This is a genomic window from Nonomuraea sp. NPDC048892 (assembly GCF_040649735.1).
Taxonomy (GTDB): Bacteria; Actinomycetota; Actinomycetes; order Streptosporangiales; family Streptosporangiaceae; genus Nonomuraea; species Nonomuraea maheshkhaliensis.
Genome location: NZ_JBEZFZ010000004.1, coordinates 56,950 through 113,325, shown reverse-complemented (window position 1 = coordinate 113,325; position 56,376 = coordinate 56,950). Strand labels below are relative to the sequence as shown.

Below are 56,376 nucleotides of genomic sequence, written 5' to 3'. Positions count from 1 at the left end.
GCGTACGTCATTGGCCTCTCTCCACGCGGTGGCTCTCCACGGCGCTGATGGTGCGTTCGAACGCCTCGTTCGTGCGTTCGTAGGTGAGCTGGGCGACCGCCACGTACACGGCGTCCAGGACGAAGAGCTGCGAGTGCACGGCGGCCAGCCCGCCGAGCCGCCACGTGGTCTCCCTGCTGGCGGTGGTCAGCACCAGGTCGGCCAGCTCCGCCAGCGGGGAGCGGGCGAACGAGGTGACGGCGACGGTGGTGGCGCCGTGGCTGCCCGCCTCCGCCAGCGCCTCCATGACCTCCCGCGTACGGCCCCGGTGGCTGATGCCGATGGCCACGTCGCCCGTCTTCATCAGCGCCGCCTCCGACAGGGCCACGTGGGCGTCGCCCGCGCTCCAGCCGGGGATGCCGATGCGGCGCAGCCGCCCTTCGAGCATGCTGGCGACGTTCCCGCTGGTGGAGACGCCGACGAGGAGCACCCTCGGCGCGGCCACGATGGCCTCGGCCACGCGGGCGACGATGTCGAGGTCGAGCTGGGCGGCCGTGTCCGCGATGAGCCTGGTGTCGGCGGCGGCCATCACCTCGATGGCGGCGTCGAGCGGGTCGTCGGGGCCGATCTCGTGACCGACGCCCGCGCCCCAGCCCGCCTGGGCGGCCCGGCCGGTCTCGGTCGCCAGCGCCACGCGCAACTCCGCGTAGCCGGAGAAGCCGAAGGCCCGGCAGAACCTGGTCACGGTGGCGGGCGAGCTGCCCGCCCGTTCGGCCAGCGCGATGATGGTCGACCGCGCGGCCTCGGCGGGGTCACCGAGAATCACCTCACCGACCCTGCGCAACGCCTCCGGCAAACCGGGTAGTTCTGTTTCAACGCGCCCGAGCGCTCCTGAAGTCACGAATATTCCTTCCGAATACCCGGTCTTCTGGCGAAAATTATTCTTGCTTACCGGTCACGTCAACCCCCAGACTCGGACCGTGACTGAATCGCTAGTGGTCGGTGTCGATGCCGGTGCCACCTCCAGCCGGGTCGCCGTCCACACGCTCGACGGGACGCGGGTGGGCTACGCGCGGGCCGGGGCGGGCAATCCGAGCGCCCACGGCCTGGACAAGGCGGTGGCGGCGATCGGGAACGCGCTGGAGTCGGCGCTGCCGGCCGGCGGTGGGGGGCGCGTGGTGGCGTCGCTGGCCGGGGTGGCGGGGCTGGTGCAGGAGATGGAGCCCGAGCTGGCGAAGGTCTGGGCCCGTCACGGCATCGCCGAGGGCCCGCGGTGCATGGGCGACCTGGCGATCGCGTACGCCGCCGGCTCCGCCGAGCCGGACGGCTCGCTGCTGCTGTCCGGCACGGGCGCGGCGGCGGCCCGGCTGACCGGCTTCGAGCTGGACGCGGTCGCCGACGCGATGGGCTGGCTGCTGGGCGACGCGGGCTCCGGCTTCTGGATCGGCCGCCAGGCCGCCAAGGCGGTGATCGAGGCCCTCGACCGGGGTCTGCCCGTGGAGTCCCTGCTGCCGGGCTCGGGTCACGAGCTGGTGAGTCTCGTGGGGGCGCGGTTCCTGGGCGACGAGCGGCCGGCCACGCCGCGCGCCGCGGCCGCCCGCATCGTCCGGCTGGCCCAGGCCGACCACATGCGGCTGGCCGCCCTGTCGCCGCTGGTCGGCCAGGCGGCCGAGGCGGGCGACCCGCTGGCGGAGCGGATCGTGCGGGAGGCCGCCGATCACCTGGTGGCGACCCTGCGCAGGGTGCACGTGTCGGGGCCGGTGGTGTTCGCGGGCAGCGTACTGACGAACGACGGGCCGGTGCGGCGGGCGGTGTCGGAGCTGCTCGCCGGCGAGCGGGTGGCGACGGCCGGTGACGCGGCGGGGGCGGCGTCCTGGCTGGCGGCCCGCGACCTGCTGCGGGACGCCGACGCCAGGTCCCGGCACGCCGCCTTCACCGCCGTTTCCGGCTCCCCGCCGCCGGCCCCCGAGTAACGCGAGGTGGGCCGGCGCCGCACGAGGATCACCGGGCCTTCACCGCTCACGAGACGAGTTCGATGATCAGCTTCTCCACCCGGGTACGGATCTCGTCGCGGACCTGCCGCACCATCTCGATGCCCTGGCCGGCGGGGTCGTCAAGATTCCAGTCCTCGTAACGTTTGCCGGGGAAGACGGGGCAGGCGTCGCCGCAGCCCATGGTGATCACGGCGTCGGAGGTCTCGACCGCGTCGATGGTGAGCGCCTTGGGCTGCTCGCCGGTGATGTCGATGCCCACCTCGCGCATGGCCTCGACCGCGACCGGGTTGATCCGGCCGGCGGGCGCCGACCCTGCGGAACGGACCTCGATGCGGCCTGCGGCCAGGTGGGTGAGCCAGCCGGCGGCCATCTGGGAGCGTCCGGCGTTGTGCACGCAGACGAACAGGACCGACGGCTTGCCGGTGGTGGTCTCGGGGGCGCTGTCAGGCACGGGCGGGCTTCTCTGCGGTGCGGAACAGGCGGCGGCCGGCCAGGCTGACGTAGACCAGGGCGACCAGGACGGGAACTTCGATGAGCGGGCCGACCACGCCCGCGAGGGCCTGGCCTGAGGTGACGCCGAAGACGCCGACCGCGACCGCGATGGCCAGCTCGAAGTTGTTGCCGGCGGCGGTGAAGGCGAGCGTGGTCGTCTTGTCGTACGGCAGGCCGATCGCCTTGCCGGTCAGGAAGCCGCCGCCCCACATGAGCGCGAAGTAGGCCAGCAGCGGCAGCGCGATGCGGGCCACGTCGCCGGGGCGGGAGGTGATGGTGCCGCCTTGCAGGGCGAACAGGATGACGATGGTGAACAGCAGCCCGTACAGGGCGATCGGGCCGACGCGCGGCAGGAAGCGCTGCTCGTACCAGGTACGGCCACGGGCGCGTTCGCCGAGCTTGCGTGAGGCGTAGCCCGCGAGCAGCGGGATGCCGAGGAAGACCAGCACGTAGAAGGCGATGTCCCAAGCTGAGACGTCGAGCGCGGACTGGGGCAGGCCGAGCCGGCCGGGCAGCACCTGCAGGTAGAACCAGCCCAGGGCGCCGAAGGCGATCACCTGGAAGAGGGAGTTGAGCGCGACCAGGACGGCGGCGGCCTCGCGGTTGCCGCAGGCCAGGTCGTTCCAGATGAGCACCATGGCGATGCATCGGGCCAGCCCGACGATGATCAGGCCGGTGCGGTACTCGGGCAGGTCGGGCAGGAGGATCCAGGCCAGCGCGAACATCAGTGCCGGGCCGAGCACCCAGTTCAGCACCAGCGAAGAGATCAGCAGGCGCCGGTCGCCGGTCACGGTGCCGAGCCGGTCGTAGCGGACCTTGGCCAGCACCGGGTACATCATCAGCAGCAGGCCGAGCGCGATCGGCAGCGAGATCTCGCCGATTCTGACGGCGTCCAGCACGGTGTCCAGGCCGGGCACCAGACGCCCGAGCAGCAACCCGGCGGCCATGGCCGCGATGATCCACACCGGCAGGAACCGATCCGGCCTCGACAGCGCGCCGATCACACCGGCCGGTGGCGCGGCGACCTGAGCGGGTTGGGCCGCCATCACCGCGACGCCGCCGCGGCGGCCGGCAGGTCGGCAGACTCACGGGCGGGCCCACCGGCGGGCCCACTGGCGGGCAGGGTCAGTAGCGCCGACAGCTCGCCCAGCGTCTCGGGCACCAGCCGGTAGTAGACCCAGGAGGCGCGCCGCTCGGAGGTCAGCAGCCCGACTTCTTTGAGCACCTTCAGGTGGTGGCTGATGGTCGGCTGGGACAGCTCGAAAGCGCCGGTGATGTCGCACACGCACACCTCCCCGCCCGCACGGCTGGCCACGATGGACAGGATGCGCAGCCGCACCGGGTCGCCCAGGGCCTTGAACACGCGCGCCACCCCGGCCGCCTGCTCGGCGTCCAGCGGCTCGCGGGTCAGCGGCGGGCTGCACTCCAGGATCTCCAGCAGTTCCATCCGCCGCCCTTTCATATAGATGCTCATCGAAATAGATGCATGTCTATATTTACATCCGTCGCCACCCGCCCGCTATGTGAGCCTGCTCTCAGTCGGCAAAGTACGTACGGTCGTCTCTTCTCGTCTGTATGAGCAATGTGCTTTGTCTACCGAGACCGAACGATATGAGAGCTGTCGCCCGGCTTGGCCTATGTTGCTCACGTGCTCGACTATGAAGGGGACACCCACGTCTACATCCAGATCGCCGACATCCTGCGGGAGCGGCTCTCCTCGCTCGCGGCGGGCAGCCCGGCGCCGAGCGAGGCCGAGATCCAGCAGGAGTTCGGGGTCGCCAGGACCACCGCCAGGCGGGCGGTCCACCTCTTGCGCGAAGAGGGGCTCATCTACACCGTCCAAGGGGAGGGCGCCTTCGTCGGCCCGCCCACCGGAGGTCCGCGACAGAAGCGTAAAACCCCGCTTTACCAGCAGATCGCGACAAAGATCAGCAATCAGATCAAGGCCGGGGAAATAGCGCCGCGACGTCCCATCCCCGGCGAATCGGCGCTGCAGAAGCAGCACGGGGTGGCGCGCGAGACCGTCCGCCGGGCCATGGCGCTGCTGCGGGAGCAGGGTTGGATCTACACCGTCGCGCAGCGCGGCAGCTACGTCTCGCCGAAGGAGTCGTGGCCGGAAGACTGACTTCGCCTACCTACCCGTATCGACACGTCTACTCTATGAGCATGCTCGACCGTGATGGCCCGACGCCCCTGTACGTTCAGGTCGCCGAGATGCTCCACGAACGGATCGCCCGCGGCCTGCTGCGCACCGGCGAACCCGTTCCGAGCGAGGCGGCGCTGGAGGCGGAGTTCGGCATCGGGCGCACCACCGCGCGCAACGCGGCCAGGGAGCTGCGCCGGCGCGAGCTCGTCCACACCGTGCCCGGCGAGGGCACGTTCGTCGGGCCGCCCGGCGTGCCGCGGGTCAAGCCCGCGCGCGGCCTGCACGCGCTCATCGCGGCCGACCTGGCCGGCCGGATCAGACGCGGCGAGCTGCGGCCGAACCGGGTGATCCCCAGCCAGAAGATCCTCATGCGGCAGTACGGGGTCGCCGGGGTCACGGCGCGGCGGGCCGTCTCCCGGCTGCGGGAGCAGCGCTGGGTCTTCACCGTGCCCCGGCGCGGCACGTACGTGTCGGACCCGGCCGAATGGCCCGAGGACGCGCCCAGCGCGCCCCTCACCGGGACCTGACCCGGCTCCAAGGTCAGCCCTTGACCGCTCCCGCCGTCATGCCGGTGCCGACCCGGCGTTGCAGGAAGAGGAAGAGCAGCAACGCCGGTAGCGCGAACAGGCTGGCCGCGGCCATCGTGGCGCCCCAGTCCGTGCCGAACACGTCCCTGAACGACGACAGCCACACCGGCAGGGTGCGCTTGTCCTGATCCTTGATGATCAGCACGTTGACGAACGCGAACTCGTTCCACGCCGTGATGAACCCGAACAGTGAGGTCGCCATCAGCCCGGGAGCGAGCAGCGGGAAGACCACCCGCCGGAACGCGGTCATCCGGCTGCAGCCGTCCACCTGCGCCGCCTCCTCCAGCTCCACCGGGATGGCGGCGAGGAACCCGCGCAGCGTCACGATCGTGAACGGAAGCGTGATCATGAAGTACACGCCGGTCAGCATGGCCAGCGAGTCCAGCAGCTCGGTGTCGCGGGCGATGATGAACACCGGCACCAGCAGCGCCTCCCACGGCGCCATCTGCGCCGCGAACACCGCCACCACGAACGCCCCCTTCCCCCGCCACGACATCCTGGTCACCGCGAACGCCGCCAGCAGCGCCACCAGCAGCGCGATCAGCACCGCCCCGACCGTGACGAGCAGGCTGTTGCGCCAGTAGGTCCAGAAGCCCGGCGCGTTCACGGCGGTGACGAAGTGGTCGAGCGTGGGACTGGCGGGCCAGAAGGTCGGGGTCTCCGACTGGATGTCCTTGGTCGGCTTGAACGCGGTCAGGAACATCCAGTAGACCGGGAAGATCGTGGTCACCAGCACGGCGACCGCCGCCGCGTTGAGCATGAACCGCTTCACGAGCGCACCATCCGACGCAGATTGCTGATCAGGGCGACGGCGAGGATGAGCACCGTCAGCATGGCCACCGCGGACCCGAGGTCGTAGCGGTGCAGGACACGGGCGATCTTGAACGCGTAGACGGGCAGAGTGGTCGTGGCGCCGTCGGGGCCGCCCTGGCTGAGCACCCAGATCTGGGGGAAGCACTTGGCCACCCAGATCACCTCAAGCGCGGCGATCAACGCGAAGAGCTGCCTGAGCATGGGGAAGGTGACCTTCCAGAACACCTGCCAGCCGGTGCCGCCGTCGATCCTGGCCGACTCGAACAGCTCCACCGGGATCGTGGTGAGCCCGGCGTACAGGGTGAGCGCGGCGAACGGAACCGACTGCCACACGACGAGGATGACGAGCACGGCGAACGTGGCCGTGCCGTCGGCGAACCAGGCGTAGCCCTGAAACTGGTCGAGGCCGAGCGTGACCAGCACCCAGTTGACCACGCCCAGCTCCGACTGGAACAGCCACTGGAAGACCGTGGTGGCCGCGATGATCGGCGTGGCCCAGGCCAGCGCCAGCGCGCTCATCAGGGCCAGCCGCAGGCCGCGGCGCAGGCGCGGGAGCATGAGGGCGACGCCCGTGCCGAGGCCCACGATGAGCACCACGTTGATCGCGGTCCACACGACCGTGCGCAGCAGCACCTGCCAGAACTCGGCGCCGGTCAGCAGCTCCGCGTAGTTCTCCAGGCCGGCGAACGCCGCCCCGCCCTTGATCAGCTCCCCCATGCGGAAGTGCTGGAACGAGATCACCGCCGCCTTGAGCACCGGATAGAGCAGGAGGAAGGCCCCGCCCGCCACCGTGGGCGCGATGAGCAGGTAGGGCCAGAGCGAGCGGTTCCTTGCCGACATTCAGGATCCGCTGTTCAGCGTGGTAGTGATCGTCTCGGACACCTTCCTGCCCTCCGCGGCCGGGTCTCCTCCGGTGAGCACGGCGGTCATGTACTGCTTGATCACCGAGGTCGCCTCGACCGCGGCCCAGTTGGGGGTGTTCGGGGTGGCCCGGCCGTTGGCGGCGCCGACGGCCATGGCTGCGGTGCCCTCGTCGCCCGCGAGCACGCCGGCCAGCGACGTACGGTTCGGCACGAAGCTCATGGCCTTGGCCAGCTCCGTCTGGAACTGCTCCCCCGCCAGCGCCTTGACCACCTCGTACGCCTGCTCCTGCCGCTGGGAGGCGGCCGGGATGATCAGGTCGGAGCCGCCGGTGAAGACCGTGCCCGGCTTGTCGGCCGTCTTGCCCGGAATGGGGAAGAAGCCGATCTTGTCCTTGAGCTTGTCGTCCACCTCCAGGACGCGGGCGGCGATGCCCGGCACGGCGATGATCTGGCCGACCTTGCCCTGCGCGAACACCTCGTGCTGGGGCGGGTTGGCCTCGTCGGCGTCCTTGGGACCCTTGCCGAGGGCCTGGAGGCGCTTGTAGTAGTCCATGCCGGCCAGCGCCTGGGGCGTGTCGAGCGCGCCCCTCCACTTGCCGCCCTCCTGGACCGCCAGGTCGCCGCCCTCGTCCCAGACGAAGCCGGCCAGGGCGTACCAGGTCTGACCGGTCAGATAGATGCCCTGATTGCCACCTTTATTGAGCTTTTCTGTAACTTCTAGCCATTCATCGCGGGTCTTCGGTGGCTCCGCGATGCCGGCCGCCTTGAACAGGTCCTTGTTGTAGACCACGACGCGGTTGGCGGCGTACCAGGGGATGCCGTACTGCTTGCCGTCGATCTTGCCCGGCTGGGCCAGTCCCGGCAGCCAGTCCTCGCCCTTCAGATCCGTCACCTTGGCGCTCAGGTCGCTCACGCCGCCGCTGGCGGAGTACTGGGCGACCTGGGTGTTGCCCACCTCGATCACGTCGGGGGCGTCGGTGCTGGCCAGCGCGGCGGTGACGCGCTCGCCGATGCCGTCCCACGCCTGGATCTGGACGTCCAGGTCGACGCCCTGGTGGGCGGCCTCGTACTCGGTCTCGAACTTCTTCAGCAGCTCCTGCGTGACGCTGCCGTCCATGATCCAGACGGTCAGCTTCACGGGACCCGCGGCCTGCTGCTGCCCGGGCTCCTCGGCGGCTCCGCAGGCGGCCAGCGCGAACACGGCGGCCAGGGCCAGGATGCGGTTTCTCATGGCGATCCTTCGGTGGGGGTGCCCGACGGGAGGTGCCCGCGCCCGCACGGAAGGCGGGCGCGGGACGGTGCCGGGAGGCGGGTCACGGGTTGGGGACGGTGTCCTTGAAGGCGGTGCCGGCCGCGCGCAGGGCGTTGACCCGGCTGGTCACGACCGAGGGCGAGACGACCTCGTTCTTGCTGTGGTAGAGGTAGTCCACCTGCTGCCGGTACGTACGGGTCCCCGAGGCTCCCTGAAGATCGATGAACCACTGGTTGAACATGATCCACATCGGCGTCTCGGGATAGTAGATGTCACCGTGGTCGGCGAAGAGACGGCCGTCCACGTAATACTTCATCCGCCCGCCCGACACCTGGATCACCAGGTCGTGCCAGCCGGCGAAGCTCGTGCGCTCCTCGGTGTGGGTGTTGACCGCCTGCCAGGGCTCGGCCTGGTAGGTCTCCCAGCTGGTGGTGTAGAGGATGTTGCCGGGCTCGCCCCAGCCGCCGTTCGGGAGGTACTCGAAGTCGAGCTCGCCGTAGTCGGGGTCCAGGTTGTAGCGCAGCGGGGTGATGGTGAAGAACGTCTGCACCACGTGCTCGCCGTCGGGGCCGCTGGTGGGGGCGTCGCTGAAGCGCACGCGGGCGGCGTAGGTGCCCTCGCGGAACTTGCGGCTCGACGTGGACAGCTCGGTCTGTACGGTGCCCGCGGCGGTGCCGTTCGTCGAGGAGTCGAGCGTCAGCAGACCGCCGGGGAACGAGACGCCGGAAGGCGACCACGTCGCGCCGGGCACGCCGGGCCCACCTGAGCTGGAGCGGACCGTCCAGCCGCGCTGGGCGAGGCGCGGGTCGCTGGAGTTGTCGTAGGTGAAGTCGTCGAACAGCTCTCCCGCGCCGCCGGGAGGATCGGTCGGGTCGGGATCGGGGTCAGGGTCGGGGTCGGTGCCCGTGGGGTTGCCCCAGGCGAGCTGCCCGTTCACGTAGACGGCGACCTTGTCCCAGTTGGCGTAGGACGTCTGGGAGCCGTAGGAGTAGTCGTCGCTCTGGGTGAACGTCTGCCAGTCCGAGCGGTAGAAGCGCAGCTGCATGTCGCTGGTGTTCTGGCCAGGCGCCAGGCTGCCCGAGGTGAAGCCCACCTCCAGGTACTGGTCGTTGCCCTGCTGGCGGACGAACTGACCGGTGATCGCGGCGCAGCCGATCACGGCCCAGGAGCAGGCGAACCGGTAGGTCTCGGCGCCGGTGAGGTAGTAGCGGATCTTGACCTGGTTGAGCGGGATCGTGGTGGTGCCGTCGTTGTGCAGGCGCAGCCAGGGCTCGGCCTGGGCGGTGGTGGCGCCGGGCGCGCTGGTGCGGTACTGCAGGCGGACCGCCTGGGCGGCGGCGGCCGGGGTGGCGACCAGGGTGGCGCCGACCAGGATGGAGGAGAGTCCTAAGGACAGCAGAAGTTTTCCGAAATTTCGGGACATGGGCGGGGTTCTCCCTTGTGGTTTGTACGGCCCCCGAATTTCGTGCATGCCGAGCAGAGGTGTTGTCGTGCTGAGGAGATGACGGGAAGAGGTGGTGACGGTGGGGGGTGACGGTGGGGGGTGACGGTGGGGGGTAACGGTGGGGGGTAACGGAGAGAGGCGGTGGCCAGGCGAGGCCAGGCGAGGCCAGGCGAGGCCAGGCGAGGAAGGCGTCAGGCGCCGCGGCGGATGCGGCCCGCGTACCGCGCCTCCAGGCCGAGGTTGTGCGCGTCGCCTTCAGGGACGTTGGCCGACAGGTAGACGGGCGGCACCTCGCCGGCTTCGAGCAGGTTCCGTACGGTTCGGGTGACGACCAGCTGGGCCAGCAGGGCGGAGGTGATGGTGGAGACGGCTCCGGTCGCGCCTCCACCGGGGAGGGGCAGGACGGCGTCGCCGTACGGGGCGTGGTTGTCCAGGACGACGTCCGCCAGGTCGGTGAGCTTGCGGCCCGAGGGGTGACGGGACGTGGAGGCTTCGCCGTGGGCGCGCGAGGTGATCGCGATCAGGTCGTGACCGCGTTCCTTGACGAGGCCGGCGAGCTCGACGACGACGCCGTTCACGCCGGAGTTGGAGATGATCACGAACAGGTCGTGCGGCTGGACGGGGGCCAGGTCGAGGATGGTGCGGGCGATCGAGGGGTCGCGTTCGAGGTCGTAGCGGTCGAGCTCGGAACGGGGGGCGTCGCCGTACAGGACGATGTCGCGCAGGGCGAGGCGGTTGGTCGGGACGAGCCCGCCGGCCCGGCCGGCGATCTCCATGGCGACGGCCTCGGAGTGGCCCGAGCCGAACGCCTGGATGATGCCGCCCGCGGTGAGCGACTTGGTGAAGAGGTCGGCGGCACGGGTGATCTCCGGATCTTCCGGGATCGTCCGTACGAGGTGAGCGATGTGCTCGACGAACTCTTGCGGTTCTAGCGTCATATATCCCCTTCTGGTAGGCGGTGTCCCGCCACGGCGCGGACGGTGACGTCGAACGCCTGCTTCGTCCGCTCATACGTCTGCTGAGCCACCGACACGTACACGACGTCGAGCACCAGCAGCTGCGAATGGATCGCGGCGAACCCCTCGGAGCGGAAGCTCGTCGCCCTGCTGGCCGTGGTCAGCACCAGCTCGGCCACCTCCGCGAGCGGCGATCTCGGCTGCGAGGTGACCGCCACGGTGATCGCGCCGTGGCTGCCCGCCTCCGCGAGCACCTCGATCACCTCGCGGGTCCTGCCGCTGTGGGAGATCCCGATCGCCACGTCGCCCTGGCCGAGCAGCGCCGCGTCGGTGAGCGCGCTGTGCGCGTCGGACCTGCTCCACGTCGGCACCCGCATGCGCTGCAGCCGGTACTCCATCTCGCTGGCCACGGCCGCGCTGCTCGACACCCCGAACAGCAGCACTCGCCCCGCCCTGGCCACGGCCTGCGCGGCCTTCTCGACCACGGCCAGGTCGAGCTGGTCGCGGGTCTCCTGGATCAGGCGGATGTCGTTGCCGGACACGACGCCCAGCACGCGTTCGAGGCTGTCGTCGGGCAGGATCTCCTGGCCGATGTCGGTCTCCCAGGTCTGCTGCGCCACCCGGCCGGTCTCGGTGGCCAGGGCCACCCGCAGCTCGGCGTAGCCCGCGAAGCCGAGGGCTCGGCAGTAGCGGGTGATGGTGGCGGTGGACGTCCCGCTCCGCTCGGCCAGCTCGACGATGGTCAGCCGGGCCGCCTCGGCGGGCGCGCCGAGAACGGCGTCGGCGACCTTGCGCAGGGCCTCCGGCATGTCGTGCTGTTCGGCCCTGATCCGGTTGAGGAGTTCCACGGGCCGATAATTATGCTCATACAGTGGCGTCGTCAAGGCTTATCGGCAATAATTTTTGACATGCGACTGGTGCTGGGCGTCGACGCCGGGGGCACGTCCTCCCGCGCGGCACTGTTCACAATAGAGGGCGCGCCGGTGGCGCGCGGCCATTCGGGCGGGGCCAACCCGGGGACTCTGGGGCTGGACCAGGCGTCCGCCAACCTGACCACCGCCGTCGGCGCCGCCCTGGTCGGGGTCGCTCCGTCGCAGGTGGAGGCCGTCGTCTTGGGGCTGGCGGGCCATCCGGAGTCGTGCGCGAAACTGGTGGAACGGGTCGTCGGCGACCTCCTGCCCGGCACCCTCGCCCAGGCCGTGGGCGACATCGTGACCGCGTTCGCGGCGGGCACGGCGGAGGACTCGGGAACGGTACTTATCTCGGGCACTGGGGCAATCGCGGCAAAAATTACCAACCACTGCGCCTCCGCGACCGCCGACGGGTACGGCTGGCAACTCGGGGACGAGGGCTCCGCCTTCTGGCTCGGCCGCGCCGCCGCCCGCGCCACCATCCGCGCTCTGAACACGACGGCCGCCCCGGCGAGCGACCCTCCGGTCACCGGGGCGACCGCGAACAGCACTGCGGAGGCCGGGGCGGCGGGTTGCGCGGCGTCCGGTGGCGGGCTCATGGAGATGGTCGTCCGGCACCTGGTGCCCGAGGGGCTGGGCGAGGATCCGGTGTCGCAACTCGCGGCGGCGGTGTACGCCCGCCCACCGCTCGCGCTGGCCGAACTGGCCCCGCTGGTGAGCCGGGCGGCGAGCGACGGCGACCCCCCGGCCCTCTCCATCGTCGCCGCAGCGGCCTCCCGGCTGGCCAGAACCGTGGCCGAGGTGTACGAACCCGGCCTGCCGATCGTCCTGGCCGGCAGCGTACTCACCACGGATGGCCCGATCCGCGAGGCGGTGCGACAGGCCATCCGGGAGACGGTCGGGGCAACGCCCGAAGCCACCGTGCCGGATGGAGCGGGACTGGTCGTGGCGGGTGATGTGGCGGGGGCGGCGGCCTGGCTGGCCGCGCGTCCGTTCCTCAGCCGGAGGGAGTCGCGAACCCGCCACCCGCGCTTCGTCCACCCCTCCGGCTGAGGCGTCCACGGGTGGTCCCCATGGTTGATCTCCTTGCGTTCGGGATCGGGACATCCCGTACATGTCTCGCCGAGCCTCAGCATTTCCCAGGAAATCTCAACTGGTGAGCAGGGCCGCGCTTCCGTAGCTGCCGCCGAACCCCGTCACCAGCGCCACCTCGCGCCCGGCCCGCAGCTCGCGCACGGCCTGGGCCACGTTGTTCAGCCCGTGCACATAACCCTCCGAGAGCAGCCCGCCGTGCGGGTTCACCCAGGCGTGCCGGCGCTCCAGCAGGTACGGTCCCAGCTCCCCGCGCCCGGCCAGCCCGAAGTCCTCCAGTTGCCTGGGCACGAGCCACGAGTAGGCGTCGTAGAGCAGCGCCGTGTCCACGTCGGACGGCCGCAGCCCGGACGCTTCCCAGAGCATGGGCGCCACGTACGCGGAGAAGACGGCGGTGACGTCCGGCGCGCGGTCCATCGAGGAGCAGCCCGGCCCGCCGCCGCGCACCACCGCCCGCACGCGCGGCCCGTCGAGCACGCCGCTGACCAGCAGGGCGCAGGCTCCGTCGGTCTCCTGGCAGCAGTCCGCCGTGCGTAAGGGGGTGCACACGTACGGCCTGGACAGGTAGTCGGAGAGGGTCAGCGGCTCGCGGCGCAGCGCGCGGGGGTTGGTGCCGGCGTTCTCCCTGGACTGGGCGACGACGGCGTGCAGGTGCTCGGCCGTGAGCCCGGTGTCGTGCAGGTAGCGGGTGGCGGCCAGGGCGAACATCGGGATGGGCCCGGCGAGCCCGTACGTGAAGCGCTCCTGCGGGCCGGTGGAGACGGCGTTCATGCGCCGGCCCGAGCGCCCGTTGAGCGCCCGGTAGACGAGGACGTTCCTGGCCAGCCCCGCGTGGATGAGCATGGCCGCGTCGCCCAGGATCGACGCCGCCTGCGTGCCGCCGCCGGCGATGTCGTTGTGCCAGCCGAGCCGCTCGATCCCGAGGGCCCTGGCGACCTGGACGACGGGGGCGGAGTCGTTCATGTGGTAGCTGAGCACGCAGTCCACCTCGCGCGGGGCGAGGCCGGCGTCGGCGCAGGCCGCCCGGCCCGCCTCGGCCGCCAGCTCCAGCTCGGTACGCCCGGAGTTCCTGGTCAGGGGCGTCATCCCGATCCCGGCCACGGCCGCCCGGCCCGCGAACGGCTGCATGCCACCTCCTCCGGGCCCGTACGGGCGTTCTGCCACCACGCTAACCGGCCCGCGTCGGCCTGCACAAGCGCTTGTTCAACTGACTAAATACCTTCGATTCCGCGATTCCGGACGGCCGTAACCACGACTTCTCCCGCCCTCGGTCGCCTCCGGAGCACCTCAACAAAGGCCACAGACCCGGTCCCACCAGCACGTTTCACCATTTTGACCGGAAATATCACCATTCGAAGGTAACTGGAACCTTCACGGGACCTACCGCCTCTTGTAATACGGAGGTGTGATCTACCGATAGCCCATCATCATCAGGCCGAGGTGGGGCGATGGATCTACGCTATGTCCGGTACGCCATGGCGATCGCGCGCGCGGGCAGCCTGCGCCGGGCCGCCGCCGCGCTGCACATCGCACAGCCGACGCTGTCGGAGCAGTTGCGGGCGCTGGAGAAGGAGATCGGCGTCGAGCTGTTCAGCCGGTCGTCGAGCGGGGTGCAGCTCACCGAGGCAGGCGAGGCGTTCCTGGCCCAGGCCACCGTGGCGGTGGACGCCTTCGAGCGCGCCGTGGCCGCGGCCAGGAGCAAGGGCGAGACCGCCCGCCTGGGCGTGGCCGACGGGCTGGCCGACGTGGTGGCCCGCCTGCTGTCACAGGTGCACGGCGGCCGCCTTCGGGTGGCCCCCATGGGAACGGCCGAGCAGATCGTCTCGATCGCCGACGGCACCCTTCAGGCGGGACTCGGGTACGCGCCCGGCTCGCTGCCCAGGGGCGTGGCCCGCATGCTCATCAACCGCTTCCCCGTGCACGCGCTGCTGCACAGGGAGCACCACCTGGCCAAGCACGAGGCGGTGTCGCTGGCCGACCTGGCCGCCGAGCCGCTCGTCATGCCGGAATCCGACGCGGTGGCAGGAGCGCGCAGGTTCCTTGAGGGGTTCGTCCGCCATCGCCTCCACCCCCGCCTGGGCCCGTCGGCGGCCACCCACGACCTGGTCATCACCATGGTGCGGGAGGGCGCCGGCTACGCGCTGTGCGTACGCGAAGGCACCACAATTCCCGACACGCTAGTCTTTATCCCTATAAAAGAGGACGTTCCGCCACTTGAGGTGGTCTTCCTCTGGAACCGCCAGTCGGAGGTGCAGGAGCTGGTGAGCGCGGCTCGGCACCTGGCGCGATCTGGATAGCAGTATTATCTAACGATGCGCATCTCCGAGCTCAGCGCCAAGTCCGGCGTGGCCATCCCGACGATCAAGTACTACCTGCGCGAGGGCATGCTCCACCAGGGCGAGCAGACCGCCGCGACCAGGGCCGAGTACGACGAGACGCACCTGCGCAGGCTGCGCATGATCCGGGCCATGCTGGAGGTCGGCCGGCTGTCGGTGGCCTCGATCAAGAAGGTCATCGAGTCCGTCGAGGACGAGTCGCTGCCCACCCACGAGATGCTGGGCACCGCCCACTACGCGCTCAGCCCCGGCGTCGAGCCCGAGCCGGGCGAGGAGTGGGAGGCCGCCCGCGCCCAGGTGGACGCCCTGGTCGAGGAGCTGGACTGGGACGTCCACCCCGAGGCGCCTCCCCGTGACGAGCTGGCCCAGACGATCATCAGGATGCGCCAGCTCGGCGTGTCGATCGACCTGGGCCCGTACGCCGAGGCCGCGCGCAAGCTCGTCGCCGAGGTGGAGATGAAGACCATCCCGTTCGACGGCCCGCGCGACGCCGCCGTCGAGGCCCTGGTGCTCGGCACGGTCCTGTACGGCCGGGCCTTCGACGCGCTGCGCCGCATGGCCCAGGAGTCGGAGTCGGCCCGCCGCATGACCCGCTGAAGCCCGCCGACCTGACACTGAGCCCCGCCGAACCCGCCTGAGCCGCCTGACTCGCCTGACCCGCTTGAGGCCGGCTGCCCGGTCCGTTCAGAGCAGGCCGTTGGCGCGCAGGATCCGTACCGCGCCGACCGTGACGGCCCCGCGCCATTCGAGCGACCCGGCCGGCGAGAACCGTGCGTAGTCCACCGTCCACCCGCCGTCGTCCTCCTGCTCCCCCGCCAGCCGGACCAGATCGGCCGCGATCACGTCGGGCTCGAACAACTCGCGGACGGGCCGGCCGGGAAGAGGCGCGAAGTCCAGGGGCCGCAGGGACTCGTGCTCGGTGCCGCCCTCGACCGGCACCCTGCCGTCCTCGGGGATGAAGGCGCCGAGCCGCTTGAGCAGGTCGGCCGCGCGGGGCTGGGTGTCGTAGACGGAGTCGAGGAAGTGCAGGGCGAACGAGAGCACGTACGCGTGCGGCATGCCCTCCAGGTCCTGGATCGTGTCGAGGCAGTAGCGGGTGGCCTTCTCCAGCCACGGGTGCGCGGCCACGGCGGGGTCGTGGGCCGCGACGCGGTGCGCGGCAGCCGCCGACACCGCGGTGATCTGCAGCGAGGAGGTTCCGGGGTCGGCGCTCGCCCACCAGGTCGCGGTGGCGGTCGGCACCCTGACCGGCAGCGCGAACGGCAGCCCGCCGTCAGGAAGCGTCATCTCCTCCAGCCAGTCGCACAGCGCCGCGGCGTGCGGCGAGGTGACCGGGGCGACCTCGGCGAACGCCTCGAAGGCGTGCAGGGCGGCGCCGGGCTGGCTCTCGGGGGTGCGCAGGTCGGGCTCCAGGCCCCAGCCGTAGCCGCCGTCCGGGTTGCGGTAGCCGTCCAGCGCCGCGAGGACGCCCTGCGCGCTGCCCTCCCCCATGAACAGGTCGTAGCGGCGGCGGTCGAGGACACGTGCGTGCCCGGCCATGAAGCCGGGGATCGCGGCAAGGTTCACATTCATGCCGTCATCGTGCCCAGATCGCCGCCGCCCGGTCTTGCACGTTCCGGACACGTACAGTGAGATCATGACCGAGCCGGACCCGGCGGCCTGGCGGGCCAGGTTCGGCGCGCAGCCGGTGGCCCGCCTGGCCAGGATCGCCCGCGACGGGACCCCGCGCGTGGTGCCCGTCACGTTCGCGCTGATGGGCGAGCACGTGGTCACGGCCGTCGACCACAAGCCGAAGACGACCACGAACCTCGCGCGGCTGCGCGACATCGCCGCGAACCCCGCCGTCAGCCTGCTCGCCGACCACTACGAGGACGACTGGACGCGCCTGTGGTGGGTGCGCGCCGACGGCCGCGCCTCGATCATGGCGGACGGCGAGCCCAGGGAGCGGGCGCTCGACGCGCTGGCGGCCAAGTACGCCCAGTACCGCGAGCGCCGCCCCGAGGGGCCCGTCATCCTCGTCGAGGTGAGCCGGTGGCGTGGCTGGTCGGCTAGTCCATGATCGTCACCGGCCGCTTCAGCAGCCACATCGCGGCCCGCTGCAACATCGTCCGGTGGATCTCGTTGTCGTACGACCTCGTGTCGTGCCCCAGCGCGTCGTAGAACACCCGGCCCCTGCGCACCGGCCGGGCCCAGACCAGCGGCTGGCCGCTGGCCGAGGCCAGCGGCTCGACGTCGGGCAGCACGTCGAGGTCGCTGTAGACCTCGTCCACCACGTCGAAGTCGCGCAGCCCCTCCACCACCGGATGCGTGCCGTGCACGCGCACGCCCGTCCAGCCCAGCGGCGGATGGTGCGACTTCGGCCACGTCCATGAGCCGCCCAGCACGCGCGGCCAGCCCTGCCAGTCGTCGAAGCAGATCGACGCCGAGTGCATGCACAGCAGCCCGCCACCCCGGTCGAGGTGGTCGAGCAGGGTCGTGCGCGCCTGCGCGGGTAAGGCGAAGCGCCACTCGTCGCGCAGGTCGGCGAAGCGGTCCTGGTCCATCTGCCAGCGCAACGCGTTGACCGTGATGAGCTGGACCTCGGACGGCTCGCTCAGCGCGCCCGCGATGTCCTCGGTGATCTCCGACTCGATCCCCACCTCTGCCAGCACGTCGGCCAGCGCGGCCGAGGTGGCGGCGAAGTCGTGGAACAGGCCTCCTGACAGGATCAGATTTCTCGCCACTTGCCAAGCTCATCACGGTTACCGCGGCATTTCCACCCGTGGGCCGACAAGCGGGCACACGTGTGCCTGGCCCGGATCCGCGGCGCACACGATCTATAGTCGCCCCTATGGATCTCGGCATCTCGGGCAAGGTCGCCCTCGTCACCGGTGGCAGCGCGGGTCTCGGACTCGCCGCGGCCAAGAGCCTCGCGCGTGAGGGCTGCGACGTCTGTGTCAGCGCCCGTGACCCGGAGAAGCTCGCCGACGCGGTCGTGGAGCTGCAGGAGTTCGGCAAGGTCGTGCACGCCGTGCTGGCCGACGTGGAGGATCCGGCCGCCGCCAGGCGGGTGGTGGAGGAGACGCGCGAGGTGCTCGGCCCGATCGACATCCTCGTCGCCAACGCGGGCGGGCCGCCCGCAGGGCGCTTCGACGAGGTGGGGATGGACGGCTGGGACGTGGCCGTCCAGCGCAATCTGCTCGGCACCGTACGGCTGGCGCACGCGGTGCTGCCGGAGATGCGTTCGCGCGGCTGGGGGCGGATCGTCACGATCACCGGGCGGGCGGCCCGCGAGGCGCTCGATGGGCTGGCCCTGTCGAACGCTCTGCGCCCTGCCGTGGCCGGCCTCGTACGCACGCTGGCCCGTGAGGTGGGCCGCGACGGCGTGCTGGTCAACAACGTGATGCCAGGCCCCATCGAGACCGAGCGGCTGCGCGCCCTGGCCGGCGACGACGACGCGCTGCGTCAGCGCGGCGAGCAGGTGCCGGTCGGGCGCGTCGGGCGGCCTGAGGAGATCGGGGACGTGGTGGCGTTCCTGGCCAGTGACAGGGCCTCGTTCGTGAACGGGGTCTCGCTCCTGGTGGACGGCGGCGAAGCCCACGTCATCGCCTGATGGCGAGGGAGTTACCTGACGAGCGTGGCGACGATCGTGGCCGCCCAGGTCTGGTCGTCGTCGGGCAGGTCCACGAAGTTCGCCAGGTTGGCCCGGTGGAAGCAGGCCCCCATCAGCATCGACGCGGCGGCCCCCGCGTCGACGGCCGCGTCGATCCGCCCGGCCCGCTGCTCGGCCCGCAGGATCTCGGCCAGCGCCTCGATCGGCACGTGCGGGCCCGAGCCGGCCTCGGCCAGCATCTTCCTGAACCCGGTCAGCAGCGGCGGATCGGCCAGCACGCCCCCGGCGATGGCCGCCGCCCTGGTGTAGAACTCCAGGGCCATCGCCGTGAACGCGGTCAGGTTGGCGCTCACGTCGCCCTCCCCCACGCTCAGCCGCAGCCGCGACAGGGCGGGGCCGAGCGCGGGCATCCGTTCCAGCAGCACGGCCAGGAAGAGCTCCTCTTTGCTGGCGAAGTGCTTGTAGAGCAGCGCCTCGGAGCAGCCGGCCTGGCCGGCGACGCGCCGGGTGGTGGCTCCCGCGATGCCGAACTCGTGAATCGCCTGCTCAGCGGCGTCGATGATGCGGTCGCGTGTGCCCATCCGCCCATGATATGAGCGCGTGCTCACCCATACCGGCGTACATGACATCCTTCAACTGAGGGAGACCACGGAAAGGGCGTACGGGAGATGGACAAGCCGGTCATCGTGACGGTGGACGACGACCCAGGCGTCTCGCGGGCGGTCGCCCGTGATCTGAGACGCCGCTACGGGCAGGAATACCGCATCGTCCGCGCGGAAACGGCCAGAGACGGTATCGACGCGGTGAAGGAGATGCGGCTGCGGGGTGACGAGGTGGCGGCGATCCTGGCCGACTACCGCATGCCGCAGATGAACGGGGTGCAGTTCCTGGAGGCCGCCATGGATCTGTACCCGTATGCGCGCCGGGTGCTGCTGACCGCCTATGCCGACACCGACGCGGCGATCCAGGCAATCAACGTGGTGGATTTGGACCATTATTTGCTCAAACCTTGGGACCCGCCCGAGGAGAAGTTCTATCCGGTGATCGACGGCCAGCTCGACGCCTGGTTGCGTACCGACCGGGTCGAGCGGACCGAACTGCGGGTGGTGGGCGACCGGTGGTCGGCGCAGTCGTACAAGGTGCGTGACTTCCTGGCCCGCAACCACGTCCCGTACCAGTGGCTGCTCGCCGAGGACCCGGACGGCGCGCAGCTGGTGAAGGCGGCCGGCGAGGGCTGTCACCTGCCGCTGGTGGTGACCTCCGACGGCGAGACGCTGGAGTCGCCCGACCAGGCCACGCTGGCCGCGGCGGTGGGGCTGTCCACGACGCCGGCCACCGACTTCTACGACCTGATCGTGGTGGGCGGCGGCCCTGCCGGGCTCGGCGCCGCCGTTTACGGAGCCTCGGAGGGGCTCAACACCGTGCTGGTGGAGGCGTACTCCTCGGGCGGGCAGGCAGGCCAGAGCTCCAGGATCGAGAACTACCTGGGCTTCCCCGACGGCGTCTCCGGCCAGCAGCTGGCCGACCGGGCCCGCAGGCAGGCGCAGAAGTTCGGGGCCGAGCTGCTGACCGCGCGCAAGGTGATCAGCCTGGAGCCGCGCGGGCAGGCGCGCGTGGTCGGGTTCAAGGACGGCGGCGAGATCGCGGCGCACGCGGTGATCCTGGCCACCGGCGTGACCTATCGGCGGCTGGAGGCGCCCGGCCTCGACGAGTTCGTCGGCCGGGGCGTCTTCTACGGCGCCGCGCTGACCGAGGCGCCCGCGTGCAAGGACACCGAGGTGTTCATCGTGGGAGCGGCCAACTCGGCGGGTCAGGCCGCGGTCTACCTGTCGGGATTCGCGAGCAAGGTTCATTTGTTGGTGAGGAGTGATGGATTGGAGAAGTCCATGTCTCACTACCTCATCGAGCAGATCGCCGCGATCCCCAACATCGAGGTGCACTGTGAGACCCAGGTCGCCGGCGGCGCCGGCGGCGGCCACCTGGAGCGGCTGACGCTGTCCACCAGGGGCGAGCAGCGCACGGTGGACGCGCAGTGGCTGTTCGTCTTCATCGGGGCCGAGCCGTACACGTCCTGGCTGGGCGAGACGGTCGAGCGCGACGCGCGCGGCTTCGTGCTGACGGGCCCCGACCTGGTGCAGGGAGGGCGGCGGCCGCGCAACTGGCCGCTGCGTCGTGAGCCGTACTACCTGGAGACCAACGTGCCAGGAGTGCTGGCCGCCGGCGACGTGCGCGCCGAGTCGATCAAGCGGGTGGCCTCCGCCGTCGGAGAAGGCGCGATGGCCGTCGCGCTCGTGCACCGTTATTTGGAGAAGCAGTGAGCGAGACCGAGTACGCCTGCGGCGCCGAGACCGGCCCCGGATCCAGCACCGTGCCCAACACCGTGCCCAACATCGACATCGACGAGCTGCGCAAGCTGTTCCTGTTCGAACGGCTGACCGACGACCAGCTCACCAAGCTCGCGATCAGCGGCCGGGTGCAGACCTACGCCCAGGACGAGGACGTGCTGCGGCAGGGCGAGCCGGCCGAGTGCTTCGCGGTGCTGCTCGGCGGCGAGATCCAGATGATCAGCGAGACGGTCAGCGCCGGGACCGTCGCGATGCCGCGCACCTCCCAGCCGGGCGTCTACGGCGGCGCCACCGCGGCCTACCTGGGCGACCGGGCGCCGCAGACCTACCAGCACACGCTGCGCGCCACCGCGCCGTCGCGCATCTTCATGCTGCCGGCCAAGAAGTTCGCCTACATCGTGGCCGAGTGGTTCCCGATGGCGATGCACCTGCTCGACGGGCTGATGTCCGGCGGGCGGATGCAGCGGGAGATCATCGACCGGCGGCAGCGGCTGACCGCGCTCGGCACGATCACCGCCGGGCTCACGCACGAGCTGAACAACCCGGCCGCGGCGGCCGTGCGCGCGGTGAGCGAGCTGCGTACGCTGATCAAGAACTCGCGCATGCAACTGGCCGGGCTGGCCGAGGCCGGCATCGCGCCCGACAAGCTGCGCGCGCTGATCGAGGCGCAGGAGGCGTGCACGAGCAACCTGGGCAACCAGCCGCAGCGCTCGCCGATGGAGATCTCCGACGCCGAGGACGAGCTCGGCGAGGCGCTGGAGGAGCTGGGCGTCGAGGACGCGTGGGAGCTGACCCCGGCGCTCGTCACCGCCGGCTTCAGCAACGCCTATCTGCAGAAGATCCGCGCCAAGGTGGGCGAGGAGCACACCCCGTCCGCGCTGCACTGGCTGGCCGAGGCCATCGAGATCTCGCAGATGCTCAACGAGGTGACCGAGGCGACCGAGCGCATCACCACGCTCATCCGCTCGGCCAAGCAGTACTCCCAGATGGACCGGGCGCCGTTCCAGCAGGTGGACGTGCACGAGCTGCTCGACAGCACCATCGCGATCTTCCGCGGCAAGATCCCGCCCGGCATCAGCGTGGTCACCGACTACGACCGCACGCTGCCCGAGCTCCCCTGCTACGCGGGCGAGCTCAACCAGGTCTGGACCAACCTCATCCACAACGCCCTCGACGCGATGGGCGAGGAGGGCACGCTCACCATCCGCACCGCCCACGACGAGGACGAGGCGATCGTCGAGATCGGCGACACCGGTCACGGCGTCGAGGAGGCGATCAAGGACCGGATCTTCGAGCCGTTCTTCACCACCAAGACCGTGGGCGAGGGCACGGGGCTCGGCCTCGACATCTCCTACCGCATCGTGGCCGGTCGGCACGGCGGTGAGATCAAGGTCCGCTCGGTGCCGGGTGACACCTGGTTCGAGGTACGACTGCCGCTGCGGGAGGCCGCCAACACTGACTGATTCTCGACTCCGACTTGTCAGAACGCTTACTGACCGCATGTAATGGGTGACCGAAATGCGGGAAGGAGGCGGGCCGGTGGGCACGTCGGAGGCGGTCGCGGGTTCGCGTGGCCTGAGTTCGCTCCTCAAGGTGCTGGGCGGCATCGAACGCCTGGGCAACCGGTTGCCCCACCCGTTCTGGCTCTTCGTCATCCTGAGCGCGCTGCTCGCCCTGGTGAGCTGGGGGCTGGCGGCGGCCGGGGTCTCGGCCGTCAACCCGGCGTCGGGCAAGACCGTCGCGGCTCGCAACCTGCTGTCCGCCGAGGGCGTGCGGATGATGGTCGGCGACGCGATCGAGAACTACACCTCGTTCCCGCCGCTCGGCACGATCCTCGTCGTCATGCTCGGCGTCGCGGTGGCCGAGCGGTCGGGGCTGCTGGCGGCGGTGCTGCGCGGCGGGGTGTCGAAGGTGTCGCCGAAGTGGGTGACGTTCGCGCTGGCGTTCACCGGGATGGTCGCCCACGTGGCCACCGACGCCGCTTACGTGGTGCTCATCCCGCTCGGCGCGCTCGCCTTCCGCGCCGTGGGCCGCAGCCCGATCCTGGGCATCGTGGTGGCGTTCGTGTCGATCTCGGCGGGCTACGACGCGAGCCCGCTCGTCACGCCGGTGGACGCGATCCTGTCCGGGCTGACCACGGCCGCCGCCCACACCGTCGATCCGGCCTACCTGGTGACGCCGCTGGCCAACTACTACTTCTCCATCGCCTCGTCGCTGCTGCTGGCCGGAGCCATCACGGTGGTGACCGAGCGCATCCTGGCCCGCCGGGTCGAGTCGCTGCCGGTCGATCCCGACGCGGAGGAGGACGACCTCGGCTCGCTGACGCTCAGCCCCCGGGAACGCAAGGGGCTGCGCAACGCGCTGATCACGCTCGTGCTGTTCCTGGCCGCGACCGTGGCGGCCGTCCTGCCGGCCGGCTCACCGCTGCGCGGCGAGGGCGGCAGCATCGTGCAGTCGCCGCTGCTCACCTCGATCGCCGTCTTCCTCGGCCTGGCCTTCCTGGCCGTCGGCTGGGCCTACGGCCGGGCCGCGGGCACCGTCACCGGCAGCAGGGACATCCCGGGCTTCATGGCCCACGGGCTGCGCGAGATGGCGCCCATCCTGGTGCTGTTCTTCGCGATCTCGCAGTTCCTCGCGTACTTCAAGTGGACCGGCATCGGCGAGATCATCGCCGTCAACGGGGCCGGCCTGCTGCGTACGGCCGGGGTGAGCGGGCCGGTCGTCTTCCTCGGCATCCTGCTCGTGGTCACCCTGATCAACCTGGTGGTGACCAGCGGCTCGGCCCAGTGGGCGCTGGTCGGGCCGGTGTTCGTGCCGATGCTGATGCTGCTCGACATCCCGCCCGAGTACACCCAGGCCCTCTACCGCATCGCCGACTCGTGCACCAACGCGATCACGCCGATGAGCCCGTACTTCGTGATGGCGCTCGGCTTCCTGCAGCGTTACCGCCGCTCGGCCGGGATCGGCACGCTGGCCTCGATGACGATCCCGCTGGCGTTCACCCTGCTCGTCGTCTGGACGCTGCTGTTCTTCGTGTTCTGGTGGCTCGGCGTCCCGCTCGGCCCTGGAGCGCCCGTTCCCTCCTGACCCCCGCGAAAGGATTCTCGTGCTGATCATCGACTGGACCCGGCAGGCCCTGCCGGCCATGCTCGACGACCTCAGGGCCGTGGTCGAGCTGGAGACCCACAGCTACGACAAGGCCATGCTGGTCAAGGGGCTGCGGGAGATCCGCGCCAGGGCGGTCGGTCACCTCGGCACCCCGGACGACGAGATCCTGCACGAGGGCGGCCGGCACGGCGACATCCTGGAGCTGACCTACCAGGGCACCGCTCCTGGGACGGTGCTCATGCTCAGCCACTACGACACCGTCTGGCCGACCGGCACGCTGAGCGGCTGGCCGTTCGCGGTCGTGGACGGCAAGGCGACCGGTCCTGGCGTCTTCGACATGAAGACCGGGCTCGTGCAGTCCGTCTGGGCACTGCGCGGCCTGCGCGAGCTGGGGCTGCCGCATCCGAGCGTGCGGTTCCTGTTCAACGGCGACGAGGAGATCGGCAGCCCGTCCTCGCGCGAGCACATCGAGGCGGCCAGCGAGGACGCCCTGGCCACGCTGGTGTTCGAGGCGTCCATGGACGGCGCGCTCAAGACGGCGCGCAAGGGCGTGGGGTTGTTCAGCGTGAGCGTCACCGGGATCGAGGCGCACGCCGGGCTGGACCCGTACGCGGGAGCGAGCGCGATCCACGCGCTGGCCGAGATCGTCACCACCCTGGCCGGGGCCGGCTCCCGCGAGCGCGGCACCACCGTCAACGTCGGCCTGATCGGCGGCGGCACCGGCCGCAACGTCGCGGCCGGGCAGGCGACGTGCGGCGTGGACGTCCGGGTGACCGATCCGGCGGAGATGGGCCGCATCGACGACCTCTTCGCCGACCTGCGGGCCTCCGACCCCCGCGTCACCATCTCGGCCACCGGCGAGTGGAACCGCCCGCCGATGACCCCCAACCCCGCCTCGCAGCGGCTGTTCAAGGAGGCCCAGGAGGTGGCGGCCGGGTTCGGCCGGCTGGTGGACGAGGTCGCGGTCGGCGGGGCCAGCGACGGGAACTTCGTCTCGGCGCTCGGGCGCCCGGTGCTCGACGGCATGGGCGCCGTGGGCGACGGGGCGCACGCGCGGCACGAGCATGTGCTGGTGGAGCACATCCCGGAACGTACGGCGCTGACCATGGGGCTGCTCTCGGCTCTGACTTGAGTCGAACATGTGATCTAAAAAACTATAGATCATGAAGCCCGCCCGGGTTACGATCTTGCCGTCCGCCGGGGCCCTGACCTGAGGCCCCCGGGGCGCGGACGCGTCCCATGAACCCGACGGGAGATCCGACTTTGAGGCGTGCACTGATCGCGTTAGGCATGGTCACACTGAGTAGCATCCTTGTCACGCTGCCGGCGCAGGCGGCCGTGGAGGTGGCGACGGTGAAGCTGGCCGACAGCTCCGCGGTGGCGCGGGAGGTCGCGGAGTTCTGGCTGGCCGACGACGGCGCCAACCTGCGGGCCGCCACCCCGTACACCGTGCACACGGAGATGACCGCGGAGCGCTCGACCGCGGAGATCGTCCCCGACGGGAAGCCGGGGGTCGCCGCCCCGGTGGCCCCAGGCGGGGCCGCGGCTCCCGACGGGACCCGGCCCACGCCTTCGGGCAAGGTGTACTTCATCGGCGACGACAACCAGCCCCACTGGTGCACCGGCACGGCCGTGCAGGGGCGGTATCGCAACGTCGTCGCGACCGCAGGGCACTGCGTGTTCGACGTCGAGGCGCCGATGGGCGCGCTCGGCAAGTGGGTGTTCGTCCCCGGCCAGGTCGCCGCCGGGACGGCGCCCTTCGGTCTGTACGTGGGCAAGATGGGCACCGCCCCCTACGCCTTCGACGACGTTCGCGACTACGACCGTGACTACGCCTTCGTCAACGTCTACCAGGGCGTCGTCTCGCCCGCGCCCGGCACGTTCACGAACGTCGGCCGGCTGGTGGATGTCGCCGGCGGGCAGGGTTTCGCGTTCAACCAGCCGGTCGGGCCGCCGGTCGACGTGCTCGGCTTCCCCGCCGGGGCCCATCCCGACGGCAGCCGTCCGTACTCGGGTGCGACGCTCGAACGGTCGGCGGGGGCCACGTTCGCGGCGTCGGTGGGCGTCCCGCGCATGGACCAGCCGGTCGGCGTGGAGTCACCGTTCACCGGTGCAGGGTCGATCGGGTCGGCGTGGCTGAACCGCTATACGGCCGACACCGGTCTCGGCGTCCTGAGCGGCGTGACGATCAGCGTCTCCGACACCGACGGCGACGGCCGGTACGACACCGGGGTGTCGCCGTACTTCGGCAGCGAGGCAGGGCAGGTCTGGAAGATCGCCACCCTGACCTGGACCGGCATCATCACCCGATAACACCCCTCAGCAGCGAAAAGGGGTTGCCTGCGGCACGGGCCCGGCTTCTAGGGTGGTGCGGTGACTGTTCAGGTGATCGTGCTCAACGGTGGCTCCAGTTCCGGTAAGTCGGGCATCACCCGCTGCCTCCAGGCGATCCTGCCGGAGCCGTGGCTGGCCGCCGGCGTCGACTCCTTCGTCGAGTCGATGCCGGCGTCCATGGAGGGCTCGGCGGCGGGCATCGAGTTCGGCCCTGACGGCGAGGTGAGCGTCGGGCCCGAGTTCATGCGGCTGGAGGCGGCCTGGCGGGAGGGCGTCGCCGCGATGGCCCGCGCGGGCGCCCGGATCGTCATCGACGACGTCTTCCTCGGCGGGCCGTCCTCCCAGCAGCGCTGGGAGAAGGTCCTCACCGGGCTGGAGGTGCTGTGGGTCGGCGTCCGGTGCGACGTCGCGGTGGCGGAGGGCCGCGAGGTCGCCCGCGGCGACCGGGTCCGCGGGATGGCCGCCCAGCAGGCGGAGGTGGTGCACGAGGGCGTGCACTACGACCTGGAGGTGGACACCACCCGCACCGAGGCCATGGAGTGCGCACGGGCCATCGCTGCCCGCGCCCGGTAAGAGCCACCTGGTAGCAACCACCCGGCAAGAGCCGCCCGGCCCCGGCGAGGGGTCCGCGTCGCGCGCCGGGCCCATGCCGCCGGACCTCTCGCGTGGTACGCTCCCAAGCGAGCGCTTGGTTTAGCGAGAGGCCGCCGCATGAAGTTCTCGACCTTCCACCTCTTCCACCGCTTCGACGGACAGAGCTTCAAGGACGTCTACGACTACCACCTGGAGCTCATCGAGCTGGCCGAAGAGCTGGGGTTCGACGGGGTACGGCTGGCCGAGCACCACTTCCGCGACTACGGCGTCGTCCCCAACCTGTTCACCATGCTCGCGCACGCCGCCGCCCGCACCACCGACCTGCGGCTCGGCACCGGCATCGTGGTGCTGCCGCTGCACGATCCCGTCCACGTCGCGGAGGAGGCGGCGCTGGTGGACGTGCTGTCCGGGGGGCGGCTGGACCTGGGGATCGGGCGGGGGTACCAGAGCTTCGAGTTCGAGGGGTTCGGCATCGACCTGGCCGAGGCGCGCGACCGGTTCAACGAGGCGCTGGAGGTGATCGTCGGGCTCTGGACGCAGGACTCGTACCAGCACGAGGGCAAGTTCTACAAGACCGGGACCGAGGTGTCGCTGGTGCCCAGGCCGCTGCAGAGCCCGCATCCGCCGCTGCACGTCGCGTCCGTCTCGCCGGAAACGGTCACCATGTACGCCGAGCGCGGCCTGCCCATCCTGGCCGATCCGGCGGCGCCGTTCAGGAAGGTCGTCAAGGCGGCCGAGACCTGGCGGGAGACGGCCGCGCGGGCGGGGCACCAGGAGCGGGCCGATCTCGTGGTGGCCCGCAGCGTGTACGTCGCCCCCACCCTCGAACAGGCCCGCGCCGACCAGGAGCGGTTCGAGGCGTCGTTCGACCGCTCGCGCATCTTCAACGAGCGCAGCGCCCCCATCGACCCGAAGACCGGCCGCGCGGCGCAGGGCTTCGAGTACTACCAGGACCGCTACCTCAAGGGCGGCTCGGTCTCGACCGAGTTCCGGTGGGAGCAACTGGAGGTGATCGGCGACCCGGCCCGGGTGATCGAGCAGATCTCGCTGCTCAGGGACGCCGGGTTCGGCAACCTGCTGTGCGACTTCGGCAGCACCAGGCCGATGCCGCTGGAGGACATGAAGCGGGTCATGCGCTTCTTCGCGACCGAAGTCATGCCGGCCTTTGGAGACCGATGATGATCCACAGCCTGTCGCTGTCCGACGTACTCGCCGACCACGCCCGCAGCCGCCCCGGCGTGACCGCCACGGTGGACGGCGAGGCCCGCCACACCTACGCCGAGCTGGACCTGCGGGTGACCAGGCTGGCGGCGGCGCTGTCCGGCTCCGGCGTCGCCACCGGGGACCGGGTGGTGTGGCTGGGGCAGAACTCGCACGCCGTGCTGGAGCTGCTGCTGGCCTGCTCGCGGCTGGGCGCCGTGTTCTGCCCGGCCAACTGGCGGCAGTCGCCGGACGAGCTGCGTTTCGTGCTCGACGACCTGACCCCGTCCGTGGTCGTCTACGAGCCGTCGGAGGCCACCACGGCCCTGCGCGCCGCCGGCGCGGGGACGTGGCTCCAGGCCGGCGAGGAGTACGAGCGGGCCGTCGCGGAGGCGCCGGTGCGCGAGTTCGCCCAGGTGGACGACGCCGAACCCGTCCTCGCCCTCTACACCGCGGCCTTCGCCGGGCGGCCCAGCGCCGCCCTGCTGAGCAGCGCCGCGCTCGTCGCGCACGCCACGTCCCTGCTCGTCGTACGGCAGATGGAGCCCGGCTTCACCTTCCTCAGCGACGGCCCGCTCTTCCACGTCGGCACCATGATGTTCTGCCTGGCCACGTTCCAGATCGGCGGCACGAACGTCTTCACCCCCGCCTTCGACCCCGAGGAGGTCTGCCGGCTGATCGACGCCGAGCGGGTGACGCAGGCGTTCCTGTTCGGGCCGATGATCGACGCGGTGGCCAAGGCGAACGCGGGCGGCAAGTACGACCTGTCCTCGCTGCGCTTCGTCTCCCACTCCGCCGAGTGGGACGACATGATCACCGTGGACGACTCGCCGTGGTGCCGCTCCAAGATGGGCGGGTACGGGCAGACCGAGGTGGGCGGCATGCTCACCTTCCTCGGGCTGGCGGAGGGCGGGGCCGGGTTCGCGGGGCGGCCGTCGCCGCTGGTGCAGGTGCGGTTGCTGGCTCCGGACGGCACGGAGGTTCCGGCGGGTGAGGTCGGGGAGATCTGCGCCCGCGGCAAGACCCTCTTTTCCGGATATTTCGCCCGGCCCGACTTAAATGCGGAAAAGACGGCGTACGGCTGGCATCACACCGGCGACCTCGGCCGCCGCGAGTCCGACGGCACCCTCACCTTCATCGGCCCCAAGCTGCGCATGATCAAGTCGGGCGCCGAGAACGTCTACCCGGCCGAAGTGGAACGGGCGCTCAAGACGCACCCGGCCGTCGCGGACGCCGCCGTCATCGGCGTCCCCGACCCCGACTGGCAGCAGGCGGTCAAGGCCGTCGTCGCCCTGCGGCCCGAGGCCGAGGAGGTTACCGCCGACGATCTGATCGAGCACGTACGCACGCTGCTGGCGTCGTACAAGAAGCCCAAGCACGTGGTGTTCGTGGACGCCATCCCCAAACGCGGCTTCACCCCCGACTACGACGCCCTGGACGCGGCGCACGGCGGCGGTGGCTACCCGGGCAGCGCCTGATCAGCCCCGGAGCAGCGGCGGCCCCGGGGATCAGCCCCGGGGCAGCGGCAGCCCGGCCTCCAGGTGCCGCAGTGCCCGGTCGAGCTGGGCGGGCGCGTCCATCTCCGGGTCCTTCACCCACTCGAACCAGAGGGCGAGCATCACCCCGATGATCGCCCCGGTGACGTTGCGCAGCTCTGGATCGTCCGGTTCGCGCCCTTCGCGGGCCGCCAGCCGTTCCCGCAGCGTGGTGATCACGCCGGTGACGTTCTCCATGCTCGACGCCCACAGCTCGGGCACCGAGAACATCAGCCGCTCCCGTTCCAGGCTGTCGGCGCGCTCCTCCGGCGTCTGCGCCTCGATCACCGCCGCCATCGCCATCCGTACGGCCGCGACGGGACCGGCGTCAGGCGGCACCGCGTCGAGCGCCTCCATGAGCGGCGGGAACTGGTCGACCATCACCAGGTCCTCTTTGGTCGCGAAATAGCGGAAGACGGTGCTGGGCGCCACCTCCGCCGCGTCCGCGATCTGCTCGACCGTCGTGGCGGAGTATCCCTGCTCGCGGAAGAGCCGCAGCGCCTCCTTCTGGATCAACGCCCTGGTCTTGGCCTTCTTGCGTTCGCGCAGGCCCGGTCGGTCGCTCATGATCCACATTCTCCGGGGGCGGGGCCCCGCACGTCCACTTCCGCAGGCGATCAGAGGATGGCCAGCGGGGTGAGCGGGCTGCCCGTGCCGCCCTCGATCCGCAGCGGCGCCGCCACGAACACGAACGTGCCGCGCCCCGCCGCCGCCAGCTCCTCCAGCCAGAGCATCTCGATCAGGTGGATGCCGTGCCGGTGCAGCAGGATCAGGTGCAGGTCGTCCTCGATCGGCTCGTCGGCCATGCCGCGCGCGTTCAGCCCGCCGATGGCGGCGTTGTCGGAGGCGACCGCCGCCACGTCGTGCGCCGCCAGCCAGCGGCCCGCCTCGGCCGACAGGCCGGGCTGGCCCGACCAGTACTCCTCGCGCGAGCGCTGCCACACCACCGGCCATCCGGTACGGACGACCGCCACGTCCCCCGGCGCCGGCGTGGCGATCTCCTCCAGCAGGCCCGCCTCGACGCGGTAGTCCGCCGGCAGGTGGTCGAGGCCGAGCCTGCCGGGCAGGTCGTACAGCACTCCCCTGGCCACCACCCCGCCCACGTGCTCGATGCCGCACCGGGTGGCGCCGTAGGAGCGGACCCTGGCCGCCGGGTGGCCGTTGTAGAGCTCGTCGCCCGACCACATGTGGCACAGCGCGTCCATGTGGGTCGTCGTGCCGTGCCCGGTGACGACCAGGGCGTCGTCGGCCACCCGCAGGCCCGCCCCGATCGGCCGGGCCCCGGCCGCGTAGTCGCCGCCGTCCACGGACATGAAGTGTTGCGGCAGCGGGCGGCCCGGCAGGTGCGGGACGGTCTGCGGGGCCGGCGAGGAGGTGGCGCCCCTGATCGGCATGGCCAGGCTCAGCACCTCGCCGGTGGTGGCGCTGCGCAGGGCGTCGAGGACGACGGCGGGGGTGAGGAGGTTGAGGGTCCCCCGCTGATCGTCTGGGCCGAATCGTCCCCAGTTGTTAGGCTCGGCAGCCAAGTGAGCACTTCCTTCCTGGCGGAGGTCTGATGCACTGCGATCCTCGGTTCTCCCGCGTACGCGAGGTCTTCGAACGAAACTTCGCCGTCGGCGAGGAACTGGGGGCGGCCTTCGCCGTCTACCTGGACGGCGAACCTGTCGTGGACCTGTGGGACGGCGTGGCCGACCGGCACACCGGCCGGGCCTGGGAGCGCGACACCCCTGCCTTCGCCTACTCCTGCACCAAGGCGATCACCGCCGCCGTCCTGCTGCGGCTGGTGGAGCGGGGGCTGGTGGACGTCAAGGCGCCGGTCGCGGAGTACTGGCCGGAGTTCGCGGCGGGCGGCAAGGAGACGGTCACCGTCGAGCACCTGCTCAGCCACCAGGCCGGGCTGCCGGTGGTGGCGGAGCCGGTGCCGGTCGAGGAGTTCGAGGACCAGCCGGCCATCGCGGCCCGGCTGGCCGGCCAGGAGCCCCTGTGGGAGCCGGGCTCGGCGCACGGGTATCACGCGCTGACGTACGGGTTCCTGGTGGGCGAGGTGATCAGGCGGGTGACGGGCAAGTCGGTGGGCGAGCTGGTGGCCGCCGAGATCGCCGGCCCGCTGGGGCTGGAGCTGTGGGTGGGCGCGCCGGACGCGGTGATCGCCCGCACGGCGCGGCTCAAGGCCGGCGAACGCGCCCGCCCCGAGGTCACGGAGACCCCGGCAGGCGAACGGGCCGGCGCTGCGGGAACCCCGGCGGGCGGGCGGCCAGGCACCACAGGAGCCCCGTCTGACCCGGGATCTGGCAGCACGGACACCGGCGCCACGGAGGCTCCGGCCGGCGGGCGGGCTGACGACGTGCTGGCGCGGATGGCGCGGGCGGCGCTCGACCCGCACAGTCTGATGAACCGGGCGCTCGGCAACCCCGGCATGCACCTGCTCAAGGGCGGCGCGAACCACCCGGTGATCCTGCGCGCCGGCTGGCCCGCGGCCGGAGTCGTGACCACCGCCAGAGGGCTGGCCGGGTTCTACCGCGCGCTGGTCTCCGGCGACCTGCTGCGCCAGGAGACGCTGACCGAGGCCCTGCGGCCACGGGTGAACGGCCCCGACCGGGTGCTGCTGCTCGACACCTCGTTCGGGCTCGGCTTCATGCGGCCGTCGCTCACGTTCCCGACACCGTCGCCGACCGCGTTCGGGCATTCGGGGATGGGCGGCTCCATCGGCTGGGGCGATCCCGGGCACGGCCTGGCCATCGGGTACGTGATGAACCAGATGTCCGACGCGGTCTCCGGCAACCTGCGCGCCCTGCGCCTGGTGCAGGCGGTCTACGACTCCCTGTGAGCGTGTCTGTGAGCGCATGACGGTTCAGTGCATGGTCACGCCGCCGCTCACCGACAGGGTCTGCCCGGTGATGTACGCGGCGCGTTCCGTACAGAGGTAGGCGACCAGACCCGCCACGTCGGCGGGAGCGCCGAGGCGGCGCAGCGGGATGCCCCGGGCGATCTTGTCGACCAGCCCGGGCTCGGCCTCCGACACCCTGCGCAGCATGGGGGTGTCGGTCGGGCCCGGGCAGACCACGTTGGCGGTGACGTGCGCCCTGGCGGCCTCGCGAGCCAGCGTCTTGGCCAGGCCGAAGAGCCCGGCCTTGGTCGCCGCGTACGCGCCTTCCCCGCCCGAGCCGGCCCTGGCCCCGTCGGAGGAGATGAACACCAGCCGCCCCCAGCCCCGCTCCAGCATGCCGGGCAGCAGCAGTTTGGTCAGCAGCATCGGCCCGCGCAGGTTGACCTGCCACATGAGGTCCCAGTCCGCCGGATCGCTCTCGACGAACGGCCGCACGATCGACACCCCGGCGTTGTGCACCAGGATGTCCGCCCGCCCCACCGCGCCCGCGAACTCCGCCACGGCCACCGGCGACGCCAGGTCCACGGGCAGCGCCTCGGCGTCCTGGAGGGTGGCCGCGACCTTCGCGGCGCCGGGCAGGTCCACGTCCGCCACGACGACCTTCGCCCCGAGCGCGGCCAGGTCGGCGGCGATGGCCGCGCCGATCGCGCCCGCCGCCCCGGTCACCACCGCCGTGCGCCCGTCCAGGCGCATCCCGTCCATCATCGCCACGTCTCCACCAGGCCGGCGGCGGTGGTGCGGGTGGCGAGCAGGCTGACCGTGTGCTTCAGCACGGCCCGCGCGTAGTCGTCGGGGATGCCCGCGACCGCGTCGGTGACCACCGTGACCCGATAGCCCAGATTGACCGCCTCCAGCGCCAGCCCGGGGATGCCCAGGTTGAGCGAGACGCCGAGCGCGACCACGGACGAGACGCCGAGTGAGCGCAGCGTCATGTCGAGCGAGGTGCCGGTGAACGGGGAGAAGCCGTGGTGCCGGCGGCTCTCCAGGTCGTCGTCCGCGCGCAGCTCGGGCAGGACCTCGACGGCGCCCGTGCCCTCCAGCATGTGCTCGGGGTCCTTCAGGAGAGCGACGATGAACGGGCAGTTGTCGCTGTGGGAGCCGGCCCGGTCGGGCCGGAAGGCGGCCGTGCAGTGGATCACCGGGATCTCGGCCCGCCTGGCCGCCCGGAGGACGAGGGCCGTGTTGGCGATCACGTCGCGCCGCGCGCACGCCGCCACCAGATCCGGAAATTTCGTCAGATCGCCGACGACGCCTCGTTGCATCTCCATCACCAGCACCGCCACGCGCCCCACCGGCGACCTCCACCTGTTCTTAGCCGAGCGCTTGCTTGGGAAGCATAACACCGGCACACAGCGTCATCTCCCATCCACACGGGGCGAAATATCTCCGGTCGTGACAACCCGCACCCCGGGTGAGACCGTCGAATCGATGACGGCTGCCTATGGGGGTAGGACTTGGTTCCTGGTTACCGTGAAGTACGCCAGCTCGGCTCCGGCCGCACCGGCCGCGTGTTCCTCGCCACCTACCAGGCCACGGGCGCGTACGTGGCGATCAAGTACCTGAACGCCACCCTGCGCAGGGACGCCGAGTTCATGGACCGCTTCCGGTCGGACACCCACCAGCTCGTCGAGATCGACGACCCCAACGTGGTGCGCCTGTACGAATACGTCGAGACCCCCACCAGGGCGGCCGTGGTCATGGAACTGGTGGACGGCGTCTCCCTGCGCACGCTGCTGGCCGAGCACGGCAGGACCGGGCCCGAGGCGGCGCTGGCCGTGCTCAAGAGCACGCTGCTGGCCCTGGCCGCCGCGCACGAGAAGGGCGTGCCCCACCGGGACGTCAGCCCGGACAACGTCCTGGTCCAGGCCGACGGCACCAGCAAGCTGAGCGACTTCGGCGTCGTGGTGCACGCCGAGGAGCCGGGCGTGCCGGCGGGGACTCCCGCTTACATGGCGCCCGAGCTGTGGACGCAGGAACGGGCGGGGCCGCCGGCCGACGTGTACGCGGCGGCGTGCGTGCTGTTCGAGGCGGTCAGGGGGCGGCCGCCGTACCGGGCGTTCAAGGAAGGGGAGGAGGGGGCGCAGGACGTCCCGGCGCTGCGGGACAAGCACCTGGTGGAGCCGGTGCCGCTGGAGGTGGTGCCGGACGCGCTGCGCGACCTGCTCAGGCGGGGGCTGGCCAAGGACCCTGCGGTCAGGTACGCCTCGGCCAGGCAGTTCGCGGCGGAGCTCGAACAGGACGCGGTCGCGAACTACGGCCCCGACTGGGAGAAGCGCGGGCGGCGGCATCTGGCGGAACTGGCCACACTGCTCGCGCTGCGTTTCCCGCTGGCCAGGACCGACCGCACCGCCCCCGCCGCGACCGGCCTGCGCGACCGGCTGCTGAGCCTGCCCAGGCTGCCACCCCAGCTGTGGGTGGCGGGCGCGGCCGTGATGACGACGGTGATCGCGATCATGCTGTCCGGCAGCGGGCTGCCCGCTGGGCCCGGGACGATCCTCATGCCACCGCCCAAGGCCAGGACCGAGGCCGCCCCCGCCACCCCTGCCCTCACCCGGAGCCGCGCCCCCACCCCGCCCGTCCCCACCTCGTCCGCAGCCACCTCGTCCGCGGCCACCCCGGCCCGAACGCGCACCGCCTCCGCTCCCCCACTTCCCACCGGTGTCACGTCCCCGCCCGCGCCGCCGCGCCGCGACCCGGGGACCGGCGGCTCGGGGTCGGCCGCCACGGTGCGCGCCGCGACCATCCTCAACTGGAGCGGTACGACGGGCTCGATCTCGGTCGCGGCGGCCGGGACGGGGACGGTGCGGCTGCGGATCTCGTACACGCGGCGCGACGGGGACGGGGAGGCGGCCAGGACCGTCCGGCAGGAGACCCGCACGCTGCGCGGCAGCACCGCCTACACCAGCACGGTCCGGCACGATCCCGGCGAGGTCGCGTGCGGCGGGCGGGCGTACCTGGGCATTCTGGTCATGACGGAGCCGGCTGCGGGGAACGGGCCGCAGGTGAGCGAGGTGGCGGTGAACGGTCCCGCCTGCCCGGTCCCGACCACCAGCGCCTCCGCGAGCGCCTCCCCGTCCGCGAGCCGCCCGCCCGCCTCCACGCCCGGCCTGACATCCTCCTCCACTCCCACATCCGGCCTCAGCACGCGGGGCACCAGCGTGCCCGACGTCGGGACGCGCGCCACCGACGCGCCCAACCCGTCCGGCTCGTCCAGTTCATCCGGCTCGTCGCTTTCTGAGGCTCCGGGCGAGCCGCCCGAGGAGATGTCCGAGGAGGCGTCCGGTCCGGAGGCGGGGGCGTCGATCGGGGATGCGGCGCGGGAGTCGTTCCAGGGGGAGTGACCGGCCCGGGCGGGTCTTGTCGGTCAACCAAGCGTGCGCTAGCTTGGCTAGCACGATGAGCGGTGACACCTCTGCCTTCTGGGCCGCCTGCGTGCGCGGCGAGCTGGTCATCCAGCGCTGTACGGCCTGTGATCGCCGCATCCACCTCCCCGAGCCCGCCTGCCCCTGGTGCGGCGGCGGAAGCCTGGTGTTCGAGCCGGCCTCGGGCGAAGGCGTGGTGCACACGTACACGGTCGTGCACCGCTCGTTCGCCCCCGGCTACCAGGGCCGCGAGCCGTACGTCATGGCCTGGGTGGACCTGCCGGAAGGGGTGCGGGCGTTCGGCCACGTGGTGGAGTGCCCGCCCGAGCGGGTGCGCGTCGGGCTCCCGGTACGCGTGACGTTCCTCGACGACCTGCCCCATTGGAGGCCAGCGTGAAGCTCGGCAACGTCCTGATCCCCGTGGCCGACCTCGACGAGGCGATCGCCTTCTACGGGCTGCCGGTGAAGTTCCGCGACGGCGACCGGTTCGCCGCGCTCGACGGCGGCGGGGTCACCGTGGCGCTGGCCGGGCCGGAGGAGCACGTGACCGCTTCCGCGGCGCCGTCGTACAAGGTGGACGACGTCGCCGCGACGGTGAAGGAGCTGGCGGCGCGCGGGGCCGAGGTGGTGCGGGCTCCCGAGGCGGGGTCGCACGAGACGCGGGCCGTGCTGCGCGATCCCTCGGGCAACGTCTTCGTGCTTTATTCGCCCCTCTGATGTGGAGGCTCCCCCCATGGCGCGATCACCCTACGGCAACTACGGCCACGCGATCCTGACCGCCGGAGCGATGCGCACGCCCGACCGGGTGGCGCTGACGTACTGCGGCGAGCAGCGCTACACCTACGACGAGCTCAACCGCAACGTCAACCGCCGCGCCAACGCCCTGCTCGCCGCCGGGATCACGCCGGGCAGGCGGGTCGCGGCGCTGCTCAACGAGACGCTGCTGGTGGCCGAGAGCTACCTGGCGCACGCCAAGATCGGCGCGATCACGGCGGCGCTGAACCCGTTCTGGCCGGAGGAGACGCTGCGTGACGTGGTGGCGGCGTCGGGCTGCACGGCCTTCGTGTACGACGCGACCGTGGAGTCGGTCGTGGCCCGGATCAGGCCGTCGCTGCCCGACGTGACCACCTGGATCGACGTACGGGAGCTGGCCGGCGGCTCGGACGAGGAGCCCCCGCTGGCTGGGTTCGGCGACGACCCCCTCGCGCTCTACTACACCTCGGGGACGACCGGGCTGCCCAAGGCCGTCGTGCACACGCACGCGTCCTCGCTGGCCACGGCGCAGATCTGGCTCGACGTGCCGCGCGGCCCCGACTCGGTGTTCGGGACGGGCGCGATCATCTGGGGCATCGGCTTCCCCGCCATCGTGGGGCCCGCGTTGTACGCGGGGATGCGGCTGGTGCTGGAGCAGGACTGGGGTCCGGCGAACTTCCTGCGGGTCGTCCCGCGCGAACGGGTCACGCACGTGTCGCAGATCCCCTCGTTCTACTCGGCGCTGCTGGCCTCGCCCGAGCACGAGGACGTGGACCTGTCCTCGATCGAGGTGATCATGCTGGGCGGCGAGCCGCTGACCGCGACCATGCTGGACCGGATCAAGGACCGGCTGCCGGGGGCCGGGGTGTACTCCTACTACGGGCAGACCGAGGCCCCGTACACGTGCATGGGCCGGGTGGACGACGGCTCCACGCCGCTGGGCTCCTCGGGGCGGGCCCGTACGGGCAACGCGGTGCGCGTCACCGACCACCGGGGGAACCGGGTGATCGACGAGGTCGGCGAGATCAACCTGGCCGGGCCGCACCGGATGGCCGGCTACGACGGCCTGCCCGACAGGACGGCGGAGGTGCTGCGCGGCGAGTGGTACGTGGGCGGCGACCTCGGCTCCGTCTCCGCCGACGGCGTCCTGCGCGTGCTCGGGCGCAAGGAGGACGCCATCATCAAGGGCGGCGTCTGGACCCAGCCGGCCGCGATCGAGGAGGCCGCCTCGGCGCTGGACGGGGTGGCCGAGGCCGGGGCGGTCGGGGTGCCGGAGGGGGCGCAGGAGCAGCAGGTGCTGCTGGCCGTCGTACCGCGCGCCGGGCACACCCTCGACCCGTCCAAGCTGGCGCTGGCCCTGGCCGACACGCTGCCCGCGCACCAGCGGCCCGATCACATCGTGGTCGCCGACGAGCTGCCGCACTCCCAGGACGCCTCGGGCGGGCCGGGCAAGCTGGTGCGCAGGAAGATCCGCGAGCTGCTCGGGTGAGCGCGTACGAGCACGAGGTCAAGGCGCTGATCGGCGAGGCGGGGGTGCCGGTGCCGCGCGGCGTCGTGGTTCCCCTCAGCCCCGCCGTCACGTCCGGCTCCGACACGGGCTCCGATGGCGGCTTCGCGGCGGCGGCCGGGCTGGCCGAGCCGCTGGTGCTGAAGGCGTTCGGGCCTGGGCTGCTGCACAAGTCGGAGGCCGGCGCGGTCCGGCTGGACCTGCGCTTCGACGGGCTGGGGCCGGCGGCGGCGGAGATGGCGGCCCGGCTGCGACCGGCCGGCTTTCTCGTGGAGGAGCAGGCCGAGCCGGGGGTTGAGCTGATCGTCGGTCTGGTACGGGATCCCGCCTTCGGCCCGGTGCTGCTGGTCGGCCTGGGCGGGGTGTGGACGGAGGCGCTTCGCGACACGGCGCTACGGCTGTGCCCGATCACGGAGCAGGACGCGCGGCGCATGCTGGCCTCACTGCGCGGGGCCGAACTGCTGCGCGGCTGGCGCGGCGGCCCGCCCGTGGACGTGGACGCGGTGGTCAAGCTGCTCATGACGGTCGGCGGGCCCGGCGGGCTGTGGGAACGGCTGGAGCTGGGCGAGTTCGAGCTGAACCCGGTCATCGCCGGCCCGTCGGGTGTGATCGCGGTCGACGCCAGGTACGTGCCGGCCACGCCCGCGCAAAGCCTCGCAGGCGACGCCATGCCGAACACACCCGGCACAGCCCCCGAAAGCCCCGCACGCGACGCCATGCTGAACGCATCCGGCACGACGCCCGGAAACCCGCCGGACTTCCCCGGCCCCGCGACCAGGAGCCCGGCGGACGTGCCGGTCACGGACTTCCTGCCCCTGTTCGAGCCCGGCGCGGTGGGCGTGGTCGGCGCGTCCATGTCGCGGCCGAACTTCGGGAACATGTTCCTCGGCTTCTACCGGGCCGCCGGTGTGCCGCTGGTGGCCGTGCATCCCACGGCCGCCGAGGTGAGCGGGGTGCCGGCCGTGCCCTCGCTGGCCGCGGCCGAGGTGGACTACGCGCTGGTGGCCGTACCCGCAGACCGTTGTGCCGAGGTGGTGCGGCAGGCGGGCGGAGTGCCGTTCGTGCAGGTGATGAGCGGCGGCTTCGGCGAGGCCGGGCGGCCGGATCTGGAGTCGGAGCTGGTCGCGGCGGCGCGGGAGGCGGGCACACGCCTGCTCGGGCCGAACTGCATGGGCGTCTACTGCCCGCGCGGCCGGCAGACGTTCGTCGGCGGCGGCCTGGGACCGGCGGGAACGGTCGCGCTGATCTCGCAGAGCGGCGGGCTGGCCGGCGAGGTGATCAAGGTCGGCGAGCGGCGCGGGCTGGCGTTCAGCCGGGTCGCCACCGTCGGGAACGCGGCCGACGTCACCCCCGCCGAGCTGCTGCGCTGGCTGGCGCGCGACCCCGAGACACGCGCCGTCGGCCTGTACCTGGAGGACCCGAGGAACGGAAGCGAGCTGTACGCGGCCCTGCGTGACGCGCCCGTGCCCGTGGTGCTGCTGGTCGGCGGGCGCAGCGGGCAGGGACGGCGGGCGGCGGCCTCCCACACGGGCGGGCTGGTGAGCGACCTGCGGATCTGGGAGGCGGTGGCCGAGCAGTCGGGGGTGGCGCTGGTGACGAGCCAGGACGACCTGATCGGCGTGCTCGCCTACTTCCAGGCCCACGGGACGCGCACGGTGCACGGGGACGAGGTCCTGGTGGTGGGGCCGAGCGGCGGCGCGAGCGTGCTGGCGGCGGACGCGTTCGACCGGGCCGGAGTGCGGCTCGCCCCGCTGCCCGGCGACCGCCTCGACGCGCTGCGCGGGCTCGGCGTGGTGGCGACCGGCAACCCGCTGGAGGTCCCCGTGGGCCCGATGGGCCGGGCCGGGCTGGTGGCCGAGGTGATCGACGCGCTCGGGGTCCCGTACGCGGACGTGGTGGCGCACGTGAACGTCCAGGCCTTCTTCACGTACGCGAGCGCGCACGGAGACCCGGGCGAGCCCCTGTACGCCTACACGCGGGCCCTGGCCGCGGCGCAGGCCGACCGGCCCGGCACCAGGATCAGCCTGGTCACCAGGAACGGCGACTGCGCGCCTCCGGGCGTCGAGGACGAGGTCGGGCGGATCGCGGCGGCGGCGGGGATCCCCGTCTACCGCACCATGGAGGCGGCCGCCGTGGCCGTCGCGGCAGGAGGATGTCATGGGGTTGCTTGACGGCAAGGTGGCGCTGATCACCGGCGGGGCGCGCGGCATGGGGGCGGCGCACGTGCGGCTGTTCCTGGAGGAGGGCGCGCGGGTGGTGTTCGGGGACGTGCTGGAGGAGGAGGGCAAGGCCCTGGCGGAGGAGACGGGGGCCACGTACGTGCGTCATGACGTGACGAGCGCTGCGGAGTGGGAGCGGGCGGTGGGGACGGCGGTGGAGGTGTACGGGCGCCTCGACGTGCTGGTCAACAACGCCGGGATCCTGAAATTTCGGCGTATCGCCGATATGTCGCCCGAGGACTTCGACCGGGTGATCGGCGTCAACCTCAAGGGCACCTGGCTGGGCGTCAAGTCCGTCATCGAGCCCATGAAGGCGGCCGGACGCGGCTCCATCGTGAACGTCTCCTCGATCGAGGGCTACGTCGGGGCCGAGGGGCTGTCGGCGTACTCGGCGTCGAAGTTCGGCATCAGGGGCGTCACCAAGTCGGCGGCGCGGGAGCTGGCCAGGTTCAAGATCCGGGTGAACTCGGTGCACCCCGGCGCGATCAACACCCCGATGGCCCTGGACCCGGAGATCATGGCCGAGGTGGACGGCGAGGCGTTCCTCAAGTCGATGGTGATGAAACGCTTCGCCAAGCCCGTCGAGGTGTCGCACGTGGTGGCGTTCCTGGCCTCCGACAAGGCCAGCTACTGCACAGGCACCGAGGTCACGGTGGACGGCGGGCTGCTGACGGGCGCAGGATACTAAGATCTCACCCCAAGGTAGATCTTTTACCGTTAAACCACCTAGGCAAGGACAATTCTGGCAGCATCGCTGACCTGCGGTTCCACCTTGGGAGAGACATGGGTCTCTCTTGGAACGTGCTTGACCTGGGGTTACAACACGATAACCTCACACAGCACGGAAGACGACAGGTCTCCGGTTTCGTCACACCAGTCACTGGGCCCTCCCCCTACCCAGTGCTGCGTGGCCGAATCCGGACTTGCCCGGAAGGTTTCCCCACACTTCCATGACGCCAGAGATCCAGAAGTACATCGAACTGCTCGAAAGCCAGCTCGGATACTCCGAGAAGTCGGGCTCTTACACCAAGTTCGGCCATTGGTACGGCAAGAACGTCGAGTTCGACGCCGACTACACCTCAGCGCCGTGGTGCGACATGTACCTCTCCTGGGCCGCGCACAAGCTCGGCTACGAGGACTGGATGGGGCAGTTCGCGTGGACGGTCGCGCACGCGGAGTGGTTCAAGGAGCAAGGGGCGTGGGGCAAGAAACCCCAGGTCGGCGCGTTCGTCTTCTACGACTGGAGCGGCAGTAACAGCATCGACCACATCGACCACGTCGGCGTCGTGACGAAGGTCAGAGGCGATCGCATCTCCACCATCGAGGGCAACATCGACGGGGGCGTCGCCAAGCGCAAGGAACGTGACACGAGCAAGGTGGTCGGGTACGGCTACCCCCAGCGCGTCAAGGCCCGCCTCGACCGGGCCGAGGCCAGGAGGAAGAAGGCCGAGCAGCAGGCGTCCGAACCGGGTGAGAAGACCGGCACGCTGGCCCCGGACGAGCTGACCGCCATGATCCCTCGCTCCGACGCGGCCCACGCCGGACAGACTCCGCTGGACCGGCTCCGGTCCCAGACGCCCACGGGCGACGAGGCGCAGGCCAAGGGTCAGACGGAGGGCCAGACCGAGGGCCAGACGCCGGAGGAGGCGCAGGGCCGCGTCCAGCCCGCCACGCCTAACTCCGACGCGGCCTCGCCCTCGACCTCGCGCAAGACGCCCGACTCGCCCTCCGCCGACGCCTCTCCCGGCCCCTCTGACGCCTCTTCCGGCACCGATGCCACGTCCGGCACCGGCACCGTCTCCGACTCCGCCACTGCGAAGACGAGCCCGCAGAGCGGTGCGGCTCCGTCCCCCACGACGGTCAAGAAGGGCAAGCACGCCAAACCCACCACGGCGGACACGGAGGCGGCCACCTCGGACCCGCTCCCCTCCCACACGGACGCCTCCGCCACCGGGCCGCTGCCCGCCATCGACTCCCCGACGCTGATCGGCTCGGCACTGGTGGCCGCGCTGGCCCTGCTGGCCGTGGCCAAGACCCGCCGCCTGCGCCTCGGGGCCGCTGCCGCCTCCAGGACCGCCTCTGCGACCGCTGCCGCTGCCGCCTCCAGGACCGCCTCTGCGACCGCTGCCGCTGCCGCCTCCGGGACCGCTCCGGTCACCGCCAAGGCCGGTGCCGCCGCTGCTTCCACCGCTGCCGGTGCCGACAAGCCGGCGCGCCCGTCCCGCGTGAAGGGCCGGCGCCGCCGTCGCCGCACGACCCTGCTGCCGGTGACCGCGACGCGACGCGTGGAGACGGCGGACAGCCTGCTCGCGGCAGAGCTCAAGGAGAACGCCGACCGCCTCGCCACGTCGGCCGCCCTCGCCTCGCTGAAGGCGTCGGACGCCCTGCAGCCGACCGCATCGGACGTCTTCGCCGCGTTCCAGGACGAAACCCTCCAGCCCACCGCATCGGACGTCTTCGCCGCGTTCCAGGACGAAACCCTTCAACCCACCGCATCGGACGTCTTCGCCGCTTACCGGGGCGCCACCTTCCAGCCCGCCGCCTCCGACCTGTTCGCCGCGTTCCAAGACGACACCCTCCAGCCCACGGCCTCGGACGTCTTCGCCGCCTACCAGGACGACACCCGCCGACCCACCGCCGCCGACATCTTCGCCGCCCACGACGGCGCCTTGGACTCCGGCTCCGCCTTCCAGGACGGCACCGGCCGGCCCACCACCGCCGCCTCCCACCGGGCCGGCTCCCGGAACGACGCCTTCCACCCCCACACCGTCGAGTCCGGCATGGCCGACTCCAGTGCCGTCATCCGAGCCACCGGCCGGGGCGCCAGGCACCGGAAGCTGCCCCTGGAGACCAGGCCGTTCGACCTGTCCACGGACGCGGCCTCCCGCCAGCCGTCCGCCTCCCATCACTCCCCCGGGTCCCACCACGCCTCCGGCTCCCAGCGCCACGCCGCCCACCGCCACGGCTCCGGTCCGGGCTCGCACCGCCACGGCTCCCAGCACCACGGCACCGGCCCGTCCCCGTACACGCCGGCCTTCGACGCCGACCCGTACGAGCCGGACTTCGATCGCGACCGCTTCACCTTCACCGACGACACCGGCCCGATGGAGGTCGTCCTCGACACGGGCCCGCTGCAGCGCGTGGTCGACACCGGCTCGTTCGACCGCATCGTCATCCCCGGCGCGACCAGCACGTTCGACGCCTTCGCGCCGCCGACGGGCAGGCGCGGAGACGCCGTCGCTCCGGCCCTGGGCAGGCGCGGCAGTGACTCCCCCGACGTGCCCGGCGCGACGTACCGGGGCCGGCGGCGACGCCACGCCGCCGACGAGCCGCTCACCTTCTCCCCCGACCTCCCGCCCAGAGGCCGCCGCCACCGCCGCTCACCGGACCACCACCGGCCCGCCGACGCACCGCCGAGAAGCCGCCGCCGCCCCCTCGACGACGACCGCCAACTGACCGGCGGAGGCCGCCACCGCGCCTGAGCAGCCCGAGCAGGCTCGCCCACCCTGCGAGCAGCCTCAACGCCCACATCCATCACCCATGCCCAGAGGCGAGCGGAGACCTGCAAGGCCGGGCGGAGACCTGCGAGACCGGACCGCGGCCTGCGAGGCGAGTCAGCAGACCTGCCCGGCCCGATCAGGCGAGGCCGTCTCCCCCAACCCCGTACTCCTCGGCGAAGGCGGACAACCGGGACACCGCGTCCCTGCTGCGCGTCCACGGCCGTACGATCAGCCGTTCCACCCCGAGCGCCGCCCAGCCGGCCACCTCGTCCGGCCCGGCCAGCTCGTACGCGTGCGCCGTCACCGGCACCCCGGCCCCCAGCCGTTCGATCTGCGGTGTGATCGACTCCAGCGTGTGCGGCATGCTGATCCACCCGTCGCACAGCCGCGCCGCCCTGCGCAGCGCGGCGGGTGATTCGCCGCCCGCCAGCACGGGCAGCCGCGCCTGCACCGGCTTGGGCTCGAAGGCGACCTCGGCGAAGGAGTAGAACCGCCCGCTGTGGGCGACGACGGGCTCGCTCCAGAGCCGCCTGACCACCTCGATCGCCTCGTCCAGTCGCGCTCCTCTGGTAGTGAACGGCACTCCGGCCGCGTCCCACTCCCCCCGGTACCAACCGGCCCCGACCCCGCAGATGGCCCGTCCCGAGGAGAGCACGTCCAGGGTGGCGAACGCGCGGGCCGACACGAACGGATGCCGCAGCGCGAGGAGCTGCACGGCCGTGCCGAGCCGGACGCGGGAGGTGTGGGCGGCCAGCCAGCACAGGTACGCGGGCGCGTCGAACAGCGGCGTCTGTGGTTTGATCCCCGGGTCGGACGTGCCCGGGTAGACGGCGAGGGACAGGTCGGTGGCGAAGACGAGGTGCTCGGGCAGCCACACCGACTCGAACCCCAGCTCGTCGGCCGCCACCGCCACGTCCTTCCAGGCGGCGGGATGCAGCAGGCCGAGGGGGACGCCGAACTTCACGGGTACCTCCAGGGGTCGCCGCCGATGATCGCGGTACGCAGGCGTTCGCGATGGACGGCGGTGGTGCCGTACGCGGCCGACAGGGACCAGGCACGGGCGAGCCAGAAGCGCAGATCCAGCTCCTCCGTGTACCCGATCGCCCCGTGCACCTGCAACGCCACCCGCGCCGCCAACGTCGCGGCCTCTCCAGCAGCAGCCTTGGCCGCACTGGCGTCCCGTCCCCAGGCCAACCCGCCCCTGCCACTACCGCCGTCCCCGCCTCCACCGCTGCCCCCGCCACTGCCCCCGTCCTCGCCGCTGCCGCTGCCGGTGCCGCTGCCGGTGCCGCTGCCGGTGCCGCTGCCGGTGCCGCTGTCCACGGACAGCGCCGCCCGCCACACCAGCGGCGCCGCGAACTCCACCGCCACGGCCACATCGGCGAGCTGATGCTTGACCGCCTGAAACGACCCGATCGCCGCCCCGAACTGGGCCCGCACCCGCGCATACCGGACACTCTCGTCGAGCAGCTGCCGAGCCACCCCGACAAGCTGCGCCGCGGTCGCCACCGCACCCCTGGCCAGCAGGTGCTCGGCGGAACCGTCCAGTGTCTCGGACTCCTCCTCGGACTCCTCCTCGGACTCCTCCACGTCCACCTCGAACAACGGCCGGGCCGGATCCACGCCGTCCCTGCGTACCAGGCGGGCCGACTTCCCCCGCACCAGCCGCAACCCCTCGGGACCGGCCAGCACCAGCAGATCGGCCAGGTCGGCATCGGCGACGTAAGCCTGCCCCGGAGGCAGCACCGCCACCCGAACCTCCCCCGAGGCCAGCCCGGGAAGGCCAGCCAGCAGCGGCCCGGCCACCACCGCCGTGTCGGCGAACGGGCCCGGCAGGCAGGCGCGCCCGGTCTCCTCCAGCGCGGGCAGCACGTCGGCCAGCCCGAGGCCCAGCCCGTCGGCCTCGGACGGCAGCATCAACCCGAAGAACCCCAGCTCGGCGAGCTGCTCCCAGGCGGGCCGCCGCTCGGAGCGCAGCGCGGCGGGCGGGCAGTGGGCGCGCAGCACGTCGCGTACGGTCGCGCCCAGGGCGAGCTGTTCGCCGGTGAATCCGAAGTTCATCGTGGCAGCCCCAGGACCCGCTCGGCGACGATGTTGCGCTGGATCTCGTTCGTGCCCGCGTAGATGGGCCCGGCCAGCGAGAACAGGAACCCGTCCAGCCACCCCTCGGCCCGGTCCCCCAGCAGGTCGAGGGCCAGGGCGTGCATGCGCAGGTCCAGCTCGGACCAGAAGATCTTGCCCATGCTGGCCGCGGGCCCGAGCTCCTGTCCCGCCATGATCCGCCGCGCCGTCCCGAACGTGTGCAGCCGGTACGCCTCCGCCTCCACCCAGCACCTGGCGGCCCGGTCTGCCAGCACGGGATCGGCGTCACGCGCCAGCGCGACGAGCCGATCGGCGGTGGCCAGGAACCGGCCGGGGCTGCGCAGGGTCAGGCCGCGCTCCGACGAGGTGGTCGCCATCGCGATCCGCCACCCCTCGCCCACCTCCCCCAGCACCATCGAGTCAGGGACGTACACGCCGTCGAACCGCAGCTCGGCGAAACCCGGCAAACCGTCGAGCTGCGCGATCGGCCGCACCTCCACCTCGTCCATGGGAAACAGGAAGTACGTCAGCCCGCGGTGCCGCGTCCCGGAGGTGCGAAAGAGCCCGAACCCGTGGCCGGCGTAGGCGGCGCGCGAGCTCCACGTCTTGTACCCGTACAACCGCCAGCCACCGCCCGGCACCGGCTCGGCCCGCGAGGTCAGCGCGGCCAGATCACTCCCGGCCTCCGGCTCCGACCACGCCTGCGCCCACACATCGTCCCCCCGGGCCATCCTGGGCAACCAGCGCGCCCGCTGCTCGGGCGTCCCGAACCTCATCAGGGAGGGTGCCAGCAGAAAGATCCCGTTCTGGGTAACACGCGCGGGCGCACCGGCGGCCCAGTACTCCTCCTCAAAGATCAGCCACTCGACGAGCGAGGCACCGCGCCCGCCGTACTCCTCGGGCCAGGAAACAACGGACAACCGCGCCTCAGCCAGCCGCGCCTCCCAGTCCCGATGCGCCGCGAAGCCTTCTGGGGTGTCCATGGACGGCAGCGCCTCAGGCACGTGCTCCCGGAGCCATCCGCGAACCTCATCACGAAAGCCCTGTTCAGCCGGGGAGAAGTCGAGATCCACACCACCCAACCTAGCGCACGCTTGGTACGCTGGCCAGGCCACTTAGCTTGCCGTAAAAAGGCACACTCATGCCCATTGTGGAACAAAGAGCCAGCTTGTAACCATGGAGCCCTGGGCAAGGGTTCGACACAACCGTGTTTCTATCCGAATGCGGTGGCAAGGCGCCCTGGGTAGGGGACTATGCTGTGCGCAGGTGTCGCTGCGCACAGAGCCACCAACCCACCTGATCATCAGAGGGTGTTACTCCGTGCGTCAGCCTCTTCATCCAGACTGATACATCCACATCTCCGCGAATAGGTCAAGCCATGGACAACTCTGTCTTTCGGTCGAACGTCATCGACTGCACCACCATGACGCTAGCCCATCTTGCTGAGCCCACCGAGGAGGCAGAGCGCTTCGAGGTCTCATTCAACTCTTCCATATGAGTTGAACCAATTCCAGCATGAGTGCCTCCATTGTTCCGTTCCGACAATTCGTGCTGAAGATCGCGAGCAGATGCGATCTGGCGTGCGACCATTGCTATGTCTTTGAAGCCGCGGACCAATCGTGGCGATCAAAGCCGGTGGTGATGTCGGACGAGACGATCGGCCAGGTCGCGCGGCGCATCGCCGAGCACGCGCGCACGCATGCTATAGAACGTCTGCACGTGATTCTGCACGGCGGCGAGCCTTTGCTCGCCGGTGTGCCCAGAATAGAGCGGATCGCCGCGGAGTTGCGTCGGCAACTCGACGAGGTGACCGATCTCGATCTGCGGATCCACACCAACGGCGTTCTCCTCACCGATACATTCTGTCGTCTTTTTCGGCGTTATGGCATCAAAGTCGGCGTCTCGCTCGATGGTGACAAAGCAGCGAACGACCGGCATCGGAAATATCTGAATGGGCGCAGCAGCCACGACAAGGTGGTCAAAGCGATCAACCTGCTGCGGCGCTCATATCCGGAAATCTATGCGGGAATCCTCTGCACGATCGACGTTCGCAATGATCCGCAGGCGGTGTATCGCGCTCTGAAAGAGCTCGATCCGCCCCGCATAGACTTTCTCCTACCACATGCGACCTGGGACGATCCCCCTTTGCGGACCCCAAGGCAGGAAACCGAATATGCCGATTGGCTGCGCGTCGTCCATGATATTTGGCGGGCGGACGACCGGCCGTTCTCGATCAGGATGTTCGACTCCATCGCGCTCATGGCCGCCGGTGGATCGAGCGGGACCGAGTCCCTGGGGCTGACACCGAGCGACCTCGTCACCATCGAGACCGACGGCTCCTACGAGCAGGCCGACTCGCTCAAGATCGCCTTCGACGGCGCTCCGGCGACCGGCCTCGACGCCGCCGGGCACTCCCTCGACGACGTGGCCGAGCATCAAGGGGTGCAGGCCAGGCAGCAGGGACTGCACTCGCTGAGCGCCACGTGCCGGAGCTGCTCGATCGTCGAAAGTTGCGGCGGTGGCCTCTTCGCCCACCGCTACCGCGCCGGCAACGGATTCGACAATCCCTCGGTCTTCTGCTCCGACCTGCGCGTCCTCATCCCCCACATTCAGAACTCGGCCCGGCCGACCCACGAGCTGACGCGGGCGACCTTCGAACGCTTCGCCGCCGCGACCGCCGGCCCGGCCGACCTGTCCCAGTTGTCCGCCGCCCAGCGGAGTCTGACCCGGATGCGGGTGTCCAAGATCGGCGCCGGCCGCGCGGGCAGCGCCGAATGGAAACTGCTGAGCCGGCTGGACCAGGAGCACCGCGCCGCCGTCGACCGGGTCTTCGACTACCCCTACGTACGCTCCTGGGCGCGCCAGGCCGTCGGCGACGACCAGCACCGGCCCTTCCTCGCCTCGGTCGCGATGGCGGCGGCCCTGTTCGCCGGTGTCGCGGCCGAAGTGGCCGTTCCGGCCCGTGACGGTTTCGTGCAGCTGCCCGGCGTGGGCAGGATGAGAGTGGCCGCCGACGGCCCGATCACGGTCGTCACCGCGGGCGAGAAGTCACTGGCGATGCGCGGGGTAGACGGCCGCTGGCTCGACACCGAGGCGCCCGAATGGGAGCCGGTGCGCTCGATCGCGATGCCGGACACCGAGCTCGTGTTCGACGACGTGGACCCCTACCGTGACTGCTTCGGCGTGCCGCCCCGGCAGCGGTTGCGGCAGGAGGAGTTCCTCTCCTGGCGGTGGACGTTCGAGCTGACGGACGAGCTGACGGACGAGCTGCTGCGGGCGCACCCGCGGCAGTCCGCCATGCTCACGGCGGGAGTGCAGGTCATCACGCCGTTGTCGGGCGCGCGGGACGCGTCGCACTTCAGCCGTCAGGCCTTCGGCGCGGTGGGAGTCTCCGACCCCGCCGACCCTGCCACGCTCGCCGCGACGGTGACCCGAAGCTTCTACGGCGCCCTGCTCGGCGCCCTCTTCGACATGTTCGGCGTCACCATCGACGACCCGGGCGTGGAGAGCCGCCTGTACGAGGTCTACGGTGAGCTGGCGACACTCGGCTGGCAGGGCCCATCCTCCGGCCCGGGCGAGCTGATCACCGCATTCGACGCCTTGAGCGCCCGCGACCTACCGGAGCTGGCGAAGCTGCTGGTCGAGACGGCGCGAGACAGCCTGGCCGCGCGGTGACGGGGGCCGGCCATGACCACCCGATCGCTGCCACGCGAGCGCACACCGCGAACTGAAGGCCGCCGGTTCGGGCTCGTCTTTCCCACGGCGGCCCGAACGGTTTTTCGGCCGTTCCTCGTCGGCACGAACCGCCGCGCGCCCTCCCACACCGCCGCCTCTCTGGCCGCCCAGCTTCGCGAACTGGGGCTGGAGGAGGGGCAGACGATCCTGGTCCACACCTCGCTCAAGGCGATCGGCCGGATGAAGGCGGGGCCGCCCACGCTGATGGACGCGCTCCTCACCGTTCTCAAGCCGCGCAAGGGCACGGTGGTGGTGCCCACGTTCACGTCCAGCAACTCGACCACCTCCCACGCCTACCGGGAGGCGATCCGCGACCTGTCGGGCGAGGACGTCGATCGTCACCACGACAACATGCCCGCGTTCGACGCTCGCACCACCCCGTCCGTCGAATGCGGTCGGTTCTCCGAAGAGGTGCGGACCCACCGCGGTTCGGTGCGCAGCGACCATCCGCAGACGTCGTTCGCCGCGGTGGGCTCCCATGCCCGCCGACTGATGGCGGATCATCCCCGGGATCATCATCTGGGCATGCTCTCTCCCCTCGGGAAGATGGTCGAGAGCAAGGCCATGGTCCTGCTCCTCGGCGTCGGCTACGACCGGTGCTCCGCCTTCCACCTGGCCGAGTACACCTACACGGAGCAGCCGCTGACAATGCTCTACCGATGCAAGGTGACTGACGCCGGAAAAGCGTCGTGGTTTCAGTACAGCGACGTGCTTCTTGACGATTCGGACTTCGCCCTGTGCGGCACCGATATGGAGCGCTACGTAAAGGTGGTTTCGGGCATGGTGGGTGACGCGGACAGCCGGATCTTCCCCATGGCCGATGCAGTCCAATTCGCGGAGCAATGGTTTCGCGAGAAGCGCCCCCGGATAGAGAAGGGTTAGACTCAACCGCCTAGGGAGCAACTCGATTCGTACGGCCCGGCGTGCCGGCGCAATGTGCGTGTGGAGGCGCGGGTGGCCAGTATCTCCAGCTCGGACGAGCACCATCAGCCATACTTCTTCCTCAGCTACGCGCGCACTCCGCGGATCTCCGCGAACGACCCCGACCCCAACTTGTGGGTCACCAAGTTCTACCGGGCTCTGTGCCAGGAGATCATGCAGATCAGCCGCCTGCCGGCCGGGGCCTCGCCTGGATTCATGGACCAGGAGCTGCACGTCGGGGCGGCCTGGAACGAGCGGCTGGCCAAGGAGCTGGCCATCTGCCGCGTTTTCGTCCCGCTTTACTCGCCGCGCTATTTCGACAGCGAACCGTGCGGCAAGGAATGGGCTGCATTCGACCTGCGCCGCAAGCGCCATATGGGTCAGGGACCGGATCTGCCTGAGGTCGTGGTACCCGCCTTCTGGATTCCCGTCAGGCAGGACGAGTTACCCAGGATGGCTCATCCGATACAGTTTCACGACTCCGCCCTGGGGACGCATTACGAGGAACGCGGCATCTACGGCCTGATCAAGTTGAACAGATATCGCGATCATTATAAATCCGTCGTCGACACCCTGGCCCACCGTATCGTCAATCTGGCGAAGAAGACGCCGTTGCCACCGGGGAAACCGTGTGATTTCGCCTCGCTGAAAAGTGCTTTCGTGCCCGACCGGGGCCGCAGATTCCAGATCGTGGTGCTGGCGCCGACCCGCGACGCGCTTCCGCCGCACCGCAGTCAGCGGCAGTACGGCGCCGCCGCGACCGACTGGAATCCGTACTATCCGCAGTGCGACCAGCCGATCGCCTCCCTGGCGGCGGACATCGTCCGCGATCTCGGCTTCGAGCCGGAGCTGTGGTCGTACGCCGAGCAGGGCGAGGACCTGCTGAGGCAAGACGGGCCCGCGTCACCGGGCGTCGTTCTTCTCGATCCCTGGGTCGTTCTCATGCCCGGGTACCAGGCGGCTCTGTCGTACCTGCGCCGCAGTAGCCATCCCTGGGTGGGGCTGGTGATCCCGTGGCACGAGGACGACGAGCAGCTCGCCGCGGCCACGGACCAGATCAGAGCCGGCCTGCGCGCCCTGGCCCCCACGCGGATCGAGCGGGGGCGGCTGCTGGCCAGAGAGGCGGCCAAGGGGACGCTGGCGTTCGGTCAGTTCGCGGCTGCCCTGCGGCAGGTGGTCTTCACGGTCTCCAAGCCCTACCTGCGTGACACCCCGGCCTTTCCGCCGCGACCGGAGCCGGGAGACCCGCCACCCAGACGCAGGGACCGAATCACATGGCAGCCACCAGAGAATCCGGGGGAACGTGATGACGGAAGCGCGTAACGGGCGGATCATCACCTTCTACTCCTACAAGGGCGGCACGGGACGCACGATGGCCCTGTCGAACGTGGCCTGGATCCTCGCCGCGAACGGGCACCGGGTGCTGACCGTGGACTGGGACCTGGAGTCGCCGGGGCTGCACAAGTTCTTCCGCCCGTTCCTCGACAGCGACAAGATCGTCAGCACGCCCGGTGTCATCGAGCTGATCACCGAGTACGCCTGGGCCGCCCGCAGGAACGAGTCGCGCCCGGACGACTGGCACCGCGACTACGCGCGGGTCCGGCAGCACGTGGTGTCGATCGACTGGGACGACTTCCCCGGCGACGGCTCCATCGACTTCCTGTCGGCCGGGCGGCAGAATCGCGACTACTCGTCCCTGGTGGCCCGGTTCGACTGGGACACCTTCTACGACAGCTACGGTGGCGGGCAGTTCCTCGACGCCATGCGCGACGACATGAGCGCCGAGTACGACTACGTGCTCATCGACAGCAGGACCGGCGTGAGCGACATCTCCGACATCACCACGGAGCATTTCCCCCACGTCCTCGTCACCTGCTTCACCCTGTCCGACCAGAGCATCGAGGGCGCGTCCGACGTGGCTACGCAGGTCGCCGACCGGTTCCCGGCCAGGGGGATCCGCATCCTGCCGGTGCCGATGCGGGTGGACGACGCGGAGAAGGAGAAGCTGGACGCCGGGCGCGCGTTCGCCAGGAGCAAGTTCGCGCGTTTCCCGACGGGCATGAGCCGCGACGAGGCGATCACGTACTGGGGCGCGGTGGAGATCCCGTACAAGCCGTTCTACGCGTACGAGGAGACGCTGGCGACCTTCGGCGACGCGCCCGGTTCGCCCGCCTCACTGCTGGCCGCCTACGAGCGGCTCGCGGACGTGATCACCAACGGTGAGGTGCGCGGCCTGCCCGCCATGAAGGAAGAGACCAGGAAGCACTACCGCGACCTGTTCCGGCGCCGGCGCCCGGCGACCTTCATGGACGTCTACATCAGTTACGTGCCGGAGGACCGGCTCTGGTACGACTGGATCAAGGCGATCCTCGTCGGCGTCGGCCTGCGGGTCCATCCGCACCCCCTGACCAGCCAGGACGAGGAGGGCGCCCAGAGCCCGATCGACGACTCCGCCCGCATCCTGGCGCTCCTGTCGCCCGCCTACCTCCGTTCGGCGCAGGCCCGTGAGATCTGGCAGTCCATGTCGGGCATCCAGCTCACGGAGTCGCGCGGGCAGCTCATCCCCGTCCGCATCGCCGACGTCCGGCTGCCCATGCCGTACGCCGACCCGACGCCGCTGGACCTGGTCAGCCTGGAGGAGGAGCAGGCCATGACCGCGCTCCTGCGCACCCTCGACCGGCCAGGGCAACCGACGGAGACCACCGGCACCGTGAGCAGCCCCCGCTACCCCGGGCGTCAGCCGACGGTGCTCGACCTGCCGACCAGGAACGCGACGTTCACCGGGCGCGGCGAGGTGCTGCAACGCCTGCGCGAGCAACTCGTCGGCGAAGGCGGCGGCTCCCAGACGGTCGTGACGCAGGCCGCCCTGTACGGCCTCGGCGGCGTCGGGAAGACACAGCTCGCCATCGAGTACGCCCACCGCTACATGGCCGACTACGACGTCGTCTGGTGGATCTCCGCCGAGCAGTCCGAGCTGCTGAACGGCGCCATGGCGAACCTGGCGGTCAGACTGGGCCTGCGCGTCGGTGACAACGTGGCCGAGGCCGCCCAGGCCGCCCGCGACGCACTGCGCCGGGGCGAGCCCTACAAGCGCTGGCTGCTGATCTTCGACAACGCCGACAACCCGGTCGAGCTGCGGGACTACCTTCCGGGAGGGCCGTCCGGCCATGTGCTGATCACGTCCCGGCACCAGGCATGGGAGCAGGCCGCGCTTCCGCTCCAGATCGACGTCTTCACCCGCGAGGAGAGCCTGGAGCACCTGCGGCGGCGGGTCCCGAGCATGACCGACGACGAGGCGGGCCGGGTCGCCGAGGCTCTGGGAGACCTGCCGCTGGCCATCGAGCAGGCCGGCGCGTGGTTGCAGGAGACGGGGATGGACGTCGACGAGTACGTCGAGACCCTGCACCGCCAGCCCGCGGCGACGCTGGCGCTCGGCGAGACGCTGAACTACCCGAAACCGGTGGTTTTGACGTGGAACGTCTCGTTCGACCGGCTCAGGGAGCGCTCCCCCGCCGCGGTCCGCCTGCTCGAACTGCTGTCCTATTTCGCACCGGAGCCGGTGTCCCTGTCCATGTTGTACGGCGACGAGACGGTCAAGTGCCTGCTCAAGTACGACGACACCTTACGCGACAAGATCATGATCGGCCGGCTCGTCCGTGAGCTGAGCCGGTTCGCCCTGGCCAAGGTCGACCAGCGCGACAACTCCGTCCAGGTGCACCGGCTCGTCCAGGCCGTGCTCCGTGACCGCATGACGGCAGACGAGCAGGAGGACACCATGCACGACGTGCACCGGATCCTGCTCGGAGCCCGGCCGCGCGAGGGTGACACCGACGACCCCGAGAACTGGAGCAGGTTCGACGAGATCTGGCCGCACCTCGCACCGTCCCAGGCGGACGACTGCGACGAGGAGGAGACGCGCCAGCTCCTCATCGACCGGGTTCGCTACTGGTGGAAGCGCGGCGAGTTCGACCGCGCCTTGGACATGGGGCGGCGTCTTGAGGAACGGTGGATCAACAAACTGGGCAACGTGGACCGGCAGACCCTGTTCCTGCGCTTCCAGATGGCGAACGTCATGCGTCAGCAGGGCAATTACCAGGAGGCCTGCGACCTCGACCGGGCCATCATGCAGGACCAGCTCGACGTGCTGCCGAAGCCGCACCCGCACACGCTGATGACGGCCGCGGGGCTGGCGGCGGACCTGCGGGCGCTCGGGCAGTTGCAGGAGTCGCTGCAGATGGAGCAGGAGTCCTACGACCAGACCAGGGAACTCTTCGTGGACGACCATCCACGGACCCTGACCGCGGCCAACAACCTCGCGGTCGCGTTGCGGCACGTGGGCCAGATCAACGAGGCCAGGCGGCTCGACCAGGAGACGCTCGACCGCCGGCGGGCCGTCATCGGGCCCGATCACCCGTACACGTTGTCGTCCCAGCTGAGCCTCGCCCTGGACATCCGCGAGGCTGGCGAATACCTGAAGGCGGCGGAGCTCTTGCGGGACGTCCTGAACCGGTACCAGCGGGTCCTCGGCAACGACTTCGTCGACACCCTGCGCGCCGCACGCAACCTGGCGGTCGCGCTGCGTAAGGCGGGCGCTCTGACGGAGGCCAGACAGCTCACCGAGGCGACGCTCGAACGGTACGTCCAGCATTACGGGACGGACTATCCCGACACGGTGATCTGCCGGCTCAACCTCGCGGGCGACCTGGGCGACGCCGGCGACTGGGAGGGCGCGCGCCGGCTCGCAGAAGAGGTCCTGGACACCTTCGAGACCACGCTCGGGCCGACGAAGCCCTACACCCTCATCGCGGCCAACAACCTGGTCATCTACCAGCGCGAGATCGGCGACGTCGCGAGCGCCTACTCACTCGGGACACAGACCCTGAACCGGTTCACCGAGACGCTGGGCAAGGAGCACCCCTTCCGGCTCGTCTGCGCCATCAACGTGGCGAACTGCCTGGCCGACCTCGGCAAGTACGACCAGGCGGAGACCATGGAACGCGAGTTTCTGGCGGCGCTGCGCGGTGCCCCGGGACGAGGCCTGCTCCATCCGGACACCCTCGCGTGCGAGGCGAACCTGGCGATCACCCTGCGCGACCTGCGCCGCGCCGACGAGGCACGTGAGCTGCGCGAAGCGGTGCTGGTCCACCTGCGCCGAGTGCTCGGCGAGGCCCATCCGCTGATCAACGCGGTCCTCGACTGGCGGCGGGTGAGCCGCGACCTGGACCCGCTGCCGTGGTGACGAACGCCCCCTGCCCACGCTGAACCGCCCGTGCCGAGCCGCCCGTGCCGAGCCGCCCGTGCTCAGCCGCCGGCGGGGGCCAGGCCCGCCAGCCACGGAAGCAGGTCGGGCAGCACCTGCAAGGCGTGGAAGTGCGCGACGCCGCGCTGAATGGCGACACTGGCGGTCGGGATGCGCTCGGCCAGCCAGCGTGAATGGCTGGCGGGCGAGAACACGTCCTCGGCGCCGTGCCACAGCAGCGTCGGCACGGTGATGTCGGCCGGGTCGAAGCCCCAGGGCGAGCAGAACGCGATGGCGTCGTCGATCCAGCCGTCCGGCGACTTGCGCAGCGCCTCGGCGTAGTTCTGCACCAGCATCAGCCGGATGGCCGTGTCGGCCACCACCTCCCTGTCGGCCTCCGTCAGGTCGTCGTAGATGGCGTTCACCAGCTGCACGGGGTCTTTCCTGATCGTCTCCGCGGCCACGACGAGCCGCGGCGTCAGCTGCGCCAGGCCCTCCATCGCCGTGAGGTATTCCTCGATGTTGCCCTTGGCCATGCCGTCGAACCAGTCGAGCCCCTCGGCGCCGTGCGGGGCCAGGCCCACCACCACGGCCGCCC

General features: G+C 71.0%; 51 protein-coding genes (2 of these 51 cut by a window edge). 28 read left to right on the top strand and 23 right to left on the bottom strand.

From position 1 onward, the window contains the following. Positions 1 to 11 carry the 5' end (the start) of an SIS domain-containing protein gene (locus AB0C28_RS14315; RefSeq protein WP_357837749.1) on the bottom strand. 724 nt of this gene lie to the left of the window's left edge, so 11 of the gene's 735 nt are visible here — the first part of the coding sequence; the start codon lies at positions 9 to 11; its stop codon lies beyond the left edge, outside the window. Further along, the gene (locus tag AB0C28_RS14310) at positions 8 to 880 is read right to left on the bottom strand and encodes a MurR/RpiR family transcriptional regulator (RefSeq protein ID WP_357837752.1); all 873 of its coding nucleotides are present in this window, start codon (positions 878 to 880) and stop codon (positions 8 to 10) included. The genes AB0C28_RS14315 and AB0C28_RS14310 overlap by 4 nt, the downstream gene beginning before the upstream one ends. 79 nt (positions 881 to 959) lie before the next feature. Between AB0C28_RS14310 and AB0C28_RS14305 the strand changes: the two genes are divergently transcribed. Further along, positions 960 to 1,952, top strand: a complete 993-nt coding sequence (locus AB0C28_RS14305) for a BadF/BadG/BcrA/BcrD ATPase family protein (protein ID WP_357837755.1) — start codon at positions 960 to 962, stop codon at positions 1,950 to 1,952. A 46-nt stretch (positions 1,953 to 1,998) separates the two neighbouring features. Here AB0C28_RS14305 and AB0C28_RS14300 read toward each other — a convergent pair whose 3' ends face one another. The 3 genes from AB0C28_RS14300 to AB0C28_RS14290 are packed head-to-tail and all read right to left on the bottom strand — an operon-like array spanning position 1,999 to position 3,912. Beyond that, the gene (locus AB0C28_RS14300) at positions 1,999 to 2,424 is read right to left on the bottom strand and encodes an arsenate reductase ArsC (protein WP_357837758.1); all 426 of its coding nucleotides are present in this window, start codon (positions 2,422 to 2,424) and stop codon (positions 1,999 to 2,001) included. Next, positions 2,417 to 3,511, bottom strand: coding sequence for an ACR3 family arsenite efflux transporter (gene arsB, locus AB0C28_RS14295; protein WP_358074579.1), 1,095 nt, complete (start codon positions 3,509 to 3,511; stop codon positions 2,417 to 2,419). The genes AB0C28_RS14300 and arsB overlap by 8 nt, the downstream gene beginning before the upstream one ends. Further along, entirely contained in the window at positions 3,511 to 3,912 is a 402-nt protein-coding gene (locus AB0C28_RS14290; RefSeq protein ID WP_358075490.1) for a metalloregulator ArsR/SmtB family transcription factor, read from the bottom strand. The genes arsB and AB0C28_RS14290 overlap by 1 nt, the downstream gene beginning before the upstream one ends. 201 nt (positions 3,913 to 4,113) lie before the next feature. Between AB0C28_RS14290 and AB0C28_RS14285 the strand changes: the two genes are divergently transcribed. Together AB0C28_RS14285 and AB0C28_RS14280 are read left to right on the top strand one after the other, a co-directional pair. After that, positions 4,114 to 4,590, top strand: coding sequence for a GntR family transcriptional regulator (locus tag AB0C28_RS14285; RefSeq protein WP_358074576.1), 477 nt, complete (start codon positions 4,114 to 4,116; stop codon positions 4,588 to 4,590). Positions 4,591 to 4,631: 41 nt separating this feature from the next. Continuing rightward, on the top strand, positions 4,632 to 5,138 hold the full coding sequence (locus AB0C28_RS14280; RefSeq protein WP_358074573.1) for a winged helix-turn-helix domain-containing protein: 507 nt from the start codon (positions 4,632 to 4,634) through the stop codon (positions 5,136 to 5,138). 13 nt (positions 5,139 to 5,151) lie between these two features. On the opposite strand, the gene AB0C28_RS14275 is transcribed toward AB0C28_RS14280, so the two are convergent. From AB0C28_RS14275 to AB0C28_RS14250, 6 genes are all read right to left on the bottom strand, one after another. Then, the gene (locus AB0C28_RS14275; protein WP_357837769.1) at positions 5,152 to 5,970 is read right to left on the bottom strand and encodes a carbohydrate ABC transporter permease; all 819 of its coding nucleotides are present in this window, start codon (positions 5,968 to 5,970) and stop codon (positions 5,152 to 5,154) included. Continuing rightward, positions 5,967 to 6,851 carry a sugar ABC transporter permease gene (locus tag AB0C28_RS14270; protein WP_357837772.1) on the bottom strand — a complete coding sequence of 295 codons (885 nt, stop codon included), beginning with the start codon at positions 6,849 to 6,851 and terminating at the stop codon, positions 5,967 to 5,969. Before AB0C28_RS14270 ends, AB0C28_RS14275 begins: the two co-directional genes overlap by 4 nt. Then, positions 6,852 to 8,105 carry an extracellular solute-binding protein gene (locus tag AB0C28_RS14265; RefSeq protein ID WP_357837774.1) on the bottom strand — a complete coding sequence of 418 codons (1,254 nt, stop codon included), beginning with the start codon at positions 8,103 to 8,105 and terminating at the stop codon, positions 6,852 to 6,854. Between the two features lie 82 nt (positions 8,106 to 8,187). Continuing rightward, positions 8,188 to 9,549, bottom strand: a complete 1,362-nt coding sequence (locus AB0C28_RS14260) for a cellulose binding domain-containing protein (protein WP_357837777.1) — start codon at positions 9,547 to 9,549, stop codon at positions 8,188 to 8,190. A 212-nt stretch (positions 9,550 to 9,761) separates the two neighbouring features. Continuing rightward, on the bottom strand, positions 9,762 to 10,508 hold the full coding sequence (locus AB0C28_RS14255) for an SIS domain-containing protein (RefSeq protein WP_357837780.1): 747 nt from the start codon (positions 10,506 to 10,508) through the stop codon (positions 9,762 to 9,764). Next, positions 10,505 to 11,374 (bottom strand): MurR/RpiR family transcriptional regulator, encoded by an 870-nt coding sequence (locus AB0C28_RS14250; protein WP_357837783.1) that lies wholly within the window; start codon positions 11,372 to 11,374, stop codon positions 10,505 to 10,507. Before AB0C28_RS14250 ends, AB0C28_RS14255 begins: the two co-directional genes overlap by 4 nt. Before the next feature lie 60 nt (positions 11,375 to 11,434). Between AB0C28_RS14250 and AB0C28_RS14245 the strand changes: the two genes are divergently transcribed. Next, entirely contained in the window at positions 11,435 to 12,490 is a 1,056-nt protein-coding gene (locus AB0C28_RS14245) for a BadF/BadG/BcrA/BcrD ATPase family protein (RefSeq protein WP_358074570.1), read from the top strand. A gap of 96 nt (positions 12,491 to 12,586) precedes the next feature. Here AB0C28_RS14245 and AB0C28_RS14240 read toward each other — a convergent pair whose 3' ends face one another. Further along, positions 12,587 to 13,657 (bottom strand): acetyl-CoA acetyltransferase, encoded by a 1,071-nt coding sequence (locus AB0C28_RS14240; RefSeq protein ID WP_357837788.1) that lies wholly within the window; start codon positions 13,655 to 13,657, stop codon positions 12,587 to 12,589. 320 nt (positions 13,658 to 13,977) lie between these two features. Between AB0C28_RS14240 and AB0C28_RS14235 the strand changes: the two genes are divergently transcribed. Further along, positions 13,978 to 14,826 carry a LysR family transcriptional regulator gene (locus AB0C28_RS14235; RefSeq protein WP_357837791.1) on the top strand — a complete coding sequence of 283 codons (849 nt, stop codon included), beginning with the start codon at positions 13,978 to 13,980 and terminating at the stop codon, positions 14,824 to 14,826. A gap of 15 nt (positions 14,827 to 14,841) precedes the next feature. After that, a complete protein-coding gene (locus AB0C28_RS14230; RefSeq protein WP_357837794.1) occupies positions 14,842 to 15,462 on the top strand; it encodes a MerR family transcriptional regulator in 621 nt (206 codons plus the stop codon). Between the two features lie 87 nt (positions 15,463 to 15,549). On the opposite strand, the gene AB0C28_RS14225 is transcribed toward AB0C28_RS14230, so the two are convergent. Further along, entirely contained in the window at positions 15,550 to 16,437 is an 888-nt protein-coding gene (locus AB0C28_RS14225; protein ID WP_358074567.1) for a hypothetical protein, read from the bottom strand. Between the two features lie 64 nt (positions 16,438 to 16,501). Between AB0C28_RS14225 and AB0C28_RS14220 the strand changes: the two genes are divergently transcribed. Beyond that, positions 16,502 to 16,924, top strand: a complete 423-nt coding sequence (locus AB0C28_RS14220; RefSeq protein ID WP_357837799.1) for a TIGR03668 family PPOX class F420-dependent oxidoreductase — start codon at positions 16,502 to 16,504, stop codon at positions 16,922 to 16,924. Here the strand turns inward: AB0C28_RS14220 and AB0C28_RS14215 are convergent. Then, entirely contained in the window at positions 16,914 to 17,588 is a 675-nt protein-coding gene (locus tag AB0C28_RS14215) for a ThuA domain-containing protein (RefSeq protein WP_358074565.1), read from the bottom strand. The two genes, AB0C28_RS14220 and AB0C28_RS14215, sit on opposite strands and share 11 nt — an antisense overlap. Positions 17,589 to 17,695: 107 nt before the next feature. On the opposite strand from AB0C28_RS14215, the gene AB0C28_RS14210 reads away from it, so the two are divergent. After that, the gene (locus AB0C28_RS14210) at positions 17,696 to 18,457 is read left to right on the top strand and encodes an SDR family oxidoreductase (RefSeq protein ID WP_358074563.1); all 762 of its coding nucleotides are present in this window, start codon (positions 17,696 to 17,698) and stop codon (positions 18,455 to 18,457) included. Between the two features lie 11 nt (positions 18,458 to 18,468). On the opposite strand, the gene AB0C28_RS14205 is transcribed toward AB0C28_RS14210, so the two are convergent. Further along, a complete protein-coding gene (locus AB0C28_RS14205) occupies positions 18,469 to 19,038 on the bottom strand; it encodes a helix-turn-helix domain-containing protein (protein WP_357837806.1) in 570 nt (189 codons plus the stop codon). An 87-nt stretch (positions 19,039 to 19,125) separates the two neighbouring features. On the opposite strand from AB0C28_RS14205, the gene AB0C28_RS14200 reads away from it, so the two are divergent. The 8 genes from AB0C28_RS14200 to AB0C28_RS14165 all read left to right on the top strand — a co-directional run bounded on the left by AB0C28_RS14200 (position 19,126) and on the right by AB0C28_RS14165 (position 29,516). Beyond that, complete coding sequence (locus AB0C28_RS14200; protein ID WP_357837809.1) at positions 19,126 to 20,775, top strand: FAD-dependent oxidoreductase; 1,650 nt, start codon at positions 19,126 to 19,128, stop codon at positions 20,773 to 20,775. Continuing rightward, on the top strand, positions 20,772 to 22,265 hold the full coding sequence (locus AB0C28_RS14195; RefSeq protein WP_358074561.1) for an ATP-binding protein: 1,494 nt from the start codon (positions 20,772 to 20,774) through the stop codon (positions 22,263 to 22,265). Before AB0C28_RS14200 ends, AB0C28_RS14195 begins: the two co-directional genes overlap by 4 nt. 76 nt (positions 22,266 to 22,341) lie before the next feature. Next, positions 22,342 to 23,889 carry an AbgT family transporter gene (locus tag AB0C28_RS14190; RefSeq protein ID WP_357837815.1) on the top strand — a complete coding sequence of 516 codons (1,548 nt, stop codon included), beginning with the start codon at positions 22,342 to 22,344 and terminating at the stop codon, positions 23,887 to 23,889. Positions 23,890 to 23,908: 19 nt separating this feature from the next. Further along, the gene (locus tag AB0C28_RS14185; RefSeq protein ID WP_358074559.1) at positions 23,909 to 25,042 is read left to right on the top strand and encodes a M20 family metallopeptidase; all 1,134 of its coding nucleotides are present in this window, start codon (positions 23,909 to 23,911) and stop codon (positions 25,040 to 25,042) included. A 158-nt stretch (positions 25,043 to 25,200) separates the two neighbouring features. Continuing rightward, positions 25,201 to 26,223: a hypothetical protein gene (locus tag AB0C28_RS14180; protein WP_358074557.1), complete on the top strand. Its 1,023-nt coding sequence runs from the start codon at positions 25,201 to 25,203 to the stop codon at positions 26,221 to 26,223. A 60-nt stretch (positions 26,224 to 26,283) separates the two neighbouring features. Next, a complete protein-coding gene (cpt, locus tag AB0C28_RS14175) occupies positions 26,284 to 26,817 on the top strand; it encodes a chloramphenicol phosphotransferase CPT (protein WP_357837831.1) in 534 nt (177 codons plus the stop codon). A gap of 138 nt (positions 26,818 to 26,955) precedes the next feature. After that, a complete protein-coding gene (locus AB0C28_RS14170) occupies positions 26,956 to 28,017 on the top strand; it encodes an LLM class flavin-dependent oxidoreductase (protein WP_358074555.1) in 1,062 nt (353 codons plus the stop codon). After that, positions 28,014 to 29,516, top strand: coding sequence for an AMP-binding protein (locus AB0C28_RS14165; protein WP_357837837.1), 1,503 nt, complete (start codon positions 28,014 to 28,016; stop codon positions 29,514 to 29,516). Before AB0C28_RS14170 ends, AB0C28_RS14165 begins: the two co-directional genes overlap by 4 nt. Positions 29,517 to 29,546: 30 nt before the next feature. Here the strand turns inward: AB0C28_RS14165 and AB0C28_RS14160 are convergent, their stop codons facing one another. After that, the gene (locus AB0C28_RS14160; RefSeq protein ID WP_357837840.1) at positions 29,547 to 30,140 is read right to left on the bottom strand and encodes a TetR family transcriptional regulator; all 594 of its coding nucleotides are present in this window, start codon (positions 30,138 to 30,140) and stop codon (positions 29,547 to 29,549) included. 50 nt (positions 30,141 to 30,190) lie between these two features. Then, positions 30,191 to 31,099, bottom strand: a complete 909-nt coding sequence (locus AB0C28_RS14155; protein WP_357837843.1) for a cyclase family protein — start codon at positions 31,097 to 31,099, stop codon at positions 30,191 to 30,193. A gap of 29 nt (positions 31,100 to 31,128) precedes the next feature. Here AB0C28_RS14155 and AB0C28_RS14150 point away from each other — a divergent pair, with 29 nt between their 5' ends. Further along, on the top strand, positions 31,129 to 32,400 hold the full coding sequence (locus AB0C28_RS14150; RefSeq protein WP_358074553.1) for a serine hydrolase domain-containing protein: 1,272 nt from the start codon (positions 31,129 to 31,131) through the stop codon (positions 32,398 to 32,400). Positions 32,401 to 32,424: 24 nt separating this feature from the next. On the opposite strand, the gene AB0C28_RS14145 is transcribed toward AB0C28_RS14150, so the two are convergent. Both AB0C28_RS14145 and AB0C28_RS14140 read right to left on the bottom strand, forming a co-directional pair. Further along, positions 32,425 to 33,162, bottom strand: coding sequence for an SDR family NAD(P)-dependent oxidoreductase (locus AB0C28_RS14145; RefSeq protein ID WP_358075487.1), 738 nt, complete (start codon positions 33,160 to 33,162; stop codon positions 32,425 to 32,427). Further along, complete coding sequence (locus tag AB0C28_RS14140) at positions 33,162 to 33,752, bottom strand: isochorismatase family cysteine hydrolase (protein ID WP_358074550.1); 591 nt, start codon at positions 33,750 to 33,752, stop codon at positions 33,162 to 33,164. Before AB0C28_RS14140 ends, AB0C28_RS14145 begins: the two co-directional genes overlap by 1 nt. 162 nt (positions 33,753 to 33,914) lie before the next feature. Here AB0C28_RS14140 and AB0C28_RS14135 point away from each other — a divergent pair, with 162 nt between their 5' ends. The 7 genes from AB0C28_RS14135 (at position 33,915) to AB0C28_RS14105 (ending at position 43,783) form a co-directional block, all read left to right on the top strand. Further along, positions 33,915 to 35,801 (top strand): protein kinase, encoded by a 1,887-nt coding sequence (locus AB0C28_RS14135; protein ID WP_358074547.1) that lies wholly within the window; start codon positions 33,915 to 33,917, stop codon positions 35,799 to 35,801. A 55-nt stretch (positions 35,802 to 35,856) separates the two neighbouring features. Then, positions 35,857 to 36,219, top strand: a complete 363-nt coding sequence (locus AB0C28_RS14130) for an OB-fold domain-containing protein (RefSeq protein WP_346104313.1) — start codon at positions 35,857 to 35,859, stop codon at positions 36,217 to 36,219. Next, complete coding sequence (locus AB0C28_RS14125; RefSeq protein ID WP_357837856.1) at positions 36,216 to 36,539, top strand: VOC family protein; 324 nt, start codon at positions 36,216 to 36,218, stop codon at positions 36,537 to 36,539. The genes AB0C28_RS14130 and AB0C28_RS14125 overlap by 4 nt, the downstream gene beginning before the upstream one ends. Positions 36,540 to 36,555: 16 nt before the next feature. Further along, on the top strand, positions 36,556 to 38,064 hold the full coding sequence (locus AB0C28_RS14120; protein WP_358074544.1) for a class I adenylate-forming enzyme family protein: 1,509 nt from the start codon (positions 36,556 to 36,558) through the stop codon (positions 38,062 to 38,064). Next, positions 38,061 to 40,253: an acetate--CoA ligase family protein gene (locus AB0C28_RS14115; RefSeq protein WP_358074541.1), complete on the top strand. Its 2,193-nt coding sequence runs from the start codon at positions 38,061 to 38,063 to the stop codon at positions 40,251 to 40,253. The genes AB0C28_RS14120 and AB0C28_RS14115 overlap by 4 nt, the downstream gene beginning before the upstream one ends. Then, a complete protein-coding gene (locus tag AB0C28_RS14110) occupies positions 40,240 to 40,989 on the top strand; it encodes a glucose 1-dehydrogenase (RefSeq protein WP_358074538.1) in 750 nt (249 codons plus the stop codon). Before AB0C28_RS14115 ends, AB0C28_RS14110 begins: the two co-directional genes overlap by 14 nt. Before the next feature lie 262 nt (positions 40,990 to 41,251). Beyond that, positions 41,252 to 43,783 carry a CHAP domain-containing protein gene (locus AB0C28_RS14105; RefSeq protein WP_358074535.1) on the top strand — a complete coding sequence of 844 codons (2,532 nt, stop codon included), beginning with the start codon at positions 41,252 to 41,254 and terminating at the stop codon, positions 43,781 to 43,783. 154 nt (positions 43,784 to 43,937) lie between these two features. On the opposite strand, the gene AB0C28_RS14100 is transcribed toward AB0C28_RS14105, so the two are convergent. Genes AB0C28_RS14100 through AB0C28_RS14090 form a run of 3 tightly spaced genes read right to left on the bottom strand, consistent with a single transcriptional unit; the run spans position 43,938 to position 46,956 of the window. Then, the gene (locus AB0C28_RS14100) at positions 43,938 to 44,765 is read right to left on the bottom strand and encodes a TIGR03619 family F420-dependent LLM class oxidoreductase (protein ID WP_357837871.1); all 828 of its coding nucleotides are present in this window, start codon (positions 44,763 to 44,765) and stop codon (positions 43,938 to 43,940) included. Beyond that, complete coding sequence (locus tag AB0C28_RS14095; protein ID WP_358074532.1) at positions 44,762 to 45,862, bottom strand: acyl-CoA dehydrogenase family protein; 1,101 nt, start codon at positions 45,860 to 45,862, stop codon at positions 44,762 to 44,764. The genes AB0C28_RS14100 and AB0C28_RS14095 overlap by 4 nt, the downstream gene beginning before the upstream one ends. Further along, positions 45,859 to 46,956, bottom strand: a complete 1,098-nt coding sequence (locus AB0C28_RS14090; protein WP_358074529.1) for an acyl-CoA dehydrogenase family protein — start codon at positions 46,954 to 46,956, stop codon at positions 45,859 to 45,861. Before AB0C28_RS14090 ends, AB0C28_RS14095 begins: the two co-directional genes overlap by 4 nt. 475 nt (positions 46,957 to 47,431) lie before the next feature. Between AB0C28_RS14090 and AB0C28_RS14085 the strand changes: the two genes are divergently transcribed. The 4 genes from AB0C28_RS14085 to fxsT all read left to right on the top strand — a co-directional run bounded on the left by AB0C28_RS14085 (position 47,432) and on the right by fxsT (position 55,778). Then, entirely contained in the window at positions 47,432 to 49,558 is a 2,127-nt protein-coding gene (locus AB0C28_RS14085; protein WP_358074526.1) for an FxsB family cyclophane-forming radical SAM/SPASM peptide maturase, read from the top strand. Between the two features lie 12 nt (positions 49,559 to 49,570). Then, positions 49,571 to 50,500 (top strand): AAC(3) family N-acetyltransferase, encoded by a 930-nt coding sequence (locus AB0C28_RS14080; RefSeq protein WP_358074523.1) that lies wholly within the window; start codon positions 49,571 to 49,573, stop codon positions 50,498 to 50,500. 72 nt (positions 50,501 to 50,572) lie between these two features. Then, positions 50,573 to 51,862, top strand: coding sequence for a TIR-like protein FxsC (locus AB0C28_RS14075; RefSeq protein WP_358074520.1), 1,290 nt, complete (start codon positions 50,573 to 50,575; stop codon positions 51,860 to 51,862). Further along, positions 51,846 to 55,778 (top strand): FxSxx-COOH system tetratricopeptide repeat protein, encoded by a 3,933-nt coding sequence (fxsT, locus tag AB0C28_RS14070; RefSeq protein WP_358074517.1) that lies wholly within the window; start codon positions 51,846 to 51,848, stop codon positions 55,776 to 55,778. Before AB0C28_RS14075 ends, fxsT begins: the two co-directional genes overlap by 17 nt. A 62-nt stretch (positions 55,779 to 55,840) precedes the next feature. Here the strand turns inward: fxsT and AB0C28_RS14065 are convergent, their stop codons facing one another. Next, positions 55,841 to 56,376: the 3' portion of an alpha/beta hydrolase gene (locus AB0C28_RS14065; RefSeq protein WP_358074514.1), read on the bottom strand. It continues 340 nt past the right edge of the window; 536 of the gene's 876 nt are visible here — the last part of the coding sequence; its start codon lies off the right edge, out of view; it ends in the stop codon at positions 55,841 to 55,843.

What these genes read in the sequence shown, in the direction of transcription:
- AB0C28_RS14245 (WP_358074570.1), top strand. Translation starts at nt 11,435, where the DNA reads ATGCGACTGGTGCTGGGCGTCGACGCCGGGGGCACGTCCTCCCGCGCG.
- AB0C28_RS14200 (WP_357837809.1), top strand. Translation starts at nt 19,126, where the DNA reads ATGGACAAGCCGGTCATCGTGACGGTGGACGACGACCCAGGCGTCTCG.
- AB0C28_RS14260 (WP_357837777.1), bottom strand. Translation starts at nt 9,549, where the DNA reads ATGTCCCGAAATTTCGGAAAACTTCTGCTGTCCTTAGGACTCTCCTCC.
- AB0C28_RS14270 (WP_357837772.1), bottom strand. Translation starts at nt 6,851, where the DNA reads ATGTCGGCAAGGAACCGCTCGCTCTGGCCCTACCTGCTCATCGCGCCC.
- AB0C28_RS14095 (WP_358074532.1), bottom strand. Translation starts at nt 45,862, where the DNA reads ATGAACTTCGGATTCACCGGCGAACAGCTCGCCCTGGGCGCGACCGTA.
- AB0C28_RS14255 (WP_357837780.1), bottom strand. Translation starts at nt 10,508, where the DNA reads ATGACGCTAGAACCGCAAGAGTTCGTCGAGCACATCGCTCACCTCGTA.
- AB0C28_RS14210 (WP_358074563.1), top strand. Translation starts at nt 17,696, where the DNA reads ATGGATCTCGGCATCTCGGGCAAGGTCGCCCTCGTCACCGGTGGCAGC.
- AB0C28_RS14080 (WP_358074523.1), top strand. Translation starts at nt 49,571, where the DNA reads ATGACCACCCGATCGCTGCCACGCGAGCGCACACCGCGAACTGAAGGC.
- AB0C28_RS14150 (WP_358074553.1), top strand. Translation starts at nt 31,129, where the DNA reads ATGCACTGCGATCCTCGGTTCTCCCGCGTACGCGAGGTCTTCGAACGA.
- AB0C28_RS14160 (WP_357837840.1), bottom strand. Translation starts at nt 30,140, where the DNA reads ATGAGCGACCGACCGGGCCTGCGCGAACGCAAGAAGGCCAAGACCAGG.
- AB0C28_RS14165 (WP_357837837.1), top strand. Translation starts at nt 28,014, where the DNA reads ATGATGATCCACAGCCTGTCGCTGTCCGACGTACTCGCCGACCACGCC.
- AB0C28_RS14280 (WP_358074573.1), top strand. Translation starts at nt 4,632, where the DNA reads ATGCTCGACCGTGATGGCCCGACGCCCCTGTACGTTCAGGTCGCCGAG.
- arsB (WP_358074579.1), bottom strand. Translation starts at nt 3,511, where the DNA reads ATGGCGGCCCAACCCGCTCAGGTCGCCGCGCCACCGGCCGGTGTGATC.
- fxsT (WP_358074517.1), top strand. Translation starts at nt 51,846, where the DNA reads ATGACGGAAGCGCGTAACGGGCGGATCATCACCTTCTACTCCTACAAG.
- AB0C28_RS14235 (WP_357837791.1), top strand. Translation starts at nt 13,978, where the DNA reads ATGGATCTACGCTATGTCCGGTACGCCATGGCGATCGCGCGCGCGGGC.
- AB0C28_RS14105 (WP_358074535.1), top strand. Translation starts at nt 41,252, where the DNA reads ATGACGCCAGAGATCCAGAAGTACATCGAACTGCTCGAAAGCCAGCTC.
- AB0C28_RS14265 (WP_357837774.1), bottom strand. Translation starts at nt 8,105, where the DNA reads ATGAGAAACCGCATCCTGGCCCTGGCCGCCGTGTTCGCGCTGGCCGCC.
- AB0C28_RS14240 (WP_357837788.1), bottom strand. Translation starts at nt 13,657, where the DNA reads ATGCAGCCGTTCGCGGGCCGGGCGGCCGTGGCCGGGATCGGGATGACG.
- AB0C28_RS14225 (WP_358074567.1), bottom strand. Translation starts at nt 16,437, where the DNA reads ATGAATGTGAACCTTGCCGCGATCCCCGGCTTCATGGCCGGGCACGCA.
- AB0C28_RS14180 (WP_358074557.1), top strand. Translation starts at nt 25,201, where the DNA reads ATGGTCACACTGAGTAGCATCCTTGTCACGCTGCCGGCGCAGGCGGCC.
- AB0C28_RS14230 (WP_357837794.1), top strand. Translation starts at nt 14,842, where the DNA reads ATGCGCATCTCCGAGCTCAGCGCCAAGTCCGGCGTGGCCATCCCGACG.
- AB0C28_RS14220 (WP_357837799.1), top strand. Translation starts at nt 16,502, where the DNA reads ATGACCGAGCCGGACCCGGCGGCCTGGCGGGCCAGGTTCGGCGCGCAG.
- AB0C28_RS14205 (WP_357837806.1), bottom strand. Translation starts at nt 19,038, where the DNA reads ATGGGCACACGCGACCGCATCATCGACGCCGCTGAGCAGGCGATTCAC.
- AB0C28_RS14145 (WP_358075487.1), bottom strand. Translation starts at nt 33,162, where the DNA reads ATGGACGGGATGCGCCTGGACGGGCGCACGGCGGTGGTGACCGGGGCG.
- AB0C28_RS14130 (WP_346104313.1), top strand. Translation starts at nt 35,857, where the DNA reads ATGAGCGGTGACACCTCTGCCTTCTGGGCCGCCTGCGTGCGCGGCGAG.
- AB0C28_RS14110 (WP_358074538.1), top strand. Translation starts at nt 40,240, where the DNA reads ATGGGGTTGCTTGACGGCAAGGTGGCGCTGATCACCGGCGGGGCGCGC.
- AB0C28_RS14290 (WP_358075490.1), bottom strand. Translation starts at nt 3,912, where the DNA reads ATGGAACTGCTGGAGATCCTGGAGTGCAGCCCGCCGCTGACCCGCGAG.
- AB0C28_RS14120 (WP_358074544.1), top strand. Translation starts at nt 36,556, where the DNA reads ATGGCGCGATCACCCTACGGCAACTACGGCCACGCGATCCTGACCGCC.
- AB0C28_RS14170 (WP_358074555.1), top strand. Translation starts at nt 26,956, where the DNA reads ATGAAGTTCTCGACCTTCCACCTCTTCCACCGCTTCGACGGACAGAGC.